50 protein-coding genes and 1 riboswitch (2 of these 51 cut by a window edge) are annotated in these 57,671 nt (G+C 49.3%); of the genes, 41 read left to right on the forward strand and 9 right to left on the reverse strand.

The window, feature by feature from the left end; translation table 11 throughout:
• Both IJ22_RS07485 and IJ22_RS07490 read left to right on the forward strand, forming a co-directional pair.
• Positions 1-253, forward strand: the end of a protein-coding gene (locus IJ22_RS07485) for a metal ABC transporter permease (RefSeq protein WP_062408288.1). It extends 677 nt beyond the left edge of the window; 253 of the gene's 930 nt are visible here — the last part of the coding sequence; its start codon lies off the left edge, out of view; its stop codon occupies positions 251-253.
• Positions 250-1,140 carry a metal ABC transporter permease gene (locus IJ22_RS07490; protein WP_062408289.1) on the forward strand — a complete coding sequence of 297 codons (891 nt, stop codon included), beginning with the start codon at positions 250-252 and terminating at the stop codon, positions 1,138-1,140. The genes IJ22_RS07485 and IJ22_RS07490 overlap by 4 nt, the downstream gene beginning before the upstream one ends.
• Before the next feature lie 61 nt (positions 1,141-1,201).
• Here the strand turns inward: IJ22_RS07490 and IJ22_RS07495 are convergent, their stop codons facing one another.
• The gene (locus IJ22_RS07495; RefSeq protein WP_054817263.1) at positions 1,202-1,549 is read right to left on the reverse strand and encodes a hypothetical protein; all 348 of its coding nucleotides are present in this window, start codon (positions 1,547-1,549) and stop codon (positions 1,202-1,204) included.
• Between the two features lie 213 nt (positions 1,550-1,762).
• On the opposite strand from IJ22_RS07495, the gene IJ22_RS07500 reads away from it, so the two are divergent.
• From IJ22_RS07500 to IJ22_RS07510, 3 genes are read left to right on the forward strand one after another with little or no spacing between them, the layout of a single operon-like run.
• Positions 1,763-2,305 (forward strand): GrpB family protein, encoded by a 543-nt coding sequence (locus IJ22_RS07500; RefSeq protein ID WP_054817264.1) that lies wholly within the window; start codon positions 1,763-1,765, stop codon positions 2,303-2,305.
• Complete coding sequence (locus IJ22_RS07505; protein WP_062408290.1) at positions 2,302-4,020, forward strand: stalk domain-containing protein; 1,719 nt, start codon at positions 2,302-2,304, stop codon at positions 4,018-4,020. Before IJ22_RS07500 ends, IJ22_RS07505 begins: the two co-directional genes overlap by 4 nt.
• Before the next feature lie 24 nt (positions 4,021-4,044).
• On the forward strand, positions 4,045-5,805 hold the full coding sequence (locus IJ22_RS07510; protein ID WP_062408291.1) for a stalk domain-containing protein: 1,761 nt from the start codon (positions 4,045-4,047) through the stop codon (positions 5,803-5,805).
• Positions 5,806-5,936: 131 nt separating this feature from the next.
• On the opposite strand, the gene IJ22_RS07515 is transcribed toward IJ22_RS07510, so the two are convergent.
• Together IJ22_RS07515 and IJ22_RS07520 are read right to left on the reverse strand one after the other, a co-directional pair.
• Positions 5,937-7,091, reverse strand: coding sequence for a glycosyltransferase family 4 protein (locus IJ22_RS07515; protein WP_306274219.1), 1,155 nt, complete (start codon positions 7,089-7,091; stop codon positions 5,937-5,939).
• A 120-nt stretch (positions 7,092-7,211) separates the two neighbouring features.
• Positions 7,212-7,970, reverse strand: a complete 759-nt coding sequence (locus tag IJ22_RS07520; RefSeq protein WP_082660732.1) for a cysteine hydrolase family protein — start codon at positions 7,968-7,970, stop codon at positions 7,212-7,214.
• A gap of 313 nt (positions 7,971-8,283) precedes the next feature.
• Positions 8,284-8,451: riboswitch (cyclic di-AMP (ydaO/yuaA leader) on the forward strand.
• A gap of 207 nt (positions 8,452-8,658) precedes the next feature.
• Here IJ22_RS07520 and IJ22_RS07525 point away from each other — a divergent pair.
• From IJ22_RS07525 to IJ22_RS07535, 3 genes are all read left to right on the forward strand, one after another.
• Positions 8,659-10,476 (forward strand): APC family permease, encoded by a 1,818-nt coding sequence (locus tag IJ22_RS07525; RefSeq protein WP_062408293.1) that lies wholly within the window; start codon positions 8,659-8,661, stop codon positions 10,474-10,476.
• A gap of 17 nt (positions 10,477-10,493) precedes the next feature.
• Positions 10,494-11,732, forward strand: a complete 1,239-nt coding sequence (locus tag IJ22_RS07530) for a DUF445 domain-containing protein (RefSeq protein WP_062408294.1) — start codon at positions 10,494-10,496, stop codon at positions 11,730-11,732.
• A 189-nt stretch (positions 11,733-11,921) separates the two neighbouring features.
• Positions 11,922-13,016: an ABC transporter substrate-binding protein gene (locus IJ22_RS07535; RefSeq protein WP_235594284.1), complete on the forward strand. Its 1,095-nt coding sequence runs from the start codon at positions 11,922-11,924 to the stop codon at positions 13,014-13,016.
• 85 nt (positions 13,017-13,101) lie between these two features.
• Here the strand turns inward: IJ22_RS07535 and IJ22_RS07540 are convergent, their stop codons facing one another.
• Positions 13,102-14,001 carry a LysR family transcriptional regulator gene (locus IJ22_RS07540; protein ID WP_062408295.1) on the reverse strand — a complete coding sequence of 300 codons (900 nt, stop codon included), beginning with the start codon at positions 13,999-14,001 and terminating at the stop codon, positions 13,102-13,104.
• A 239-nt stretch (positions 14,002-14,240) separates the two neighbouring features.
• Here IJ22_RS07540 and IJ22_RS07545 point away from each other — a divergent pair, with 239 nt between their 5' ends.
• From IJ22_RS07545 to IJ22_RS07655, 24 genes are all read left to right on the forward strand, one after another.
• Positions 14,241-15,548: an FAD-dependent oxidoreductase gene (locus IJ22_RS07545; protein ID WP_201023600.1), complete on the forward strand. Its 1,308-nt coding sequence runs from the start codon at positions 14,241-14,243 to the stop codon at positions 15,546-15,548.
• A gap of 68 nt (positions 15,549-15,616) precedes the next feature.
• Entirely contained in the window at positions 15,617-17,323 is a 1,707-nt protein-coding gene (gene ilvD, locus IJ22_RS07550) for a dihydroxy-acid dehydratase (RefSeq protein ID WP_062408297.1), read from the forward strand.
• A complete protein-coding gene (locus IJ22_RS07555; protein WP_062408298.1) occupies positions 17,320-18,603 on the forward strand; it encodes an aconitase X in 1,284 nt (427 codons plus the stop codon). The genes ilvD and IJ22_RS07555 overlap by 4 nt, the downstream gene beginning before the upstream one ends.
• Entirely contained in the window at positions 18,600-19,025 is a 426-nt protein-coding gene (locus IJ22_RS07560) for an aconitase X swivel domain-containing protein (protein WP_062408299.1), read from the forward strand. Before IJ22_RS07555 ends, IJ22_RS07560 begins: the two co-directional genes overlap by 4 nt.
• A 28-nt stretch (positions 19,026-19,053) precedes the next feature.
• Positions 19,054-20,160 carry an ABC transporter substrate-binding protein gene (locus IJ22_RS07565; RefSeq protein ID WP_062408300.1) on the forward strand — a complete coding sequence of 369 codons (1,107 nt, stop codon included), beginning with the start codon at positions 19,054-19,056 and terminating at the stop codon, positions 20,158-20,160.
• A 3-nt stretch (positions 20,161-20,163) separates the two neighbouring features.
• The gene (locus IJ22_RS07570) at positions 20,164-20,943 is read left to right on the forward strand and encodes an ABC transporter ATP-binding protein (RefSeq protein WP_062408301.1); all 780 of its coding nucleotides are present in this window, start codon (positions 20,164-20,166) and stop codon (positions 20,941-20,943) included.
• A gap of 1 nt (position 20,944) precedes the next feature.
• A complete protein-coding gene (locus IJ22_RS07575) occupies positions 20,945-21,778 on the forward strand; it encodes an ABC transporter permease (RefSeq protein ID WP_054817274.1) in 834 nt (277 codons plus the stop codon).
• A 534-nt stretch (positions 21,779-22,312) separates the two neighbouring features.
• Positions 22,313-22,981 carry a GntR family transcriptional regulator gene (locus IJ22_RS07580; RefSeq protein WP_054817275.1) on the forward strand — a complete coding sequence of 223 codons (669 nt, stop codon included), beginning with the start codon at positions 22,313-22,315 and terminating at the stop codon, positions 22,979-22,981.
• 6 nt (positions 22,982-22,987) lie between these two features.
• Positions 22,988-23,485, forward strand: coding sequence for an enolase C-terminal domain-like protein (locus tag IJ22_RS07585; protein WP_235594285.1), 498 nt, complete (start codon positions 22,988-22,990; stop codon positions 23,483-23,485).
• Between the two features lie 350 nt (positions 23,486-23,835).
• The gene (locus tag IJ22_RS07590; RefSeq protein ID WP_062408303.1) at positions 23,836-24,579 is read left to right on the forward strand and encodes a cysteine hydrolase family protein; all 744 of its coding nucleotides are present in this window, start codon (positions 23,836-23,838) and stop codon (positions 24,577-24,579) included.
• 308 nt (positions 24,580-24,887) lie between these two features.
• Positions 24,888-25,580, forward strand: coding sequence for a gluconate 2-dehydrogenase subunit 3 family protein (locus IJ22_RS07595; RefSeq protein ID WP_062408304.1), 693 nt, complete (start codon positions 24,888-24,890; stop codon positions 25,578-25,580).
• 202 nt (positions 25,581-25,782) lie between these two features.
• Positions 25,783-27,447 (forward strand): GMC family oxidoreductase, encoded by a 1,665-nt coding sequence (locus IJ22_RS07600; RefSeq protein ID WP_062408305.1) that lies wholly within the window; start codon positions 25,783-25,785, stop codon positions 27,445-27,447.
• A 344-nt stretch (positions 27,448-27,791) separates the two neighbouring features.
• On the forward strand, positions 27,792-28,544 hold the full coding sequence (locus tag IJ22_RS07605; protein ID WP_054820191.1) for an N-acyl homoserine lactonase family protein: 753 nt from the start codon (positions 27,792-27,794) through the stop codon (positions 28,542-28,544).
• A gap of 79 nt (positions 28,545-28,623) precedes the next feature.
• Positions 28,624-29,061, forward strand: a complete 438-nt coding sequence (locus IJ22_RS07610; protein ID WP_062408306.1) for a GlcG/HbpS family heme-binding protein — start codon at positions 28,624-28,626, stop codon at positions 29,059-29,061.
• A 220-nt stretch (positions 29,062-29,281) separates the two neighbouring features.
• Positions 29,282-30,745, forward strand: coding sequence for a sugar ABC transporter ATP-binding protein (locus tag IJ22_RS07615; RefSeq protein ID WP_201023602.1), 1,464 nt, complete (start codon positions 29,282-29,284; stop codon positions 30,743-30,745).
• Entirely contained in the window at positions 30,742-31,737 is a 996-nt protein-coding gene (locus IJ22_RS07620; protein WP_062408308.1) for an ABC transporter permease, read from the forward strand. Before IJ22_RS07615 ends, IJ22_RS07620 begins: the two co-directional genes overlap by 4 nt.
• Positions 31,738-31,787: 50 nt before the next feature.
• Positions 31,788-32,795, forward strand: coding sequence for an ABC transporter permease (locus IJ22_RS07625; RefSeq protein WP_062408309.1), 1,008 nt, complete (start codon positions 31,788-31,790; stop codon positions 32,793-32,795).
• 110 nt (positions 32,796-32,905) lie between these two features.
• Complete coding sequence (locus tag IJ22_RS07630) at positions 32,906-34,018, forward strand: sugar ABC transporter substrate-binding protein (protein WP_062408310.1); 1,113 nt, start codon at positions 32,906-32,908, stop codon at positions 34,016-34,018.
• 320 nt (positions 34,019-34,338) lie between these two features.
• Positions 34,339-34,530 (forward strand): FCD domain-containing protein, encoded by a 192-nt coding sequence (locus IJ22_RS25995; RefSeq protein WP_335338490.1) that lies wholly within the window; start codon positions 34,339-34,341, stop codon positions 34,528-34,530.
• Positions 34,531-34,557: 27 nt separating this feature from the next.
• On the forward strand, positions 34,558-35,733 hold the full coding sequence (locus tag IJ22_RS07635; protein WP_062408311.1) for a mandelate racemase/muconate lactonizing enzyme family protein: 1,176 nt from the start codon (positions 34,558-34,560) through the stop codon (positions 35,731-35,733).
• A gap of 110 nt (positions 35,734-35,843) precedes the next feature.
• Positions 35,844-36,587 (forward strand): cysteine hydrolase family protein, encoded by a 744-nt coding sequence (locus tag IJ22_RS07640; protein ID WP_062408303.1) that lies wholly within the window; start codon positions 35,844-35,846, stop codon positions 36,585-36,587.
• Positions 36,588-36,674: 87 nt separating this feature from the next.
• Positions 36,675-37,217, forward strand: a complete 543-nt coding sequence (locus tag IJ22_RS07645; RefSeq protein ID WP_054818554.1) for a type 1 glutamine amidotransferase domain-containing protein — start codon at positions 36,675-36,677, stop codon at positions 37,215-37,217.
• Positions 37,218-37,408: 191 nt separating this feature from the next.
• A complete protein-coding gene (locus IJ22_RS07650; protein ID WP_062408312.1) occupies positions 37,409-39,079 on the forward strand; it encodes a GMC family oxidoreductase in 1,671 nt (556 codons plus the stop codon).
• A gap of 19 nt (positions 39,080-39,098) precedes the next feature.
• Positions 39,099-39,839, forward strand: a complete 741-nt coding sequence (locus IJ22_RS07655; RefSeq protein ID WP_062408313.1) for a gluconate 2-dehydrogenase subunit 3 family protein — start codon at positions 39,099-39,101, stop codon at positions 39,837-39,839.
• Positions 39,840-39,949: 110 nt separating this feature from the next.
• Here the strand turns inward: IJ22_RS07655 and IJ22_RS07660 are convergent, their stop codons facing one another.
• From IJ22_RS07660 to IJ22_RS07680, 5 genes are all read right to left on the reverse strand, one after another.
• A complete protein-coding gene (locus IJ22_RS07660) occupies positions 39,950-40,588 on the reverse strand; it encodes an ABC transporter ATP-binding protein (protein WP_062408314.1) in 639 nt (212 codons plus the stop codon).
• Positions 40,589-40,605: 17 nt separating this feature from the next.
• The gene (locus IJ22_RS07665) at positions 40,606-42,090 is read right to left on the reverse strand and encodes a hypothetical protein (protein ID WP_145862506.1); all 1,485 of its coding nucleotides are present in this window, start codon (positions 42,088-42,090) and stop codon (positions 40,606-40,608) included.
• The gene (locus IJ22_RS07670) at positions 42,087-42,869 is read right to left on the reverse strand and encodes a hypothetical protein (RefSeq protein ID WP_062408316.1); all 783 of its coding nucleotides are present in this window, start codon (positions 42,867-42,869) and stop codon (positions 42,087-42,089) included. The genes IJ22_RS07665 and IJ22_RS07670 overlap by 4 nt, the downstream gene beginning before the upstream one ends.
• Before the next feature lie 36 nt (positions 42,870-42,905).
• Positions 42,906-43,829: an anti sigma factor C-terminal domain-containing protein gene (locus IJ22_RS07675; protein ID WP_160327353.1), complete on the reverse strand. Its 924-nt coding sequence runs from the start codon at positions 43,827-43,829 to the stop codon at positions 42,906-42,908.
• A 67-nt stretch (positions 43,830-43,896) separates the two neighbouring features.
• A complete protein-coding gene (locus IJ22_RS07680; protein WP_062408318.1) occupies positions 43,897-44,397 on the reverse strand; it encodes an RNA polymerase sigma factor in 501 nt (166 codons plus the stop codon).
• A 406-nt stretch (positions 44,398-44,803) separates the two neighbouring features.
• Here IJ22_RS07680 and IJ22_RS07685 point away from each other — a divergent pair, with 406 nt between their 5' ends.
• From IJ22_RS07685 to IJ22_RS07725, 9 genes are all read left to right on the forward strand, one after another.
• Complete coding sequence (locus tag IJ22_RS07685; protein ID WP_062408319.1) at positions 44,804-46,231, forward strand: hypothetical protein; 1,428 nt, start codon at positions 44,804-44,806, stop codon at positions 46,229-46,231.
• The gene (locus IJ22_RS07690; protein ID WP_054818564.1) at positions 46,228-46,584 is read left to right on the forward strand and encodes an acetone carboxylase subunit gamma; all 357 of its coding nucleotides are present in this window, start codon (positions 46,228-46,230) and stop codon (positions 46,582-46,584) included. The genes IJ22_RS07685 and IJ22_RS07690 overlap by 4 nt, the downstream gene beginning before the upstream one ends.
• Positions 46,581-48,707, forward strand: coding sequence for a hydantoinase/oxoprolinase family protein (locus IJ22_RS07695; RefSeq protein WP_062408320.1), 2,127 nt, complete (start codon positions 46,581-46,583; stop codon positions 48,705-48,707). Before IJ22_RS07690 ends, IJ22_RS07695 begins: the two co-directional genes overlap by 4 nt.
• A gap of 33 nt (positions 48,708-48,740) precedes the next feature.
• Positions 48,741-50,801 (forward strand): hydantoinase B/oxoprolinase family protein, encoded by a 2,061-nt coding sequence (locus tag IJ22_RS07700; RefSeq protein ID WP_062408321.1) that lies wholly within the window; start codon positions 48,741-48,743, stop codon positions 50,799-50,801.
• A gap of 26 nt (positions 50,802-50,827) precedes the next feature.
• Positions 50,828-52,555, forward strand: coding sequence for a PucR family transcriptional regulator (locus tag IJ22_RS07705; protein ID WP_062408322.1), 1,728 nt, complete (start codon positions 50,828-50,830; stop codon positions 52,553-52,555).
• 233 nt (positions 52,556-52,788) lie between these two features.
• Positions 52,789-54,753, forward strand: coding sequence for a hydantoinase/oxoprolinase family protein (locus IJ22_RS07710; RefSeq protein ID WP_062408323.1), 1,965 nt, complete (start codon positions 52,789-52,791; stop codon positions 54,751-54,753).
• A gap of 3 nt (positions 54,754-54,756) precedes the next feature.
• Positions 54,757-55,128: an acetone carboxylase subunit gamma gene (locus IJ22_RS07715; RefSeq protein WP_054818571.1), complete on the forward strand. Its 372-nt coding sequence runs from the start codon at positions 54,757-54,759 to the stop codon at positions 55,126-55,128.
• Positions 55,125-57,314, forward strand: a complete 2,190-nt coding sequence (locus tag IJ22_RS07720; RefSeq protein WP_062408324.1) for a hydantoinase/oxoprolinase family protein — start codon at positions 55,125-55,127, stop codon at positions 57,312-57,314. Before IJ22_RS07715 ends, IJ22_RS07720 begins: the two co-directional genes overlap by 4 nt.
• Before the next feature lie 14 nt (positions 57,315-57,328).
• Positions 57,329-57,671, forward strand: the 5' portion of a protein-coding gene (locus IJ22_RS07725; RefSeq protein WP_062408325.1) for a hydantoinase B/oxoprolinase family protein. 1,715 nt of this gene lie beyond the right edge of the window; only the first 343 of its 2,058 coding nucleotides appear in the window; the start codon lies at positions 57,329-57,331; its stop codon lies off the right edge, out of view.

The raw sequence follows: 57,671 nt of genomic DNA on the forward strand, positions 1-57,671 counted from the left end.
GCTCGGCGTAATGATGTGCTTGGCCGGCGTGTTCGGAGCGGTTTCCGGTTTGGTCGGCACATGGATCAGCACGGCAGGCGCCAATTTGCCGACGGGACCGCTCAGCGTCCTTTGCGCGACCGGATTGTTTATCGTATCGGTTGTTTTTGCTCCCCGAAGAGGGATGCTTTCGAAACTGCTGACCCGTCTTGCGGTGAAACGGAGAATGATGATCGAAAGTCCGATCACAGTCCGGGAGGGGGAATCGGCGTGAATACGTTGTATGTCATTCTGACCGGCGCATTGGTGGCGAGCGCTTGCGGTGTCGTCGGCTGCTTTCTTGTGCTGCGCAAAATGGCGATGATCGGCGATGCCATCAGCCATTCGGTTTTGCCCGGCATCGTCATCGCTTTTCTCATCAGCGGAAGCCGGGATTCCGTGGCGATGATGCTCGGAGCTGCCGCACTCGGGCTGCTGACCGTATTCCTGATCCAGATGTTCCAACAGAGCGGCGTGCAATCGGACGCCTCCATCGGAGTGGTATTTACGGCATTATTTGCGGTAGGTATCATGTTGGTGAGCTTGTACACACGCAATATCGATCTGGATCTCGACTGTGTTCTCTACGGAGAAATCGCCTATGTCCCCTGGAATACGATCGAGCTGTTGGGCGTCGACATCGGACCCAAAGCCGTCTGGCTGGTCGGTTTGGCTCTGGTTCTCAATGTGGCTGTCATCGGATTGTTTTACAAGCAGTTCAAGGTGTGCTCGTTCGATCCGGGACTCGCTGCGGCAGTCGGCATTCCGGTAGCGTTGTTCCATTACTTGCTGATGGGGCTCGTCTCGGTGACGACGGTCGCCTCCTTCGAGAGCGTCGGGGCCATCCTTGTGGTCGGCATGCTCGTCGTACCGCCATTGGCCGCTTATTTGATAACGGAAGTGCTGAGCCGGATGATCGTATACAGCGTTCTGATTGGCTCGGCCAGTGCGGTTGCGGGGTACTACTTGGCCAAATGGCTGGACGCTTCCATCGCGGCCAGCATGATTACGGTAGCGGGCGCGTTCCTGCTGCTTGCGATCCTGTTTTCGCCTACCCACGGGGTGGTGCCAAGAATCCTTCGCCAAAAACACCGGCTGCAGCAAGCAAACTCTGAGATATAACACGAACCCCCGTATCGAAAGATGCGGGGGTTCGTGTTTTGCGGCGGCCATTGCATTGCTTTTATTTGATTTTGGCAATAGCAAAACCGGCAAGGACAAGAGAAAGGCCTATCCATGTTTTCCAAGTCGGTATTTCTTTCAATAAGATAAACCCGATCAATAGGGAGATGAGGATTTCGAGGCCTTTGGATGCGACAAGCACGTAAGAAAGGTTTCCTATGGCCTTGTAGCCAAATTTAATGCCATACCCGATACACAGATTAATGAACAGGAACAGAGGGAGCACAAGCAATTGATACTTTAAAGTAGCCCAAAAATGCGGATCGATATGTTTGCTTTGATAACCATAGATAAAATTGACGCTGAATAATCCAGTTAAGAGTAAAAGCCCGCTGTATAAATAATACATTTTGAACCTCCTTGATTGGGATGAAGAAGAAGCCCGGCCTCATCTTTACTGTACCCAACAAAATTGCATTTATACAAAAAACACATGTTATGTAAAATAATGCCACAATTTCTTGCCCCTTGTTAAAAAAATGTAACGACTGCCGCCGCAATAAACCAAATTCATGGTACAATCTAGTGGGACTAATACAGAGAACATGGGATGGAGGCGTATATGCGGAAAACAGATATCGTTGCGTGGACTGAACGTTGGAACGAAATGTACCGTTCGGAATCGGAAAAAATCAAACGCATATTCATAGACGAAATGATAGACATCTATCATATCGGGAGTACATCCGTTCCGCAAATAGGATATGCTAAACCGATTATTGATATATTGGTAATCGTCAGAGATATTCATAAGGTCGACTTGTACAATCATGAAATGGCTGCGATCGGATACGCCTGCAGGGGCGAGCAAGGAATTGCCGGAAGACGCTATTTTACAAAGGGAGGGGATGCCAGAACCCATCATGTACATATATACGGGAATGGAAATATACATATTGATAGACATCTGAATTTTAAAGAATACTTACTTGCACACCCGGAAGTCGCGAAAAAATACGGTGAGCTAAAAAGAACATTGGCTGAAGCGTTTCCGGATAATGTACATAAATATCAAGAAGGCAAGGAATCATGGGTTGCGCAAATCGTGGAGCAATCCATGAAATGGGTTTTGAAGCAAAACACGAAAGGAGAAATAGGTTCTTGAACAAGAAACACCTGCTATCATTGACTCTGATCTTAGCGCTTTTGGCGGCCCGGGAGCATCCGGCGTCAGCTCAAGTATCCGGCACCAAGCTGCATTTGCAGCTGCAGGATGAGCAATTATCCGCGGCGGTCAACGGTTCGGCCGTATCTTTAGAGACGGCGGCTCGGATCGTGGACGGAAGCTTCTACATCCCGGTTCGTTGGGCTGCGCAGCAGCTTGGACTGGAGTTGAAGTGGAACGAGGAGCGCAGGACGGCGGGACTTACCACGCCAAGCGCCTATTTGGAGTGGGACTTGGCGCGCCAGACGGTCCGTGTCAACGGAGCTTCGATGCCTTTGAAGGAGACAGCCTTTATAAGTGATGGAGCACTGCTGGTCAAGCTGAGCTGGATCGCGCCCTACTTGCAAGTGCAATATGCATTTCAACCGGATCCCGGCCGTGTGGACATCGTCTACGTGCAGCCGACGGATACCGCCTATCGGGAATCGGGCTACTCCGAGGACACCTTGCCGAATTCACGTCCCATCGCTGTATTTACTACCGATAAGCCGTCTTATCGGCTCGGCGAGCCGGTTTCTTATATTGATTTGAGCTATGACCCCGACGCCGAAGGGCTTCCGGAATATCGATGGACCGGCAACCAGCCGGCCTTCTTTGAACCGGGGATCTACTCCGTTACCTTGCAGGTGCGCGACGGGAACGGGAATTGGAGCGAGCCTGCAGTCCAGAGCGTGAAGGTGATCGATGAGCCCTATTTAAGCGCATCGGAATTTCCCTGGTATACCCGGCCGGCAGGCAGCGTCATCAAGGATGAAGCCGAACAATGGAATCGTGCGCTATCCGGTGCCCCTCAGCTACCGGCTATGGTGACGAAGTCCACGGAGAGAAAGCGAATTATCAGCGGGGAAAGTCAAATCATTCGAAATCCGGGACTCATTGGGAAGCAATCCGTAAACGGTAAAGCCCGCCTATTTATGCACCACAGCAACGGAATGGAGGAAAAGGTGCAGTTCGCAGCGGTCATACATAATCCGGACCCAAGCCAGACTCGAACGGTACATATCACGCGTGAAGGACTGCTTCAGCCGACCCTCTTGCATCGGGCTAATACCAAAGAAGCGGCGGTCAATTATATGACCCAGCCGGCCTTGAAGGAAAGCATCGAGGTGAAACCGGGGGAAACGGCGGTATTAAAACAGGTCGCTCTTGAGCCGGGGCAGGGCTTTGCTGCGATTCAGGACATCGAGGCGGACGGTCTGGCGGAAATCAGCTTTGTCGTCATGAAGGCGGACAAAACCGAAACCATGCAGCCTTATGACTCCTATTTCGGAGCAGGTGCCGTCGGGACCGTTAATGATGCAGCTGATATACGTCTTGACGCGGATATCGACGGGAAGAGCTTACCGGTGTTGTCCAAATGGACGCCGGACACCCCTCAGACCTCCGACAGAGGTACGGTGTATTCCTTGTACTTGTACCAACCGCATCAAGCCGTCATTGCCTTTCGGGCGAAGGATGGCTATGTCGACGGCATCTTAAAAGTAAATGGCCGGGTGCTAGCTTTGCCTCAAGGCGGCCTCACGGATCAGGACGGCATTTTTGTGGTTTACCGGCCGGAGGGCAGGGAGTCCGAAGTACATATCGAATGGTTGGCCGCTCCCGGCAGCACGTCTCCGGTCGAATGGATTTTTTATCCTTTGAAAGATAATAAGTAAACATAGAAAGGAATTCATGCGCTGATGCAACCATTACGTCAACTGTGGCTGACATTTGCTGCCGCTATCGCGATAGGGGTCGTGAGCGGACAAGCCTCGGCTGCCCCGGAGGACAGTCACTTGATCCTTTATCCCGGCAGTACGGCAGTTTATATCAACGGATCGAAAACGCAGGCTCAAGCGGCAACGCTTGAACTCGACGGAAGGATTTACTTGCCTGCCGCAGAGCTGAACAACTGGTTTGGCATTCCGGTGAAGTGGGACGGAGACAGGCAGGCGGTGCAAATCACGACGCCGAAGGCTTATCTGGAGTACTCGCTTGCCGACCGGACGGTTCTTGAGAACGGTACAGGCCGCAAGTGGGGCACCGATGCCGAGCTTCAGGGAAATCGGCTGTACATTGAAATGGCCGCGCTGCAGCAATATATTGCTTTTCATGGCAAGGTCGATCATGAGCTGAAACGGGTCGAGCTGCGCTATGTCAAGCCGGAGGCGAACCGGACGCGGTTTACCAACGATGCGGCGCCGAATGTCAAGCCTGTTGCCAAATTCACCGTGGACAAGGAAGCGTACCGGATCGGCGAACCGATTCATTACAGCAATCTCAGCTATGATCCGAAGGGAACGGAACTAAGAGACATTCAATGGATCGGTAATGCGCAGGCGATTTTCACTCCGGGACTGTACAAGGTTTCTCTCACGGTAAAAGACAGCCTTGGCAATGTCAGCGATACGTATTCCCGCAATATACTCGTCAAGAACGAGCCTTACTTGGATGCGTTTGAGCACAAGGTATATTACGCGCCTGTTGGGACCTACGTCCGGGAGGAAGAAGCGGTGCTTCGCAAATATTTGCGCGGCATCCCGCAGATTCCCAAGCAGGAGCAGAAGCCTGCGGACCGTCCTCTGATTGTGAGCGACAGTCCGGAGACGTTTACGGAGAAAGGCTTTTTGTACCAGGAGAAAGTCAACGGGAAAGCCCGGTTGTATGCAACCCATGTCAACGGTACGGATCGAAAAATGAAATTTGCCATCATTGTACGAAATAGCGATCCTGTCCGCAGTGTTACGATCAAGACGACCAATCAAGGGGAGGTGTACCCTTCGATCTACGCTAACCTGATGGGCAATGAACCGACGATTGAGTTTCTGCAAGGGAAAAGGGCTGTGGAAACGATGGTGCTCAGGCCGTACGAAACGGCTTATTATAAAGTCATGCCTGATTTCTACCCTGGACAAGGGATGAATGTGCTCTATGATGTAGAGACGGACGGTGAGGTGTATTTTTCATTCGCAGCGATGGAGCAGGAGGATGGGCTCGATACGATCGGCGTATTCCCGAGATTGGCTTATAAAGGGAATGTCCGAGGGACGTTCAGCGGTTCGGAAGTGCAATGGAACATCGATGCTTCCTCGATCCGGAGGCCTTCGAGCTTCGCGATCGGCGACGGCACGTCGGATCAATTTGTGACCGGTACGGACTTCTTCAGCCAGAAGCCTGCGCTCAATCTGGGCAACTACGGGGTGGTTTACAAAATCCATATCGATGCTCCGCCGAAAATGTCCGTGCTGATTCTTCCGCGCGGCGGCGTGTTTAGAGGTCCGTTCCTGGTGAATGGCAAAATCGTTCAAGCCCCGCCGTCGGGCGTCATGATGGATTATCAGGGATATACGATCATTGCCAGGACGAATGGGACCGAACCGTCGCTGGATCTGGAATTTTCTCCGGCCTCGGGATCGGCGTTCCCGATCGACGTCATTTTTTATCCGCTTAATCGTAAATAAAACAAGGGTACCGCCTCTAAACGGTGATAAAGGAGTGCCGACCTCGGGTCAGCGCTCCTTTTTTAGTCGAATATACAGACCGCGGGAGGTCCGTGAGGTTTCCGCATATCGTTTTCTTACCTCCCCTATAATCAAGCGGAAAAGGTTTTTCGTTTTGTGGGGTCAGCGTTCAGGATTTCAATGTATCGGAGGAGGAGATCGTCAAAAATAGCTTCCCACGATTGGGAAAGGGCGTAAAGCCTGCTTTCCTGGCCAAAATCCCATAACCGGTCCGGATGTTCCAGCATAGATGTAATCGCATTTGCGAAAGCATCGGAATTACGGGGAGGACATAACAGGCCGGTTTTGCCGTGTTGAATGATTTCCTGTACCCCGCCAGCTTTGGCTCCGATGACGGGAGTGCCTGATGCCATAGATTCCAGTACCACATTGCCAAAGGTTTCGGTGCCGGAAGGGAATACGAACAAGTCGGCCGACGCATACAGTTCGGCTAGATTCTCTCCTTTCATATAACCGGTAAAAGTAACATTCGATGGGGCTTCCGCTTTCAAATCTTTCAACAGCGGGCCGTCGCCGACCAACAGCCAGCGGACATTGCCGCTAACATAATCGGGTAATTTCTTCATCGTTTCAAGCAAAATGTCCAAATCCTTCTCAGGTGCCAAACGGCCAACATATAGGAAAATATAACGTTCGTCGATCTTATATTTTTCGCGGATCAATCCGGTTTTTTTATCGGGGTTGAAAAGACGGCAGTCCACTCCGCGCTTCCATAAGGCCACGTCTCGAATTCCATGTTCTTCCAATTTTTCGGCCGTTTCAACGGACGGAACAAAGGTGGCCAGACACGATTGGTGGAACCAGCGGATATAGCGCCATAACAGGGAAGAGGCGAATTGCAGGTGATAATAATTCAGATAGCGGTCAAAGTGCGTATGGTAAGAGGCAACGTGAGGAATAGCATATTTTCTCCCATAATAAAGTCCGCAAAGCCCTATATTAAAGGGCGTGGCGATATGGATCAGGTCGGGTTGAAATTGCTGGAGCTGGCTGTGGATCGTGAAATAATTGGGAAGCGCAATCCGGCATTCCGGATAGAGGATGAAGGGGAGGCTGCTAAAAGACAGGATATTGCTTGTGAAAAAATCCTCCTCCGTGCATTTGGGCACAAAAATCCGGAGTGAAATATTTCGTTTTTCCAGATGTTCGACCAGTCTTTTTAACGTCAATGCAACCCCGTTCATTTGGGGCCAAAAGGTGTCGGAGAATAAAGCAATTCGCATCATACCCCTCCTCAACAATTGGATATAGGTTTAAAATACCTCATATTTATCAATCCATTGTCAGAGGAATATTAATTCGGAGTTAAATTAGCTGCGGGATATGGCAGCCTCCAAACTGGAGGCTTATCTTTGAATGGATTTCATTTTCTCTATAGTCTCCCTGGTTGACCATGAAGCGTTGGCAATCATGCGAAAATTGGTTTTTGCAGCCTTATCCCCATCCAAGCCGTTTATTTTTGCGGAAGCTGTGGCATCGTGAACCACGGCCACTTCAAATCCTTGTTCAATGAGTTCGCGCATATGAGATTCAATGCACAGATTTCCGGACATACCTGCAAGAATGACGCGGGTTATTCCCTGTTTTCGCAGCTGCAAAACCAAGTCGTTGGCTTCGGGTCCGAAAATTTTATGCGGACTGGTGATAATGGTTTGTCCATCTTCTAGATAAGGCTTATATTTATCCAGAAAGTCGGCACCCGAACCTTGAAAGCCTTCAAGCGATAATGGACCTTTTCGCTGATACATTTTGATATCGTGCATCACATGTTCCATAGCACCCCCAAATAACCATTTTTGGTCATAGGGATAATAGTAATGAGGGGACACAAATACTTTAAACTTATTCTTTTTTGCTGTTTTTAATAATAATTCAATGTTCTCAATCGTGTGATTTTCAGCAACGCTGTCTTTCACTAAATTCCATGCTGCACCTTTCGGGCTTAAAAAGTCATTTTGCGGATCTGTGATCACCAAAGCGGTATGGCTTTGATCCACCTGCATTCCCGGCGATGAAAATGGTGCGGTTTGTGCTGCTGCAACACCATAAAGATCAACAAAGACAAGAAACGAAAACACAAAGGAACACTGCAGTATTTTTCTCATGAGGATTCCCCTTTCATGGGTATACTTGGTATACGCACCCTATTATGTGCTTTATTCCATGGCTTATTCAAATTCAGCTGGGAACAAAAAGGAATGGGAAAACAACTCCAATCCATTGGTTTTCAAGCATCCGCAACAGCCCGCAAACGCAAAAATCCTGAAATATAAAGAAAATCCATGAAATTTGAAGTAAAACAAAGAAAGCGATCTATAAAAGCGTCTCATTTACAAAGCAATTCATATCTAGCAAAGGTTTTATCCGATTTCTTGCTTTGCAATGTTGTCCTGTAAGGTGTAAGATTCAACCATTGAACATATCACCTTGCTGAATTTCCAAACAGGAAAACGGGGGAACCAATAAGGACATATATTTGGATGTCCATGGGGTGAATCGTGCAGGAACATGTTTATTCCGCACGTAGGGCTGCTCTCATAGCCCGAATCCGACAGCTAACCTCGTAAGCGTTGTATGAGAGAGGAGTTGAACGTGCTGTCTGCTGATAGGCAAACACAGAGCTCAAGCCTCTGTGTTTTTTTGTTGTCTAAAAACGGGATAGGTTGGAGGATGATTGATTAACAACACATTTGGAAACCATAAGTAAAGTTTCTTCCTGGAGATTTAAGGGTTTTTTTGTTGTGATGATCTTGTTTACAAAACTCCTTAATAAATAATGAGGGCGGGAACAGTATGCTAAATAAAATAAAACGATTATTAATCGGCCGGCCTATGAAGTCAACCGAGATTGAAGAAGAAAAACTAAGCAAGTTTAAGGCGCTTGCGGTACTTTCTTCAGACGCATTATCTTCTGTTGCTTACGGTACCGAACAAATTTTGATCATATTGATGGCTGCAGGCTTTGCCGCAATATGGTATTCGATCCCCATTTCCATAGCCGTTCTCGGATTGCTGACGGTTCTCATTTTTTCTTACCGGCAGACGATTTTTGCTTACCCCAAAGGGGGAGGAGCTTATGTCGTAGCCAAAGACAATTTGGGCGTCTCCATCGGTTTGATGGCCGGAGGCTCGCTGTTGGTGGATTATATCCTGACTGTTGCTGTCAGTTCCTCGGCCGGGACGGATGCCATTACCTCGGCATTTCCATCCTTGCATGAACACCGGGTCCTTATTGCGTTGACGATGATCCTGTTTCTTACCATCATGAACTTGCGAGGAATTACGGAGTCTGCATCCGTTTTAGCACTGCCCGTTTATTTGTTTGTCTTCGCCATTTTTGTTCTTATCATTTCGGGAGTCATCAAATATATATCGGGCGGGGGACACGCCGAAGTGCCTGAACTGGGCACAGCCGTTTCGAACATCAGTTGGTTCCTCCTATTGAAGGCTTTCAGTTCAGGGTGTTCCGCGCTAACCGGAGTAGAAGCCGTATCCAATGCCATTCCAAACTTTAAACAACCGGCTGAGCGCAATGCAGCCGCTACGCTAATGATGATGGGCACGATTCTAGGTGCCATGTTTATCGGTATCAGTTTACTTGCCTATTGGTATGGAATCACGCCGGCTCCAAAAGAAACGGTCGTATCCCAAATTGCGGCAAACACATTCGGCCGGGGCATCCTTTACTATTTCATCCAAGGCACCACCGCTTTGATTCTGTTTTTGGCGGCAAATACAGCGTATTCCGCATTCCCGCTGCTTGCCTTTATGCTGGCCAAAGACAAATACATGCCGCATATGTTTATGGTGCGCGGCGACCGGCTCGGTTTTTCTAACGGCATTATCTTCTTAGGTGTATTGTCGGCATTGCTTGTTATTCTTTTCCAAGGACATACGGAGAACCTGATTCCGCTTTATGCCGTAGGGGTGTTTATTCCTTTCACCTTATCCCAACTGGGGATGATGGTCCGTTGGGTAAAGCTGAGGCCGGCGGGCTGGCTGATCCGCTTCATTGTCAACACGATCGGGATGTTCACGACGCTGGCGATTACGCTGATCTTCATTTTGACCAAGTTCAATCAAGTATGGATGATCTTTATCTTTTTGCCGATTGTCATTTTCCTCTTCTTCCAAATTCACCGGCACTACCTGAACATAGCGGACGAACTGCGAATCGACATGGATGAGGAAAAACCAGTGATAAAAGGCAGCACGATCGTCGTTCCCGTAGCCGGCATTACCCGGGTGGTTATGAATTCGCTCAGCTATGCCAAGTCTCTAACCAATCATGTTGTCGCCGTATATGTCGGATTTGACGATGAGGATATCGCACGGATGGAGAAGAAATGGGAAGAATGGAACCCGGGCGTCCGGCTGATTACGCTCCGTTCAAGCTACCGAAGCATCATCAGGCCGTTAATGAGATTCATTGAAACGGTGGAGTGGAAAACGTCGGAAACGGATCATATTACCATATTAATTCCGCAATTCATTACCAGGCATTGGTGGCATTATTTCCTCCATAATCAGACCGGGTTACTGTTAAGGGCTTACTTATTCAATCATAAAGACGTCGTGATCGCTACAGTGCCTTACCATCTCCATAAATAACCGGAAGGAGGCCGCAGATGAACTCAAGATATTTGGCCGGACTGTCATTGGCCTTTATGACCGGCGGCTTTTTAATCACTTTATTTCTTCAGGAGACTCCTTTGGTTGCTCTGTTGAAAGGCGGCTTTGAAGCCGGTTTGGTCGGCGGCATTGCGGATTGGTTTGCCGTGACCGCTCTTTTCCGTCATCCTTTCGGCATACCGGTGCCGCATACATCCTTACTCCTTAAGAATAGGGACAAAATTATCCAATCCTTGATTTTGGCGTTGGAAAATGAGCTGCTCAACAAACAAAGCATCGAAAACAAACTCCGGCAGCTCCAGCTTTTGCAGCTCGCTTCATCCTCTCTGGCTAAGCTGCTTGGCAAACGGAAGGTACGGGTAGGCCTATTGGATCTGTTGATCCGATGGGTTTACCGGTTGCCGCTCGAGAAAGCGATTCCTTATCTTCAGTCGGAAATAGCCGCTGCGATCCGAAGAGCGGATGTGGGATCTGCAGCCGATGCCATCCTGACGAAGGTGATCGAGAACAGATTCGACGAAAAGGCGTTGAATTACGTCCTGCATAAAGCATCCGACTGGGCGAAACGTCCGGATACCGGGATGATGTTGGGAAAGTTCGCAAGCGAAAAGCTCTCCGAAGTAAAAGCGGGGGGCTTAACGGGGTTTGCTTTACAGGCATTTGTCGGCTTCATGGATGAAGAAAAGCTTGGCAGCTTCCTCCAAAACTTGATGCTTTCAGGAATTCGGGGTCTCCAACATACAGATAATGCTTTCCGGAAGACCCTTGTTCAGGAAATCCGCATCCAACTGTCTCAACTAGCGGATAACGAGTTGCTTGTAGCGAATATGAAGGAATGGATCGTAAACCAATTGGAAGGAGCTCGCGGCGCTGTCTTCCTGCATGAGCGTTTGAGTGAAATCCGCAATCAATGGCTGGACAAGCTGGAGGAAGACCGTTTGAAGGGCGGCAGGGCGGTAATTACTGCTTACCGCTGGATCGTGCGCAATTTCAATCCCGAACAGGATTCGATGGCCGTTTGGGAAAATCGCTTGTTAGCTTACTTGATTGAATGGGTGGAAGCGAATCATTATCGCATCGGTCAACTCGTGAAAGAAAATTTGGATCAAATGGATGATGTAGCCTTGGTACGCATGCTGGAACACAAAGTCGGAAAGGACCTGCAGTGGATTCGGGTGAACGGAGCGCTGTGCGGTTTTGCGGTTGGCATCGTACTTTCGCTGATCCAGTTATAGAATATCTTCGGCGGCAGGCGTATTGAACGAGTCAGACTCCTGATGCGCAACTATGGTCCGATACGCCGCGCTTTTTTTGTCACCTTTTATCGATGTTAGCAATAACCGCTATCGTTAATTACGATTGAATGGATCCCAAGCATAAGCTACAGTAAATTTATTAAAGCGCTTTCATTAGGGGGTGGTGGTATGGGTAAGGTTTATCATGTGAAAAAAGGGGCCATATCGGCAGTTGCTGTTCTCTTGCTCCTAGTGACAATGCTTTTCGGTTGCGGGAACAGGGAGGAAGTCCAGGGAACCTCGACAGAACCGGCCAAACCAGAGCCGGCTAAAGCCGAACCGGTTTCTTTGAACATGGGCATGCTTAAGTTTACAAGCAATTCGCCTCTGTTTATCGCTTTGGAAAAAGGGTTCTTTAAAGAAGAGAACCTGGAAGTTCATGTGAAATGGTTCGAATCCTCCAATGCCGTCAATGTGGCTGTAGTATCGGGCGATTTGGACGTAGGCGGGGTCGGTTTTACCGCAGATTTGTACAACATGATGGCGGCCGGACAAAAAGTGACTATTGTATCCGACAAAGGAAGGGAACAGAAGGGCTACCCTTTCTCCGCAGTCATCGTGCATAAAGATTCTCCTTACCGGTCGGTGGAGGAATTGAAGGGAAAAAAAGCCGCTGTCACTACGATAGGCAGTACCAACCATTACATGCTGGGGCGTGTATTGGAGAAGTATGGATTGACCACAAAGGACGTTCAGTGGGTGCCGATGAACACCACTAGCGGTGTCATGGAAACCTTAAGGGGCAAGAACGCCGATGCCATCATCCTTAGTGAGCCCTATGCTTCGATAGCGATCAATCAGGGCTACGGCAGGGTGCTTGCGTGGGTGGCGGATGAAATCGACTATCAATCGTCGGGAATATTCTTTTCGCCGAAATTCATGACGAACAAGGATGCGGGCATCCGTTTTTTAAAGGCATATATCAAAGGAGCGCGTTACTATTACGATGCAGTGCTGACTCAAAAAGACGGCAAAAGGGTAAAAGGAGGGAATTATGAGGAAGTGATCAAGATCGTGGCTAAATATACGGGGCAGAAGGAAGATCTTATTATGGGCTCATTGTCGTTCATTGACCCTGACGGCAGGATGAACGTGGACGATATCAAGACGCAGATCGACTGGTATGCCAAGGAAAAGCTGATCACCAAAGCCGTGGATACGAAGGAAATCATTAACACTGAAATGCTGGATGAAGCATTGAAGCTGGTGGGAAATAAACCATGAGAATCGACGTCTACTCTATTGAACATTGCCGGGGACTGTTGTCCCCCGGCAATGGTGAAACTTATTTCGACGGGCCGCAGCACGCTCACCACGAATTTAAAGTCCGGCTCATTTCCTTTAGGGTAAAGTCCCGGAAGAGACTGGCAGCCAAAGGCGGCCGTGTGGATTTTGGAATGGCCAGACCGCTTTGTCGTTCAAACATTTGTCTAATAGGCACAATAGAATTGTTAGGGTTGGACATGCAGCGGGCAACGCGGTATCCCATGAGCGCCACCCCAACGCCATCTTCCGCAAAACTTCGTATGATCTCGACATCGTTGGTATCAAAAATAACATTAGGCTCGAACCCTGCATCGTTACATGCATGAATCAAGGTATTACGAAACCAGGCATTCGTTTTTATCATCAAAAACTTTTCTCGTGATAAATCGCTCAGATCGACAAACGATTCATTGGCAAGCGGATGTTGGGAGGAAATAAGCATTACAATATGATCATTCATCAAGGGAAAGAAATCGATTTCAAAATGATTGGGAAAAGGCGAGTTAATAAAAGCAACATTGACCTTTTTTTCGCGTAACCCCTTCAGTAAATCATCCGTATTGGCCGTATGTATTTCAAAATCAATACCCGGATAAGTTCTAAAAAAGCTGGTAATAATTTTGTTCAAACCCAAACACGCCATATTAGGAAACACACCAATTTTGATGCTCCCCTTATCAAAACTTATATACTTCTGAATCGTTTCCCTGGATTGTTGAATCTCCGATACGATTCGCTGCGCATGAACAAGGAAATCCTCGCCGGCAGGGGTTAGTCGCACCGAACGGGAATAGCGTATGAATAATTTGACTCCCAATTCATCCTCAAGTTTCTTGATCTGCTGCGACAAAGTTGACTGGGATACGCATATTTCCAGTGAGGCGGTAGAAAAATTGCGGTATTTTTCAACGGCCAGAAAATATTCCAACTGATGAATTTCCATTTCGGTCACCCCTTATCGCAATTTGGGATATACGATTACGAGCACAATGCGCGGCCTATCTGATAAGGCCTCCCTGGGCCGGCTCTTTTCACAATGATAAATACCATTTATGGTAGCTTATACTATGTATACTAATTGAACCTATCTGTTTTGACAATATTTTGTATAAGAAAAACAGATTGATACAAAGGGATGGTTTTTGATAAATTCTCACTATCCCTTAGGAACAGAAAGGAGTGATGATGGTGAATCATTCGGAATTTAGAACGGATACACGCGTGATTCGAAAAGGTACCGGAAGTTCTTTGCGGGAATTGAAAGCGGATACCTGTATCGTGGGAGCAGGTATCGCCGGCGTTTCAGCTGCTCTGGAGGCAGCACGTCTGGGACACCACGTTGCCTTGGTTGACAGCTTGCCTGCTCTGGGGGGCCAAGCGGTAAACTCGATCATCGGTGCCTTTTGCGGTCTGTTTGCCAACGGCCGCGACGGCTACCAATTGACCCATGGCATCGCCGACGACATTCTCCGTGATCTGGGCACCGCGGGGGCGCTGCATTATCGCAAAAACGGATTTTGGACAACAGTTGTGTATGATGAGGTAGCCTTGTCCCGTTGGATTGAAAATGCAGTATATTCTGCGGGAATCACATTGATTCTTGGCGCCGTCTTACGGGGAGTGAGCAATGAAGACAGACGCATACGTTATATTGATCTTGCCACGCGTTATGGTGACGTACGCCTGACTGCAAACGCTTTCGTTGATGCGACGGGGGATGCGGCTCTGGCTTGGCATGCGGGACTTCCATGCCGTGAGCCGGAGAAGGGTACGGTTTACGGTTCCCATATGGTGGTCGTTGAAGGAATCAACGAAGAAAAGTATCCGGAAAGAGAAGAAATTTCAAGACGGCTTAAGGAACGGGCCGGGGATTACGGGCTAATACGCAGGGATGGTTTCGCCTTTGCCTTCCCGGGACGCGGTACGGCGCTTGTGAACATGACACATGTGGAGACACCGTTGGAACCTGTGGCGGCAGCTGCGAAAGCTATCGAAGGAAAGGCTCAGGCTGATAAAACCGTGCAATTTTTAAAGCTTGAATTTCCTGAAGCTTTCGGCAATGCCCGCGTGCGCAGTTACGGGCTTCCCGGGATTCGCCAAACGCGCTGGATCGTCGGGAGGCAGCAGCTCACGATCGACGATGTGCGCACAGGCAGGCGTTTCCCGGATGCCATTGCACGAACGGGATGGGCTCTTGAGCTTCATGACCGGCTGGAAGGCTACGCTTGGGAGGCATTTTCTGAGGACCATGTTCATTACGTGCCAATGGGGAGTCTGACACCACCCGACGTTGACAATCTGGTCGCGGTTGGCCGCTGCATCGACGGGGATCTTGCCGCTTTATCCAGCGTTCGGGTAATGGGACCTTGTATTGCAATGGGTGCTGCAGCGGCACACGCGCTAGACCTTGCGGGCACAGGCAGCGTGCATCAAATCGACAACGCTGCTTTGCAAGAGCGGGTAAAGGATAACGTGATACGAACCGATTGAATAAGCGCAGCAGAACCAATGGCGCTGAGCCATTTTCTTAATATAGTAAGCAAAGGGGAAGCTATCCTATGAAAAAGAAGCTGAGGAGTACTTTTGAGCCTGGAAGTGCAAGATGGGCATTAAGGCGGGCAGAATGGGGAGTGCTCGGTGTCACAGAGGAGGACATGGAAAAGCCGAAGATTGCAATTGTGAACTCCTCTTCCGATCTGGCGGCCTGCTTTGCCCATCTTGACGGTATTGCTGCGAAGATGAAAGAAGCCATCCGCTCCGCTGGCGGAGTCCCGTTTGAGGTACGCACGGCGGCGCCCGTCGATTTCGTCACTAGCGCGGGCCACAGAGGCGGTTATATTCTTTCTGCCCGGGATTTAATCGTAAACGACATAGAGGTCGCAGTGGAAGGGGCGATGTTGGACGGCATGGTTTGCCTGGTGTCATGCGACAAAACGGTGCCGGGGCAGTTGATGGCGGCAGGACGGCTTAACATTCCAACCATCGTAGTCGCTTGCGGTTATCAGCCGAGCGGACGATATCGGGGCGAACATATGGATATTGAGGATCTTTGGATAAATGCCGTACATCGGGAAACCGGACGAAATCAGATAACGGTATCGGAGCTGAACGAGATGAGTGAGAACGCCATTCTTGGACCTGGAGTATGTGCAGGAATGGGAACTGCAAATACCATGCATATCGTTTGCGAGGCTCTAGGGATGGCTCTCCCCGGAAGCACACCTGTATTAGCCAATAGTCCGAAGATGTGGAACACGGTGCGGCAAGCTGGCGAAAGAATTGTGCAAATGGTATGGGACGACGACTTGAAGCCCCGCGATATCCTCACACCGGAAGCCTTTGCAAATGCTGTGATGGTGGTGCTGTCGGTGAGCGGTTCGATCAATTCGGTAAAGCATCTTCAGGCATTGGCCAAAGAAGCTCAGTGCGAAGTGGATGTTTACCGTTTGTTCGAACAGTATGCCGATAACATTCCGCTTCTGAGCGCCATCCGCCCCAACGGTGAGCATACGATCGAGGAGTTTGAGGCTTCCGGCGGCGCAAGAGCGGTAATGAAGCAGCTTGAACGGTTTCTTTGCAAAAACGCAATGACGGTAACGGGCCAAACCGTGGAAGAAAACCTCCGTAATGCAGTGGTGGCCAACGAGGAAATTATCCGTCCGGTGGATAGAGCGCTCGCCGAAAGGCCCTCTATTGTACTTGTACGGGGATCTCTCTCGCCGGACACCGGAATCGTCAAGCTCGCGGTTGCCGATGATCGAAAACTTCAGTTTACCGGTCCGGCGATCGTGTTCAATTCAACTCAGGAAGCTGTCGACGCCGTGAACAAAGACGAGGTCAAACCGGGTCAAGTGGTCGTACTCAGAGGGCTCGGCCCCAAAGGTACTCCTGGGATGGGAGTGGTCACCGCCCTGGTCTTCGCTCTTGATGGAAAGGGGTTAGGAGAACAGGTGGCGCTAGTGCATGACGGACAGCAATCGGGATTGTCCAACAAGGGAATCGTGGTTGCCGAAGTTTCCCCTGAGGCGGCCGATGGCGGGCCAATGTCGCTTGTGGAAAATGGGGATATGATCTCGATCGATGTGGAAAAGCGATTCGTCAATCTCGATGTGCCGGAAAGTGAGCTTGCGGTGAGGCGTTCGCGCCTGGAGAACAAACCCGTGACGGACGAACGCGGATGGCTTGCAATCTATCGGCGCTTGGTCCAGCCATTGCCCCAGAGTGGCGGCATTCTCGCAGATCATAGAATGGAGGCCATAAAATGAAACTGACCGATGACGAAAAAGCAATGCTTGATGGCAAGGAAGGCTCGGCCAAACAGAAGGCGATGGACTTACTCGTCCGTTACGGGAACGCTTTGGGAGCGGAGAGGCTGGTCGACACCAACAACGTGTGCGGTACGGTAGTGGCGACAAATCCCTTTATGCGGGAATTTGCGGCCAAAGCAGGAGGCTTTGATGCGGTATTCTCCGAGTTCAACCTGGATAGTTCAGAGGTCGTCGAAATTCCTATGGTCAAGGCCCACACCTGCCAGCTTATTCAGTCTTTTGATCAGGATCTCTGGGAAATCCAGGGGATTTCCCAAGATCGTTACGAGTTAAGTCAAAAAAATGAGGCCTTTAGCGCCGGGATCGGCGTACAACTGATGAGTACCTGTACGCCATATCAGGTTGGGAATGTGCCGGTTAAGGGCGAGCATTGTGCATGGATGGAATCCTCCGCGGTTGTGTACATTAACTCGGTGCTGGGGGCTCGCTCCAATGTGGAAGGACGAGAAAGCACCGGAGCCGCCATGCTAACCGGAAAGATCCCGTATTGGGGCTATCATCTTGACGAAAATCGCCTGGGTACGGATTTGGTGGAAGTCGAATGGGATGTCCAAAGCATGATGGATTGGGGACTCCTGGGTTACTACATTGGCGAGGTGGTGGGGGAACGGATTCCGGTCTTAAGCGGTGTCCGGCATGTACCGAATCTTTACCGGATCAAGCATTTCGGGGCGTCGGCCGCATCATCGGGCGGAGTCGAGCTGTTCCACATCCCCGGAATAACGGCAGAAGCCAATTCGCTGGAGGAGGCTTTCGGAAAAAAGAAGCCAAAGTTCAGCTTCAAGTTTGGGAAGGCGGAAAGGCAAAAAGCATACGAACATTTAAATCACTCGGCAAAGGATAAAGAAGTAGATTTTATTATGCTTGGCTGTCCACACGCGTCGATTGAACAAATTTGGGAAATCTGCAAGCTGTTGAATGGCAAACGCGTAAACCGCGATACGATGCTATGGATTTTCACGCCGAGATCCATTAAGCAGTTGGCCGACCGAAACGGGTATACCAAAATCATAAGCGATGCCGGAGGGGTCTTGATGAGCGATTCTTGTCCGGCTGTAGGGCAGCTGCTGCCCAAGGGAACAAAGGTAGTTGCCACGGATTCAGCCAAGCAGGCACACTATTTGCCGGCGATCATGGGGGTTCAAACCTGGTTCGGGTTACTGGAAGACTGCATCAATGCTGCAATAACGGGAAAATGGAGCGGTGAATTAAGATGAAAAAAATTATTTTGCGTGGAAGAAAAGTTGTAGGCGGGTGCGCGGAAGGTGAAGCCCTTGTCACCAAAGATACGATATCCGGCTGGGGTGGACTCAATCCGCTGACGGGTACGATTACCGAATTGCGGCATGAACTGTACGGCCAAAGCTTTAAAGATAAAGTGCTTGTATTTCCCGGAGCCAAAGGGTCGTCGGGCTGGTCCGTCAGTTTTCATACCGCCCGGCTCGCGGGTGCGGCACCCAAGGCCATGATTTTCAACGTCGTAACGACAAAGGTAGCCTTGGGAGCGGTGGTAACCCGGGCGCCAGCGGTTACCGATCTCGATCAAGATCCGCTCACGATTATCGAAACCGGTGATTGGATCAAGGTGGATGCCGATAACGGCATTGTAGAAATAACAAAATTGGCTAATCCTTCATAACCATTATCCTGAGCTGGAGGTTTGAACCATGAAAAAGGTGTCCGTATCGCTGCTGTTTGTCTTAGTTCTTCTATCGACTGTACTGTTGGGTTGCGCGAAAAACGGGGCCGTGAAAGGGAACGCCTCAGAATCCGGGACGGCTAAATCACAAACCGGCAAAGCTGAATCGGCCAATACGGCGCCTCCTAAATCGGAAACGCTTTCTTTAAGCGTGGGTATGCTGAAATATACGACGAATGCGCCGCTGTATATTGCAATGGAAAAAGGTTTTTTTAAAGACGAAAACATCAATGCAGAATTTAAATTTTTTGATGCGTCCAAGGATGTCAACGTGGGTGTGGCGTCAGGCAGTGTGGACGTAGGGGCGAGCGGTCTTTCCGCGGATTTGTACAATATGATCGCTTCGGGTCAAAGGATTGTTATCGTGGCTAATAAAGGCAGCGAACAGAAAGGATATTCTTATGGCGGAGTAGTGGTGCATAAAGATTCTACGATCCGTACGGTGGAGGATTTGAAGGGGAAGAAGATCGGCGTCACGTCGATTGGCAGCACCAATCATTACAATATGGGACGTATTCTGGAGAAGCACGGTCTGAACACCAAGGATGTTCAGTGGGTATCCATGAACTCCGTGAGCAGTCTCATGGAAACATTGAGAAGCAAGAATATGGACGTCGTTGTACTGAGCGAACCGACCGCTTCGATTACGGTGAACGAAGGCTTCGGAAAAGTGTTGACATGGGTTTCGGATGAGATAAACCCTGAATCGGCCGCGATTTTTTATTCGCCGAAATTTGCGGTTAACAAAGAGGCAGGCGTACGCTTTCTCAAAGCCTATATCAAAGGAGCGCGTTACTATTACGATGCTGTACTTACGCAAAAGGACGGCAAGCTGGTGAAGGGGGAGAATTTTGACGAAGTAACGAAGATCGTCGCCAAGTATACGGATCAACAGGAGGACGTGATTAAGGGAACCTTCTCATTTATCGCTCCTGACGGTAAGCTGAACGTTGACGATATTAAGGCGCAAATCGATTGGTATGTTAAAGAGAAATTCGTGACGAAGGTCATCGATGTGAACGATTTCGTTAACACCGGAATGTTGGATGAAGCGTTGAAGTTGGTGGGGGAATAAACTATGAGAATCGTTGTCGAAAATGTGGAGAAACGCTTTGGCGATCCGCGCAAGCGGGAGTTGACCGCCCTGAAAAACATCAACTTTACCATAGCGGAACAGGAGTTTGTGGTGCTTGTGGGCCCGAGCGGATGCGGGAAATCTACTCTATTGAATATTGTGGGGGGACTGTTGTCCCCCAGCGATGGTGAAGTATATTTCGACGGGCTGCAGGGGGATAAGGTTCCGAGAATCGGGATTGTGTTTCAGGAAATCGCTTTATTCCCCTGGAGAAGCGTATACGAAAATGTGGTGTTCGGCCTCCAGGAGCTGGGTGCAAGCAAAGAGGAGCTGCAGGAGAAAGGCAGGCATTATATTGAGATGGTAGGCCTGACCGGGTTTGAGTCTGCTTATCCGAAGCAGCTGTCCGGAGGCATGAGACAGCGTGCCGGGATTGCCAGGGCGTTGTCCGTTGAGCCGGATCTTCTGCTGATGGATGAACCTTTCTCGGCACTTGACGCGCAGACGCGGACGATTATGCAAGAAGAGCTGCTGGCCATTTGGAACCGTACCAAACTCAGCACGCTTTATGTCACCCACAACATCCCGGAGGCTGTTTATTTAGCGGATAGGGTCATTGTCATGTCAAGACATCCTGGGCAAATCAAGAGCATTATCCGCATCGATCTGCCAAAAGCCGGACGCAATCAGGAGGAATACCGCATGGAATTTGACCGTTATGTGGATCAAATCTGGCAGCTCATCCGTCATGATGCGCAAGAAGCGCTGAAGGATGGTGAATAATATGGAGCAAGCACAAGCGCAAACAAAAGCAAGCAAACCAGCAGTTCCGGCTCGACGGCAAATGATTCGCAACCGGGTAGCCTTTCTGGAGAACCGGACCCCGGCTTATGCTTCGGCGCTCGGGATCGTCGGCATTGTGCTCATGTGGGAGGCGCTTTGCCGTACGGGCGTGGTGCCGGCGTTGTTTTTGCCCTCGCCTTCGGCAATTGTTACAGTTGGATGGGGAATGCTGATGACGGGGGAAATCCTTGAAAATGTGTTGGCAAGCTTATTCCGGATTGCAGCGGGTTATGCCCTAGGGTCATTTGCCGGTATTGTCATCGGGCTATTGCTCGGTTTCTTCCGTTGGGTAGATTCGGTGTTAACGCCGGTCGTTTATTCGATATACCCGATTCCGAAGATCGCCCTGCTGCCCTTGTTTATTCTGTGGCTGGGCATCGGCGAAATGCCCAAGCTGACGATTATCGCGCTGGGCGTCTTCTTTCCCGTAGTGATTAACACGTATGCCGGCGTGAAAAACGTTGACCCGATACTAATCAAAGCGGCGGTAACGTTCGGTTCAAATCATTTAAGTGTCATCCGCAAGGTCACTCTGCCTGCGTCATTGCCCACCATTTTTGCAGGGTTAAAGCTGGCTGCGGGAAATTCCCTCCTGTTGCTCGTTGCAGCGGAAATGATCGCGGCGGATAAAGGGATAGGTTCGATGATTCTGCATTATGGCAATCTGATGATGACGACGAATTTGATGGTTGGAGTCTTGCTTCTTTCCCTGCTTGGCCTGGTGTTTAACCGATCGTTGGAACGGTTGGAGCGCAAACTGCTGCCTTGGAAATAACCTCCTGTAAAGGATAACATGTCATTGGGGAAGGTTTTCGATGAAAACTGATCGTCTGGACTAGTATTTGAAAAGGAAAAAAACGGGAGACAGGGAAAACCGGTCTCCCATTTTTGTTCAATGACCTTTGCGGGAATTTTTGTGGCAAGAACATCAAAGGGGGGGATTGTTGAGGCATCATTGTTTGTGTCATTGGACTTGTATGATGTCGGGGACAAACAACATATATGCATTAAGATCCGCGCGCTGCGCGGCTTTTTCAGATTAAGGATATCTTTTTGTCCTTAGTGTCTGCATAATCCGCTTTTAGAAAAAGTTGTTGATTATTTTGGAAAGGTGTGTTAAATTGAAATCGTCAAGCGATATTGTATACAATTATATATAATTAATGTCATTAAAACAGATATAACAGTATACAATTCGAAAATGGATCGAATGATATTTCGTCAACATTGGTTGAAATGAAGAATTTAGAACATAATTGTATACATGAGTTGAAATTCAAATGGAGTGTGTAAAGTGAAGAGAGAAGCAATGGCTAACAAAGATCAGGGCAATTCGAGGTTTAGTGTGGTCTATGAAACATTAAAGAAAAAGATTGTGGAAGGCGATTTGCCTTCGAATACACCCTTGGTCGAGGAAAAACTGGCCAAGGAATATCAGGTGAGCAGAACGCCCATCAGGGAAGCGATCAGGCATCTGGTCCAGGATGGTTTGGTCGAGTTTTTTCCAAGAAGAGGGGCCTTGGTTAAAGAAATAACGGTAAAAGATCTTGAGGAAATTTTTACTGTAAGAGAAGCGCTTGAAGGGATTAGCGCCAGAATTGCGGCAAGTGTGATCAATGAACAAAAGATAGCCTTGTTGCAAGAGACGCTGGAAAAGGCCGATCAAGAACTTGAAAGCGGAAACAAGGAGCAGTCATTTGAGTTGGGAAACCAGTTGCATGAGATTGTCCTTGACGTGGCGGGCAACCAGAAGGTTTTGACGATCGTTTCCGATTTTAAAAACCAAATTCAGAGATTTCATTATTTTTCCAACCATATTCCCGGAAGATTGGAATTATCCAATAAGGAACATTGGGAAATATTTGAGGCTATTCAAGCCAGAGATGGTGAGCTTGCGGAGCGCAGAATGAGAAAACATGTGAGAGGAACCAAAGAATCCATCCTATTTGCAGTGAAAAATAATATTAAAACCATATGAAATGGAATGCCCCCCCAACTCTGTATCGTAAAAGTGGAAACGGACGATGGGCTTGTGAGGTGGGGGGAGGGATATGGTCCTCCCGAACCCGTGGTGTCGGAGGACCGAGCGGGTTACCGCGAGGTCAGATCTTCAACAAGCATTGCCATTGCGGGAGGTGAGTGCGAGTTTACCGGTGTAGATATAGCCCAACCGGATATTTGCGTTTCCGGAGGTTTTTCCGAATGGATGAAAATACAGGCACTGGCCCCCAGCTTCGGCGTAACGGTTATCCCCCATGTATGGGGGTCGGGAATCGCCCTGGCAGCGGCGCTTCATGTATTGGCATCGATCCCGCCAAGTCCGCATACGGCACATCCCGTTCCGCTGCAAAATGAACCGATCGTCGAGTACGATCGAAACCCTAATCCTCTCCGAGATGAACTTTTAACAACACCGATCACTTGCAAAAAGGAAAACTGCCGGTTCCCCATAATCCCGGACTGGGAATTGAAGTCAATTTAAATGTGGTATCAAATCGTTGTCACCCTGAAATGAAAGGGCTTACAATCCAAACTATTTTTTGAAAGCGGATTCTTGGGGTGTATAAAGCGCTTTCTTTGTTCATGTGAACCATGTCTGACGGTGAGAACAAGCAAACGGCGATGAAGCCCTGATCAAGGCATCCTGGCTCGCCGTCCGTCGGCGGTCCGCAAAGCGGCTGTAGAGCATCGTCCCGATGCGGAAGAATGTGAAACCGTAGAGCATTTTAAGGAGGTGGAAGTCATGTAACCGCAAGGAATGACCACGTCCATAACGGGAAGTAAGGCTCGAACTCAACTCTAAATTTCTAAAATTCAGGAGGAGGAATTCGCATGTCGTCTTTGAAATTCACGCTGGAAAATATTGATAAGGTCATTGACAGAAGTGTTATGGTTGCGCCGGAGATCGATCCGAAGCGCGCGACGTTGCTCGTAATGGATATGCAGCCCGTATGCACCGATCCCGATGGTGCGCTGGCCATTCCCAGCGTGGGGGGCGCCCCGAGCGGAAAGGACACGGTCGAACCGGTCGAGCGGGTCGTCAAGCGGTTCCGTGAAGAAGGCAGTCCGGTCATCTGGTCTCAGTGGGGCCTGAGTCCTGAGGGTCTGGATAAGGGTATCTGCGCTTTGAAATGGCCGGCCTTGAATCCGGGCACGCCGGAGTCGGCCGCAAGCTGGGGGAACCCTCAGACAGACCATTTTGCAGGCGAGCTGGAACCCCGGGAAGGCGAACCGGTCTTGCGGAGAAGCCGCTTCAGCGTCTTCGTGGGCACGCAGCTTGAAGAATACCTGCGGGAGCTGGGAACGGAGTTTCTGGTGATCGCCGGGATCACCTCGGCGAACTGCGTCCACGCCACTACGATCGACGCATGGAACAGAACTTACAAGGTTATCGTGCTGGCAGACTGCACGACCGCGGTCCCTAGTCCCCATACGCACGATGTGCCTCTGGGGTACGGGCAGCACTGGGAAGCGCTGCGGAATATCCAAATGAACTACGGCGACGTGATCACAAGCGGGGAGCTCTTCGAAAGGCTGGAAGCTGCCAAGAAGCCCGGCAAATACCAGAGAGCGTAATGCTCACCCGGACGGGGAACGGCAACGGTCTTATGGTTTGATAATGAAAGTTGATAAAATCGTCAAGTACCTGGAACGGGCGTCGGTGAGCAGCAGCGTCTAAGCTGGTACGCAGGACGGCGCACGTGGCTGCGATGAACCGAGACGAGGACTGGTACCAAGCAGTGGGCGCAGCTGTGAATTAACAGTTGAAGATTGACCGAAGATGATCACCATCACCGGCGAAATCGATGGGGGCGCAGCGAGAACCATCCCTTTCGCGGGGATGGTGACACAAGTAACTCTAGCATTTGGAGGGAGGAGTTAGCGTGTCGTCTTTGTCTTTTCCCGAGGAGGAACTAGGAAATACAAATGTTGGACCAACGAAGGAGCCACAGGAACAATTCGCCCCGCTCAAGCCGCGTCTAGGCGGTTTTGTGAAGCTGATCGAGTTCACGGAGGTACAAGTGGCGGTCCTGAATGCGGCGGCTGATCGAATCATTCCCGGCGGCGAGGGGTTTCCTTGGCCCAGCGAAGTCGGGATAGTGCGCTTTATCGCGCGCTACATCACGCCGAGCGGCGAGGAGCCTAAATGGTTTCCTTTCGCCGGGGAGGATAACTTCAAGGCAGAATTGGATAAGCTCGGCGGAGACTTTCTCCAGGCAGACGCGGCCATGCAGGTCGAAATTCTCAAACGTATCGAGCAGGAGTCGCCAACCTTCTTCTCGCAGTTCAGAGATCTGGTTTACTATGGGTACTACTCGCGGCCCGAGGTCACGAAGGCAATAAACGAGAATCTCGAGGCAGGCCGTGATTACCGGAGCTCTCCGCAGCCCTACGGCTATTTGGACGTGATCGAACCGTGGGATGAATCGTTGTTCTCGCAAGTAAAAGGCTCGTATATCCGGACAGAAGATGTCAAGTGTGTGAACGTCCGGACTCCGGATCAGCCGGGAGCTGCAGGGGGCAAGCCACCATCAAGTGAGGAGCATTCCAAGCCTTCCTGTAATGAAGAAAAATAGATACCGGGTTGCATTGGCCCCTAATGAAAACAAGCATGAGACGCATGTCATCCTTGGCCGTGAGCGGATAGAACCCTTCTGGCTCCAGCCTGCCGATTTTGCCAAGGTAAAGGCCATCCCGTTTGTTGAGGTTAATCCGTCGTTATGAAATGGTGAGTAGAACGAGCATGTCGGAATAAATGACTCTGGAGGAGGGATCAAAATGGCGAAACATGTAGAAACGAACGTGCTGGTAATCGGCGCGGGCGCGGCCGGTGGCGCAGTCAGCAAACGGCTGAGCGACGCAGGGATCAAAGTCACGTGCCTGGAGCAGGGCGATTGGGTACACCCGCTCGACCACCCGCATTTCCACCACGAATGGGAGATCGAGAGGAAACGAGGTTGGGATTTCGACCCGAACAAGCGCAGGCTTCCGGAGGACTATCCGACCACGGGCAACGCAACTCCGTATGTATTTAACGCTGTTGGCGGCTCAACCAGACACTTCGCGGGCGCTTGGCCGCGTTTCAAACCGGTTGACTTTCGTAAGGGGACGGAGCACGGGCTGGAAGGAACGATCGACTGGCCAATCAGCTACGAGGAACTGGAGCCGTTCTACAATATCAATGACGCGGAGCTCGGGGTGGCGCGTGTAGTCGGCGACCTGGGGAATCCCAAAAAGCTGAAGGGATATGGTCCTCCTATCCCCCCGGGAAAGCTCGGCTTGAAGATGGCAAAGGCGTTTGGGAAACTCGGGTGGCACTGGTGGCCGGCAGACTACGCTATCCTGACCCGGCATAAAGACGGCCGTCTCCCCTGCAATGCGTGCGGACCCTGCTTAAGCGGGTGCCCGCGCGGCTCGATCGGCTCTACTGATGTCACTTACTGGCCCAAGGCCATCCGAAACGGTGTCGATCTGCGCACCAACGCGCGGGTTGAGCGGATTAACGTTGGCAAAGACGGGCGTGCTACTGGCGCGACTTACATCAACCGGATCACCGGCGAGCGGCACGAGGTTCGTGCCGACATCGTCGTGATGTGTGCGAATGCCGTCGGTACCCCCCGCTTGCTCCTGATGTCCGCCCAGAACGGACACCCGGACGGTTTGGCGAACAGCAACGGACTTGTAGGCACGCACCTCATGTTCCACAGCTGGGCTTTCGAAGATTTTTGGTTCGACGAGCCCATAGAAGATTTCAAGGGCCCCGAACCAGCGTCCCTGTACAGTCAGGAGTTCTACGACACGAATCCAAATCATAACTTTGTCAACGGATTCTCATTGCAAGTCGGGCGGGCAAACGGTTCAGCCTATACGGCGATGGGAACGACGAGTGGTTATCTTGCGCCGTGGGGGGCGGATCACCGGAAATTTTTCAACGAACACTTTGGTCGGCATGTGCTTGTCTATGTGCAGGGAGAGGATCTCCCGGTAAAAACAAACAGGGTCACGCTGGACCCCAAAGTCACCGATTCAAGCGGGCTTCCCGCGCCGCACTTGCACTACAAGCTGCCCGAAAACGACGCTCGACTCATCGCGTTCGGCAGGCAAAGGGCGCGCGAGGCTGCCGAGGCCGCCGGCGGCCTAACCGATTCAAGCAGTACGGGGGTTACAGGCGTTACGAAACCACCGCCAGGATGGCACATTATGGGCACCTGCCGGATGGGAAATACGCCGGAAGATTCGGTAACCAACAAATACAATCAGACCTGGGACGTACCTAACCTGTTCATCGTCGACGCCAGTTCGCTGCCGACCAGCGCCGCCGTCAATCCGACCAGTACCTTGCAGGCGCTTGCCGTCCGCTGCGCCGAGTACATCAAGAGGCGTCATTCCCACATCCTGTCGCAGAAGGTCACACCCGGCAATGCGGATGCACCGGGTTTTTGAACTAGCGCGAGTCAGTACCGTGTTCGAAAAGGTTCGATCAAAGCTTAACGTCATTGGCAACGGTGAGAGTTTAGCGGGTATAGGGAAAGCGAGGTTCTCGGCAGAGTACTTCTCGACAGTCGGTCCATGCTCACTGAATAACTCGCCCTCGCCCTCCTGCTGATCGGGTTAACACGTACGGTGACCGGGCGGGAAGAGCCGATGAAAGACCCGTGAGCACGCCTTCTGAGCGTCCGGGTTTGGTAGAGCCGGCATCCGACGCGGAAGAGAATTTTACCGACTCGTTAGCCGAGGCCGATACTCGTAAAAGGGTCGCAAAAAAGCAGAAAGGGTGAACAGAGCTCATGTACACCGTGACCATCTTGAACAACGGGGAGTGGGTCGCGCCGGGAACCGTGATCTACCTGCACGCCTTCGGTCGACACGATCCGGTCAAGATCGTGCAAAATTTCTTTCTTGTCCAAGGCAGAGGACACACGATTCTCATCGATACCGGCATAGACAATTTAGAAGGCTACCTGACCGAAGAGCAAATAAGGCGCTGCGTTTCCGCTCCAAGCCGTACGACGGAAGCGCTGCTGCGACAAGCCGGCGTGGCGCCAGAGGACGTGGATACGCTGATCCTGACGCATCTGCATTTTGACCATTACATCAATGCCCGCCTTTTCCCGAATGCTCGCATCATCCTCAACCGTCGCGAGTGGCTCTATGTTCTTATGCCCGAAAACAAGCGTTACGCTCCCCGGGTTGGTTTCCCGCGCGAGGCGTTCGGCTGGCTGGCGAACGAGGCGTGGGAGCGCCTTGAGCTAGTCGACGGCGAAGTGGAGGTACTGCCGGGCATCCGGGTGATCTGGACCGGCGGCCACAGCCCCGGCCACCAGATGGTGACCGTCGAGACCGCTCAGGGAATCGTCATCATCCCCGGCGACGAAATCTATATGTACGAGAACCTCGAAGCCGACATTCCCATCGGTTACTACTATAACTTCGAAAATGTGGTTGCCGCTATGGATCTGATACGCGGGATGGACGCGATCGTACTGCCGGCCCACGACCCTAAGGTACACGAGCTTTATCCGTCCTCGAAGATCGGGTAAACTAATGCAATCTCATCTACTACCTATCAAATGGCTTTGATCTTTTTAATCTATAACCATAACGAAAGGATTGAAATCGATGTCCATACCGAAAAAAACGATTTTGCCGCAAGAAGTAGTGAGTAAAATGTTAAATTATGCCATGGACAAAGCGAAAGAGCTGGATATACAAATATGCGTTGCTATTCTGGATGACGGCGGGAATTTAGCAGGATACATAAAAATGGATGGAGCCCAGCTTATTCCCAGTCAACTTGCCCAAAACAAAGCTTATACAGCCGTTGGCTTTGGCATCCCTACAGCGGATTGGTACCCGATCATTAAAGACACCCCTTCATTATTGCATGGACTTGTACACGCCGACAGAATGACGATTTTTGGAGGGGGCTGCCCCATATATATCGAGGAGCAATTGGTAGGGGGGATTGGAGTTTCGGGCGGTACGGCAGATCAAGACGCCGAATGTGCGCAAGCGGCGCTCCTGGCCATCGAAGAGCTTGAAATGAGTACCCCTTAAATTTTATTTCAATATTGTTTTTGGTGCAGCAAAAAAAGAGTCTTGGCCTTATTCTTGTCCCAATAAGACCGGGACTCTTTTAGATGAAAGAAGATGAACTTTTGTTATGCTTAACAGCTTCAACTGCCCGGGAATTTATAGGAACGGAGGATCGCAAATGGGAGTAGAAGATGATGACGTGCTTATTTCGATGACCGGAATTACCAAGGAATTTCCCGGTGTGAAGGCGCTTGAAAACGTTTCGCTCGAAGTGCGAAAGGGCGAAGTGCTGGCGCTGGTAGGAGAAAATGGTGCCGGCAAGTCTACTTTGATAAAGATTTTATCGGGTTTATATCGCAAGGATAGCGGGGAAATCCGGGTTCGGGGGAAATCTGTAGAAATACAAGATGCCAGACATGCTCAAGAACTTGGGATTAGTACCATATTTCAAGAGCCGACGCTAGCCCCTCATTTAACTGCAGTGGAGAATGTATATCTCGGACGGGAAATTTATAACTCGTATCTCGGCGGTGCAGTGGAAATTCTAAATGAAAAAGAAATGTACCGGGAAACGGAGAAGCTTTACCGGAATTTCTTTTCTACCGTAGAGGATTTGAAACGGCCGGTAGCCGAGCTTGGCGCTCTGAAAAATCGCGTTATCGAGATTACGAAAGCACTTTCTGTCAAGGCCTCTGTCGTCATTATGGATGAACCAACGGCTGCTCTTGCCGAACACGAACGCGAAGTTTTATTCGACTTTATTCGTGCCCTAAAGGAACAAGGCGTATCGATCATTTATGTATCCCATCATCTCAAAGAGCTGTTCTTGCTGGCCGACCGCTTTCATGTCATGCGTGACGGAAGGCACATAGCAACAGTGAATGCCGAAGAGACCGATGTTGACCGGCTCGTTTCCATGATGGTAGGGCGTGAGATATCGAATTTCATTGCAAAAGAAACCGTTCCAATCGGCAAAGAAGTTTTGCGAGTGACAGATGTAAACCAGCCAGGGGTTTTAAAAAATATCCGTTTCCATGTGAAAGAAGGAGAAATTGTAGGGATAGCCGGGCTTGCCGGTTCAGGACGAACGGAAACCGTACGGGCAGTTGCAGGTGCTGATCCAATCCGTTCAGGAACCATAGAAGTCAATGGGAAACCCATTCGAATTCAGTCTCCGCGTGATGCCATTCGTGCCGGTATCGGCTTGCTCCCGGAAAACCGGAAATTGCATGGGGCGTTAATCGAAATGTCAGTCAGCAAAAATATAACCCTCGCTTCGATGAAACAAATTCTTTCTAAAAAGTTTATTTTAAAGAAAAAAGCAGAATTAGATATCGCATCGGATTATGTAAAACGTTTAGGCATTAAGACCCCTTCTGTGCATCAAAACGTAAGGTTCTTAAGTGGCGGCAACCAGCAAAAAGTCATTCTGGCTAAATGGCTCTTCACCAAGCCCAAAGTGTTGATTTTTGACGAACCGACGGTAGGAATTGATGTAGGCGCAAAGGTCGAGGTTTATCATTTAATGGCAGAGTTTGTACGTAATGGGGGAGGAATACTTATGGTTTCCTCCGACCTGCCTGAGCTTATGGGACTCTCCGACCGGATCTATGTAATGCATAAAGGAGAATTTGTACATGAATTTTCACGTGAGGAAGCTACAGAGGAGAACATTATGTACTACGCTTCAGGAGGACATAAATGATGATGAATCCTAAAATTTTAACCCATTCCTATAAAGCAGCTCATTCTAAAAATCGTTTTTTTATCCTTATGACACGCGACGGGGTTGGCGTATCCGTTATCCTCATCCTGTTATTTCTGTTTTTGGCCGTGACGGCGCCAAACTTCCTGACGGTCGGAAATTTATTAAACGTATTGGTGCAATCGTTATTCGTTATGCTGGTTGCTTTTGGAACCGTATTTGTGCTTTCAACGGGCGGCATTGATTTATCTGTCGGGTCGGTGCTTGGACTCGCTGGCGGAGTTACCGGTTGGTTAATGATGAGTGGCTCAACCATGTGGATCGCCATCCCGGCAGGATTATTTGTAGGTTTACTCATTGGGACCATCAATGGGCTCATCATCACTAAATTGGGGGTTTCGGCCTTTTTGGTGACCTTTGCCATGCTATATATCGCACGGGGACTGTTATTCCTGCTCACGAAAGATGAACCCATTCGTAATTTTGTCACTCCGGAGTTTGCCTTTCTTGCTCAAGGAAAAGTGCTGGGAATTCCGATGCCGGTCTTAATCACATTGGTCATTTTTCTGGTATTGTATTTTATCTTCAAATCTACCAGTTACGGACGCCTTGTTATAGCCACAGGCTCCAATACAGAAGCAGCACGCTTATCCGGTGTGTCCACGGATAGAATCAAAATCAGTGTGTATGCCATTTCGGGATTGCTCGCAGCAGCAGCCGGTATCCTTCTGACTTCACGTCTAACGTCTGTGCAGCCATTAATGGGCTCAGAATATGAGCTGAATGCGATTGCTGCAGCCGTCATTGGCGGCACAAGTTTGTTTGGCGGCAAGGCAAGTGTGGTTGGGGTGGCGATTGGCGCTTTAATCCTTGGACTTGTATCCAACGGTTTGGATCTTCTTTCCGTGAACCAGTTTTATCGTTTAATCATTACCGGGCTGATCATTATTATTGCAGTAGCGATTGAACGTTATTTAGCCGCCAAAAACTGATATGAGCCATACCGTCGAAAATAAAGATACGTCAAGAGGAGGGTGTGACATTGGAAAATAAGGGTTTGGAAATGATGGGCAGGCAACACGCCTTCGGGTTTTCCCTAAAAATCGACCGGCATCTCCTGGGCCTCTTCATAGTCCTGGGAGTAATCATAATAGCGATGTCGTTTTTCTCGGAAAAATTTTTAACTCATACAAATCTTTTCAACGTGCTGCAGCAGGCTTCATTCGTCATGATATTGGCTTTTGGCATGACCTTTGTCCTTTCAACGGGCGGTATTGATTTATCGGTTGGATCTATATGCGGTATATGCGGTGGAATGGCTGCATGGTTGCTTAAACAGGATGTTCATGTTGTCATAGCGGTTGCAACGGCCTTAATCCTTGGGGTATTCATAGGTGCCGTAAACGGGCTTACCATTACTAAATTAAATATATCTCCTTTTATGGCTACGTTAGCCATGATGATTATTCTGCGAGGTATCTTATACGTTTGGACTGGAGCCATTCCTTTCCGTTCATATATGACCAACGGTTTTCAATTTCTTGGCTCGGGACGCATTTTTGGCGTGCAGTTTCCTGTGATTATAGCGATTGTTCTGCTTATCGCGCTCCTAATCGTATATCGGAAAATGAAATTTGGCCGCCATATTCTGGCTCTGGGAAGCAGTGAAGAGGCGGTTCGTATATCGGGTATCAAGGTCGATAGGCTGCGCATTAAGGTCTATGCACTATCCGGGCTTACCGCCTCAATAGCAGGTGTTCTTCTGGCTTCGCGTCTTACCACGGTAAATCCTGAAATGGGCAAGGGCTACGAGTTGGAGGCTATTGCTGCTGCGATCATCGGAGGAACGGCATTAGCCGGCGGGAAAGGAACCTTAATCGGAACTGCGCTCGGGGCCATTATTTTATTTATGATCAAAAATGCCATGAATCTTAACAATGTGAATCCGTATTGGGAGACCATAGTTATAGGCTTCATTATTCTTCTTGCCGTATCCGTACCGATTTTGGCCGGTTACTTCAAAGACAAAGTGAAAGCTGAAAGGGGGTGAGACAAAGAGACAAAAAACGTTTAATCCTTGATATTTCTTAGAAGGTGAGCGGGGACGTGTGAAGCTGTACAGAAAAAATTCCATTAAAATGAAGGAGGCAGGTCTATCTTATGTCGTTCAAAAAATTGAGATGGAGTATTTTATTTTTATCTTTATTTGCCATTTTGACAGTGTCAGGTTGCGACAATTCTTCTGCGCCTCAAGAGAATTACAGTCTGCCATCTGGCAGCGTTTATCAGTGGGGAGACAGCCATTTTGAACAATTTGTGAGAGAAGCAGCAAACGGGACTACACTTAAAATCGGATTTTCACCGCCGGCCGCTTCCGAGCATTATGACATTTTTGAACATGCCGCCAATACGATGATGAATGAATTAAGTGACCGATTTGGTGTGAAATTCGAGTTTCAGATGGCAGCACCGGGTAATTTTCAGTCGGTAGAGTCGCAAGTGGCAACCATCGAAAACTGGACGTCACTAGGATTTGATGCCATATTTGTTTGTACTACCGGTGATTTTGATTCTATGAACGCCGTCTATGAGAAGGCGATGAAACAGGGAACCATGATTTATTTGTTTAATATGCCGGCTGAAATGTGGGATGAAAACGATTTGAAGGCGGTCTCGGTAATCAGTTACAACAATCATTACCAGGCAGGGTATCTTGTAGGTCAATATGCAGCTGAAAAGTTAGGCGGAAAAGGCGATATTTTGTTGGTATGGGGTTTACCCGGTTACTTTGCTACTTCACGTAAAAATGGTTTCTTGGAGGCGATTTCAAAGTATCCCGATATGAAAATCGTAGGAGAACAACGCGGTGATTACGTTCGGGACAAAGGGATGCAGGCTGCCGAGAACCTGCTGCAAGCACATTCGAATGTCGATTTAATCTATGGAGAGAATGAGGAAATGGCTCTGGGCGCCGTGCAGGCCGTCGAAGGACGCGGTCTAAAGCTGTGGGATGGCAAGGAAGGCATTATGGTTATCGGTGCGGACGGCCTGAAGTCCGGTTTTGAGTCGATCCGTCAAGGGAAGCTGACAGCTACTGTTGATGTCGGTACGGTTGATATGGGGCGTGAATTAATTAAATCTGTTTTTATGCACCAAGTTCTGGGCTTCTCTATTGATAAGATTCAGAATGTTCCGACGGTTATTGTTGATAAAGATAATGTGGATATGAGAGAAGCTTATGTTGACTGGGCGCTTGGCACAAAACGTAAATAAACGGATTGGTGGGCAGCGACTAAAATGACGTCCCAAGTGAAGAATGATTCACTTGGGATCGTTCCGCCACCAAACAAACGGCTTTTACTTCATGCCTGTCCGTAATCGGAACCCTATTGCTAAATTTTGAAAAAGATGTTGATTAATTTTAAAAGCTGTGTTAAATTGGAAGCGTTGACATGATTGTATACAATGAAATCCAATTTGAGTCATGAAAACGAATATTGCAGTATACACTTTGAATATGAACCATACGATATTCAGTAAATGTCGAATTATATAACGAATTTCAACATCATTGTATACATAATATTATGATTATGTTAAGCGCCGGAATTGCGGCAAGTGTAATGAATGATCAAACGATAGACTTGCTGCAGGAGGCACTGGAGAAGGCCGCTCAAGAACCTGAAAGCGGAAACAAGGAGCAGTCCTTTGAGTTGGGAAACCAATTGCATGAGCTAGTCCTTGACGTGGCGGGCAACCAGAAGGTTTTGGGAAATATGGAATGAACCCCCAACTTTGTGAGGAGGAACGATATGAAAATAAAAAGTATCCAAACGTATATATTGCGAACGCCGTTGGGTAATGAACGTTTTTACTCTTCCCAGTGCTCTTTTCCGGAGAGAAACAGTTTCATCGTAAAAGTAGAGACGGACGATGGGCTCGTGGGGTGGGGGGAGGGAGGGCAATACGGTCCTCCCGAACCCGTCGCAGCTGTTGTTAAACACGTCTTGGCACCCAAATTAATCAATCAAGAGCTGCAAAATCCGATGAAAATTTGGGAACAGCATTATGCAGATACGCGGGATTTCGGACAAAAAGGAACGTATATTGAAGCGTTAAGCGCAATAGATATCGCTTTATGGGATATCTATGGCCAGATGCTGCATCAACCGGTACATAACTTGATTGGAGGCCCGTTTCGGAAAAGCATAACGGCCTATGCCACAGGCTGCTACTACAGAGGCGAGGATGTTCTCAATTACAAGGCATCACTGCCCAAGTTGGCTGAAGAAGCTCGTTCTTACGTGGACGCGGGATTTCAGATTTTAAAAATGAAAGTAGGCTTGTTGTCCATAGAAGAGGATATAGAGCGGGTGAGAACCATTAGAGAGGCCATCGGACCCGACACTTGCCTATTGGTGGATTGCAACCATGCCTATAATGTTTTTACGGCAGTGAAAATGGCGAAGGAACTTGAAAAATTTAATGTCAGGTGGTTGGAAGAACCCGTGGTGCCGGAGGACCGGGCGGGTTACCGCGAGGTCAGATCTTCAACAAGCATTGCCATTGCAGGAGGTGAGTGCGAGTTTACCCGATTTGGTTTCCGGGATTTATTTGTAGGGGGCTGTGTAGATATAGCCCAACCGGATATTTGCGTTTCCGGAGGTTTTTCCGAATGGATGAAAATACAGGCACTGGCCTCCAGCTTTGGCGTAACGGTCATCCCCCATGTATGGGGGTCGGGAATCGCCCTGGCAGCGGCGCTTCATGTATTGGCATCGATCCCGCCAAGTCCGCATACGGCACATCCCGTTCCGCTGCAAAATGAACCGATCGTCGAGTACGATCGAAACCCTAATCCTCTCCGAGATGAACTTTTAACAACACCGATCACCTTGCAAAAAGGAAAACTGCCGGTTCCCCATAATCCCGGACTGGGAATTGAAGTCAATTTAGATGCGGTATCAAAATATGGCAGCGAATTTTAAAAAAGTAGAGCATTTTAAGGGGGTGGAAGTCATGTAAACCGCAAGGAATGACCATCCATAACGGGAAGTAAGGCTCGAACCAACTCTAAAATTCAGAAGGAGGAATTCGCATGTCGTCTTTGAAATTCACGCTGGAAAATATTGATAAGGTCATTGACAGGAGTGTTATGGTTGCGCCGGAGATCGATCCGAAGCGCGCGACGTTGCTCGTAATGGATATGCAGCCCGTATGCACCGATCCCGATGGTGCGCTGGCCATTCCCAGCGTGGGGGGCGCCCCGAGCGGAAAGGACACGGTCGAACCGGTCGAGCGGGTCGTCAAGCGGTTCCGTGAAGAAGGCAGTCCGGTCATCTGGTCTCAGTGGGGCCTGAGTCCTGAGGGTCTGGATAAGGGTATCTGCGCTTTGAAATGGCCGGCCTTGAATCCGGGCACGCCGGAGTCGGCCGCAAGCTGGGGGAACCCTCAGACAGACCATTTTGCAGGCGAGCTGGAACCCCGGGAAGGCGAACCGGTCTTGCGGAGAAGCCGCTTCAGCGTCTTCGTGGGCACGCAGCTTGAAGAATACCTGCGGGAGCTGGGAACGGAGTTTCTGGTGATCGCCGGGATCACCTCGGCGAACTGCGTCCACGCCACCACGATCGACGCATGGAACAGAACTTACAAGGTTATCGTGCTGGCAGACTGCACGACCGCGGTCCCTAGTCCCCATACGCACGATGTGCCTCTGGGGTACGGGCAGCACTGGGAAGCGCTGCGGAATATCCAAATGAACTACGGCGACGTGATCACAAGCGGGGAGCTCTTCGAAAGGCTGGAAGCTGCCAAGAAGCCCGGCAAATACCAGAGAGCGTAATGCTCACCCGGACGGGGAACGGCAACGGCCTGCTTGGGGGCGTGCTAGATGAATTGATAATGAAAGTGAATGGAAGGAGCGAAAGCTATGAGGTTAAACGGCAGGCGCGTTGCGCTGCTGATCGAGGATGATTACCAGGAGCTGGAGGCTTGGTATCCGGTACTCCGGCTGCAAGAGGAGGGTGCGACGGTCGTCATCGTCGGATCGGGCAGGAAATCTACTTATCACAGCAAGCTCGGCTATCCAATCACAGCGGACCGGTCCGCGGATGAGGTCAAGGCGGATGAGTTCGATGCGGTGGTGATTCCCGGCGGGTTCGCCCCGGATCACATGCGGCTCTCCCGGCCGATGGTGAATCTCGTCCGCAAGGCGTACGAGTCCGGGAAGCTGACGGCGGCGATCTGCCATGGCGGATGGATGCTCGCGTCGGCGGGTGCGGTGCGCGGGCGGCGGGTGACGGGCTATCTGCCGATTCGCGACGACGTGGTCAACGCCGGGGGCGAGTGGGTAGATGCAGAGGTCGTATGCGACGGGAACGTGATTACGTCCCGAACGCCTGAGGACCTGCCGGCCTTCGCCCGGGAAATCGTCAAGTACCTGGAACGGGCGTCGGTGAGCAGCAGCTTCTAAGCTGGCACGCAGGACGGCGCACGTGGCTGCGATGAACCGATGGACGAGGACTGGTACCGCCATCCGTCCGAGGCAGTGGGCGCAGCTGTGAAACAGTTGAATGATCACCATCACCCGCGAAATCGATGGGGGCGCAGCGAGAACCATCCCTTTCGCGGGAACGAATTCGTCTGCAAAGGGGAAGATAGGATATGACGTATGTAAAGAAGCCCGAACCGGTCGACGTGTGTATCGTGGGGGCAGGTGCAACCGGCGCCACGACCGCTAAGGTTCTGGCAGAAGCAGGATTGAAAGTCGTGGTGTTGGAGAAAGGTCCCCGGATGAAGCCGGAGAACTTCTCGGGTGACGAACTTAAGTATGTTAACCGGAACTACCTTTGGCCGGATCCGAAGATCAGCCCGAGGACCGTGCGGCCGGATGAACACACGAAAGCGAAACGGTTCCAGTTTTCCCCTACGCCGCAGATGGTCGGCGGTGGTACGGTGCATTGGGCCGGATGGGTCCCGCGTCCGTTGGAATGCGACTTTAAAATGCACACTTTGCATGGCGATATTGAAGGCGCCAGCCTTGCGGATTGGCCGATCACCTATGATGATCTCGAGCCCTACCTCACCAAGGTCGAGTGGGAGTTCGGTATCTCCGGCCTTGCTGAAGCAAACAAGTATGAACCGCGCCGAAGCAAAGGATATCCTACCCCGCCGCTGCCACCGACGAGGTTTGGGAAGAAATTTTACGAGGGGAGCAAGAAGCTCGGGATCAATGCGTTCCCGATTCCACATGCCATCATCACGAAACCCCATAAGGGGAGGACTCCGACGAACTGGACGGGATTCTGGAATCAGTACGGCGACCCGGGAACCACTCGGTCGAGCACATTGACTACCTTTATCCCCGAAGCCCTGGCGACGGGACGGTGCGATCTGCGAACCGGATGCTACATCCGTGAAATCACCCTGCATAAAGACGGTCGTGCCAAAGGGGTAATCTACTTCGATTCGGAAGGGCGCGAGGTCGAACAGGAGGCCAGCATCGTGATTTTGTGCCCTGGTGCCATAGAATCGGCACGGCTGCTGCTGCTGTCCAAGTCCAACCTGTTTCCGGACGGCTTGGCGAACAGCAGCGGACTGGTCGGAAAGAACGCCACCTTCCACGAATACGCGTTCGCGACCGGCCTCTTCGACAAAGAAGTGCACGATCCTCTTTACGGGTTTGCCGGTCACTACATCAGCGGAGGCTCGATGCAGTTCTACGAGACCGATGAGAAGAGAGGGCACATCGGCGGTTGTATCCTCGCTGCGTCGCAAGTAGGACACCCGATCAACTGGGTTTTCCCGGGCAGGCCGGAGTGGGGGATGGCCATGAAGGATGCGGACCGCGACTTCTACAACTACTCCATGAAGATCGGGATTATCCTTCAGGATCTGCCTCAAGAGTCCAACCGAGTGGACCTGGACCCCGAGGTTAAGGATGCTTGGGGCATGCCGGTTGCGCGGATTACGTACAAACCGCACTCGAACGATATTCGTATGGCAAAATGGATGATCAACAAAAACGCGGAGATTCTTGAAGCTGCAGGGGCGTCGAAAACCATCAAAGTCATTCCCGAAAACTCGTTGACCGGCAACACTTGCCACCAGCATGGTACCGCGCGGATGGGCAATGATCCCTCCAAGAGCGTGCTCAACAAGTGGTGCCAAGCCCACGATGTCGAGAACCTCTACATCCTGGACGGGAGCAGCTTCCCAACGTCCCTGGGGGTTAACCCGACGCTCACGATGATGGCTAACGCCTGGCGGTGCTCCGAGTATATCGCCGAAATCCATGCCAAAGGCCGCCAGAAACGGCAAGCCGCCGGGTTATAACATAGAGGAGGTAGGTTTCATGACAAGCAAAGCAGATTGGCCCGTCATGGGGTCTCCAGTGGATCACGAATCCAACAAGCCCTTGTTCTTCGAGCAGCATGAGTGGGAGACGATCGAAGCCGCGACTGCCCGGATCATCCCAACTGACCACGACCCCGGCGCTCGGGAGGCTGGCGTGGTCCGCTTCATCGACCATTACCTTTCGGGCATTGACTACATCTATGCAGCTGCCGACGGAAGCGGATTTCTGATGCTGGAGGGCAAAGAGGCCGATGCCTGGCGGGAGCGTATCGCCGAAATGCAGGAGAACTACCGTCAGGGGATCCGGAAACTGGACGAAATCTCCCGCGAGAAGTTCGGCGCCGCTTTCAAGGACTTGAGCGACGACCGGCAGGATGAGGTTCTGGTGGCCCTTTCAGGGAGGCCGAAGCCGCAGCCCATTTCCCTCACTACGGAAGGGGACCACAGTACCTTTCTTCAGGGCTCGTTCGACGAGGGCATGGACTTCTTCAGTGCTTTGGTGCTCCACACCCGGCAGGGATTTTATTGCGACCCGGTCTACGGGGGCAACAAGGATCATGTCAACTGGAAGGTCATCGGGTTCCCAGGCCCTAAATCCTTGGCCGACACCAACACCTGCAAGTACAGCGTCCAGGAGTACTACGTCGAAGATTACGACTGGGCCGATCTGATCCCTTACCTGAAAGAGAGGGAGAATTCAGCAAAAGGCGAAGAAGAAAAGCAAGGAGAGCAACAATGAAGCTCCCTGTTGAAACAGCCTTTCAGATGGGGTGGCACTAGAGTGGCCGTTGCGCGGGTATGGCAGCGAACCGGGAAATGAGAAGCCACTCGGGAGAAGAGTGGCTTTCTCTATTTCAGTTGTTCTAAAGTACAATTTCTCACTCTAAACACATGCTCACAAAGAAGCTCTATATCTTCGTTATGATGGCTGGTTAAGATAATGGTTTTCCCTTCTTGATTTAAACTTTTTAGCAGATTCCTAATATTTTCTACACTATCCACGTCTAACCCGTTAAATGGTTCATCCAGAAGCAAGACATCCTGGTCTTCCATGATCGCCTGTGCAATAGCTAATTTTTGCTTCATTCCAAGGGAATAATGTTTAACCTTTTGTTTTAGAGTGTATTGAAGTCCTACCATTTCCAACGTTTCTTTGATCTTCTCATCAGATATTTTATTTTGTATAGCAGCCAGATACTTCAGGTTTTCAAACCCGGTTTTATCACCTAAGTATCCAGGCTTATCAATGATGATTCCAAAGTTCTCAGGAAACCTTTTATTTTTCCCAAGCTCTATTCCATTGACCAAAACACTTCCCTGGTCGGGGAAAACAAAACCGCACATCATTTTAAAAAGCACAGATTTCCCGGAACCATTGTGGCCCACAATTCCATATATTTTTCCTTTTTCAAAAGACACGGATACATTCTCAAATAAAGATAATCCTTTGAATGATTTGCTTACATTTCTTAATTCTATTCCATTCATCACTTTCACCTTTCTTTTTATAGGGTATAGTCTTTCTTGTTTAACAGAAATAATAAAATGAAGATTTCAGCCGCAACAAAAGCTGCTAACTGAGCTGACGTTAAATAGATTGAAGAGCTTTCAAGGAGATAACCCATGCTATTTAACCCCATCGGAATGATATTGTGGATTCGAAAGCCCGGCAGCATAAAAATCGTCAGCACTAATATAGTAATAAAGCTTTTTAAGACATCTTTTGTAACAAAAGAGATGAGGATGACTAAAAGCACATAAAAAAGCAGCTGCAAAAACCCGTTAACCATAAAATGATACAGAATTTGGTATACATTCTCCGGAACGGTAAGAGAATATCCTTTTAGCATCCCTATGAACATGGTTACAGCAAGCAGTGCCAGCAATAATAGGATGATTGATTTTAATATTTTGGGGAACCAACTTAAAAACCACTTGTTCATAAAGTGATATCTTATCATGGTATAAAAACTCATTTCCGATAGATGCTGCTGCAATAACAATTGAACAAGATAAACCGCCCCTAAGAAAACGACTACGTAATAAGTAAAGGAGAGAAGGCTAAACCTTTCATTGGTCGTTCCCATAAATGTGCCTATAAAAATGTCCCAAATGGACAAACCCTCATTTGCGTATTTGCCTGTATTCAACCATATCCCCATTAAGCAGAGTAATCCATAAATGAATAATGGCGATTTTTTTATTGCATATTGTTTTATGCTGCTGTGATTTAAATCGATCTTGTTGGCAATAAAGACTAACATCAGCAGAGTTAAGGCCATGATCCCAAAAGGCGCGATTATACTATGAAAAGAAAGTACCCCGTGAAATAAACTCAAATAGTTTACAACGGAAAACCATTTCATGGAGGATGGCAAAACTTTAAAGCCAATAGTACCCCATAGGAACAGCAGTACATTCAAAATATGCAGGATGGACTGCTTCCTATATATTGTAAAAAGGATGCACAGCATAAGCTGAATCGTGATGAGTGTAAACATAAACAAAACAATTTGTAACAATGCTGCGATAAATGGTGTTGCAAAATGTAATTGCAAATGATAAAGAATGTCATTACCAGCTACATTCATTGTGCCAACATCGCTCCAATTCATTGAAAACGGCGTATTTATTGAAGTGATGAGCAAAGATCCAATGAGTATAGCCATAAAGAAAATATTAATAAAGAGCAGTTCCCATAACTTTTTAGAAATCCACTTCCTATATGAGCCCAACCGTATAAGCATCGTGTATTCAAATGTATTATTGATAAAAAGCGTAGATACGAACACAATGAGTGGGAAAAAATAATACAGGATAAAGTATGGATGACTTGCCGGTATCAATACATAATCCCAAAAGTTAGCGGAAACGTTGTATTCCTGCTCGAAAAGCGGCATCGACAGTCTGTCACTTAAGGAATATAGGATAATCGGGATAGCAGCAAACAACCATTTCCATGAAATTAGTTTCACTTGAACTTTCATCATTCATCAGCCCAAACGATCTGCTTCGTTTTTATCAGAGTTAGCAAAATAACGATGACTAGAATCAAAGCTGTAAAAGGAACAAATACTGTCCAGATCGGCTGAGGAGTTATTCCAAATGGAAAAACGGTATAAATCGGTGAAAATTTTTCTAATCCGGATATCCCGGTAACATAGTGCCCAACAAACCACCATAAAAATGGAATGGATAAAGCAACGAACTTGTTATTAATGTATATTGAAAGCAAATAACCCATCGTTACATAAAGTGCCCCATGGATGGCTACCCATAGTGAATACACTGCGCCATAAAGAAAAAAGGATTTTTCAGCTAAAAATTCAAACGTTCCGACCCGAACACGTTCGAAATATTCTGTTGTATACTGGATCATATTAAAAAGCGGGTCTACATATTGAATGAATAAAAAGGGAATAAATATCATCAGGAAAGCGACAACAAAAGCCACAATAGCACTTGCAAGTCCCTTTGCAACAACATAATCGGATAAATCAGTCCTTGGCTGTACATAGGAAAGGAAATGATCTTTCTTTTCCTTGGCATAGGAGCTCGCAAGCAGTGGAACTAACAATGCCGGAAATAATAACGAGATGGCCGAGGTCTCAAATAACCGGGAATGTACCTCTATAGGTCTAAAAAAGACGTATGCACCGTTGATTAAAGGTAAACCGACGAGAAGCGGCAAAAATATAAAAGCCAGGCTAATCATTACAACCTTAATCGATAACCTTTTTTTAAGTTCGATGGCTAATAAATGTTTCAACGTATTCACTTTCCTTTCTGCAGCCATTTTTGCTTTTCAAAATTGATCTACTGTAGCGCCCAATACGGCTGCTCTGATAAATGGTTGATCTTTAAGCGTAAGAAGGCTTTCTCTAGTCCCTGTCACTACGGCTCCAATAATTAAACCGTCTTTTTGGTTTTTTTCTATGGCGTTATAGATCCTTTGATATTCAGAAATATAATAATCCTTTTGTTCTATAGCCGTTTTGACGAATCGGATAAAATCCTCTTCGGTTTGTTTTTGTGCCGGATCATTGGCGGTTAAACCATCTCTATAACGATCAAACCCGTAACTGGTTTCCGCTCTTAACGGTTGTTGATCGTCATGAAATCCTGCCAATTCTTCTGCATCTATCGTATTAACCCAATACCAGGTCACATGAACTTCATCCGGCAATAAGCGCTCCACATCCTCCAAGGCATACGATTTATCGAAAGATAATCCGATTTCAATGTATTTGTCATTTGGAATAGCCGGAAGTACCGTCAAATCGTTAATTATCGATGTATACGGAAGAGAGGGATGATAAAACAGCAGTTCCCGTTCTCCGGTTTGTTTGTTGAAAACCCTGCTTGTACCATTGGATTCATAGATTTGTACATCTTCATGGCTGCCGAACCTTTTCGACATCGTTCCAAAAATGGAGTATTCCATATTCACGGTACCCCAGGGGATGATCCGGTCTTCCATTTTTTTAACTAACATGTATTCCATCTCACCTTTAAACAAACGTGGCTGAAATTGCGCACTTATAATATAGGTGTTCGGTCCTGAAATTTTTTTCAAATGTTCTCTGCTTGCCAGTGCATGATAGCCTTGTTCATTTAAAGTATTTCGAATGATAATGTACCCAATGAACAGGAGAATGGCCGCTGCAAAAAAAACTACCGTTGAAGTTATAGCCGTTCGAAGCAGGCTTTTTCGCTGCGCTTTCTTCACGATCGTTTGCAGTTTCTGTGTATCGAACGGTTCGTCCGCTGCGTCAGTGTGATCGTTGTAATGTTCGTTACTCATGGTAGTACCTCCCAAATCTTTTTTTAAAGTGCTGTCTGGCTCTTGCCAAATACGTCTTCACCTTTTCTTCTTTCATATCCAATAAACTTGCGATTTCCTTGTACGATAAATCCAAATCATATTTGAGCAGCAGAAGGTGCTTGTATATATCGCTCATTTGCTGCAGTACTTCATAAATCTTTTTCTTTTCTTCTTGAGCAAGCAGCATGTCCTCAATCAGTTTTTGGTTGGCCGTTAAATTTTCTTCCAATTCGATATGGCTTATTTTTTTCGTTTTCCTTCTCAGATCGTAAAATTGATTCGTCGCGACTTTAAACATCCATGAAGAAAATTTATCCGGTGGAATGGTTTCGATATAAAGGATTGCTTTGTAAAAAGAATCTTGAACGATGTCTTTTGCATCCTCCGGGTTCGCTCCGATTTTCACAAGATAATGATATATCTTGTTCATGACCATTTTGATGACTTCTTCATTGAATCCTTGAACCACCATCCTCATCCTTTCGTTATTACAACGAATCAAAGCTTAAAATGTAAACAAGGGGAGCAAAAAAATAAATTTCATGTCCTATCCAGTATTTCCAACGGGCATTTTCTTTACAACTATAAATCTATAAGAGGGAAGGATGGAGGTTAAATAAATGGGGAAGGTCTGTGGAATGTGGGAAGCGAAGACGTGACTGTCCTAAAGGTACAAATGAGTTGTCATTACGGATTGACGTATTGTTGAGTAAGATGGTATATTAATGGAAATTAGACGAAAAATAAATTAACGTAATGAACAATATACTACTCACATCCGGGCGGGCACAATCTATATGATGGAAACCGATCGAAATGAAGGAATAATCAATGATTAATTCATTGTTAACTCGCGATTTCGGAATGAAGGAGGACGTATGAATTCTGCCCGTTCATCCTATCTAATTGAGATTTTGGATCGTGCTGTTGCGTTGATTGATGATCGTGGGTGTACGCTTTCCGTATCGGATATCGGTCGTATGGGTGCGGCGCATGGTATTCGAAGCGTACTAAATCAAGCTGCAGAGATAGACTTGATCGATACCTCTCATTTCTTACGCGGTTGTCCTGAAATTCGTCTTCAAACCAATTGTGTTAGTAAATCTGTTTATTCCCTCACAGGCCAGCCTGTCGGTCTGATCACCTCAAATTATTATAAGGAACAGGCTTTAAAACTATTTTCTTTACTTCAAATTCCTCAAGAGTTCCTTTATGTAATGCCGACGGAGGGTGTCGTTGACCAAACGGCTTCACTTCGGGACGCTGTGAACCGTTTTCTCTATCACGGCGCGGAAACGGTTGCCATTTGTATAACACCATTACTAGATCAGCAGTTTCAAGAAGAAGAATTAAAGAAAAAGTTCACCACCCTGTATCCTCCGCATATGTTAGGTTCCATTCCTATAATAATTCCTTTACATCGTGCACAGCAGCTAAGCGAATGGGATCGGCTTGAGTCTGTTGTCGTGAGCGGGTATGTTCGTGGTAACCTTTTGCAACAAGTGAAAGAAGTTAGGCAACTGCTGCGAGAGCACGGATTTACAGGTCGATTATTAACTTTTACGGGCGATCATCGTCTGGTTCCAAGCCACCAATGTTATCCTTGGGACATGCTGGCTCATGAGAGACATTGTTTTTTCACCAATATCCGTCAATGGTTGAAAGAGGAGGACGTAAGCGAGGGAATAGCTATCCATATCGATTTATACAAAATTGTAACCGCTATCATTGGCAGAGGGGGGACTTACAAGTCAAGTTCAATTACAGACTGCACGCCACTTCGCGCCTTGTTTCCTCATAACCAAAAGAAGGAGCCGGTACACGACCTTTTGGCTTCCGCCGGATTGTTGCCTGGTCAAGAGGAACAAGTTTATAGCGAAGGAAACGGACCTATTCGCTACTTATCCCAATGGATTCAAGAGCTTGCGAGCTTCGTAAAGAGAAAGATAATGGCTGAAGGAGGGCAATTATTCTCGGATACACCACTTATGGTTTCCGGCACGATCGGCGGTATGGTTGCTTGTCAACTTGCGGATTTGTTAGGGATAAGGAATCTGTCTCTGGCGCTGGGCAGGCCGTTGGTCCCTAATGCCACAAAGAATTATACTGCAAAAACGATCCGATGGAGTGCGAACAGCGGTTGGCTGTCGTCCCCGAGCATCCAGGGAACTCAGGTCGCCTTGTTAGAAGAAGTGAAAGGTCTTCATTATATAGAGGGGTTCGAGACGGAATGCTTGGTAGCTCCCGGTTGGATCTACAAGCCCGTATCAAGCAGAAGAGCTATGCTCATTCGGAGGTCGCCATGAGAATTCGAATTACGGAAAGCATAGATATTGACTTGAATTCGGAGATGTGGTGCTGTAATCGTTGCGGAATCGAGCTCATAGATGCACGAATGAATTATAAAGAGGGCTGTTTGATCCATGCGAGGGATCCGAAAGAGATTTTCCGCCCTCTTGTCGAAGGCGAAACGTACACCTTTGCCCCCGATTCCGATTGGGCTCGTCTTGTGGAATTTTATTGCCCTGGATGCGGAGTCATGTTTGAGAACGAAATGCTTCCTCCGGGGCATCCAATTACGCACGACATTGAGATCGATTTAGATAAATTAAAGCAAAAACATCAGTCAAATCCTTCCACGAAAGAGGGAGTAGGATGACCTACCGGATCTTTATCGATATCGGCGGCACTTTCGCGGATTGTGTCGTCATTCATCAGCAGGGTATTGTATCCTCTAAACGTCCAAGCGCGCATAATCGAATCGGTGAAGTGCTGGTAAAGGCGCTGCGCGAATGTGCAGACGAGCTGCGCATTGACCTTAGCGAATTATTGTCCAGTACGGAAGAGATCGGATATGCATCAACAGCCGCGTTGAATCAACTTGTAGCACGACAAGGGCCTAAAATTGGACTGTTGACCACAACCGGGGCAGAGGATGCAATCTATATCGGAATGGGAGCGCAATGGATCGATGGGGTACGTGACATCGAACGGGAATCACTGCTGCCGAAGGCGCGGAAACCGTCCCCATTAATTCCGCGTGAGCTTTCGGTCGGCATCCTGGAGAGGATGGACTCACGTGGCAACGTCATTCGGCCGTTAGACGAAGAGATGGTTCGCGAGCAGGTGAGCCGCTTAGTAGAGGAAGGGGTGCAAGGCTTTATCGTCTCTTTCTTATGGTCGTTTTTAAACCCGAGCCATGAACTGAGGGTGCGTGAAATCATTAAGGAGGAGTTCCCGGACCACTTATATGCGCTCCCTGTCGTCCTTTCAAGCGAGTCAGCTTCGGTTCGCGGAGAATACCAAAGAACGATGACCGCAGTAATTAATTTATTTTTGATGGAAAATATGCGCTTCCAAATGTACAGTGTGATCGAAGAGCTGCGTAAGCATGGCTTTCGGGGACAGATTTCCCTTGTTCAAAATAATGCAGGGCTAGCCGATGTATGGTCCACTGCTCCTGTTTCCGTATTCAAAGGCGGACCCGCGGCAGGACTGATCGGGGCAACGAATCTGATGAAAAAATATGGCGAAAACATCATTACGACCGATATGGGAGGAACGACGTTTGACGTCGGCGTCATTAGCGCTGGAGAGCCGATGACGAGCGAATTGCGCCCAGTCATCGATCGATGGCTCATTGGAGCCAATATGCTGGAAGTAACGTCGATCGGAGCAGGCAGCGGCACCATTTTCCAAGTGAACCTAGAACGAAACGGTCAGCTTGAAGCGATGCCGCAAAGCGCCGGGTCGGTGCCGGGACCCGCAGCGTACGATCTCGGAGCTAGTGATCCGACGTTGCTGGATGCGGACCTCATCCTGGGATACCTGGATCCTGATACGTTCGCCGGAGGAAAACGGAAGCTGAACCGGGATCGCGCTTATCGCTGCATTAACGAACGAATCGCTCGTCCTCTAGGCATATCTGTCATAGATGCAGCTGCTAGAATGCGGCGCATGGCGAACGATCTTATGGGACACACATTGTTAAAGGAAACATTGATGCGCGGATTCGACCCCAGAGAATTTACCGTTTTTGCATACGGCGGCGCAGGCCCAACACATTGCTGCGACTATACGAGAGTCTTGGATCCCAAACGAATTGTAACGTTTCCTTTTTCGCCTGTATTTTGTGCAATTGCCAGCTCACTATTGTCGCACAGCCTTACCTTAAGTAAATCGAAACCGTTTCTTCTTATGTATCCCGGACAGCAGTGGCCGGATCATTTTGACGCTTTCAATGTTGCCGTTAAAGAGCTTCAAGCACTGGCATATCAAAATTTGGGCACAAAATCAGTAAACAGAGGTGATTTGGAGTTCACATTAGAGCTCGATATGAAATTCGGGGGACAAGTGCATGTGAAGCGAATCGTATCTCCTCTTCTTCGGATTGAATCCGTGAAGGACGCGGATCTGATTTATGCCACATTCATTGAGTCCTACAAACGAAGATTCAGTCCGTTTTCACTTAATGTCGAAGGAGGGGTCATTATCGAGGCGTTTACCTTACATGCTTCAATTCCGCGAGAAGCAGCGGAGCTGCCAACGTTTCCTCCCGCTTCTTCCGGTCCTTCTCGCGCGTTAAAGGGAAGAAGGGATGTCTTTTGGATTTATGAAAAACAGTGGATGTCGACGCCGATCTATTCCTTTGATTTGCTAAGTGCAGGTAACTTGTTAGAGGGTCCGGCTATTGCTGAAGGTGCGTATACGACCTATGTCATCCCACTGGGATACCGGTTTTCTTTGGACCGCCATAAAGCCGGCATCATTGAAAAGGCATGACATGATTTTTAGCTATACATAGGGGTGAACCGGATGACTATCGTCGATCAAAGAGAGTTATTGGGATGGTTAAAGCCTGAAATTCCGTCGGATTATGAAATCAATTGCTCTGAACGAATTGACGATGTAGATTACGCGGTCTATAAGCAAAAATTGAATCTAATCTTGTCGGAAGCCATGGATATGTTCGTTCGGTGCGGGATCTCCGACTTGGCCATGGCCGGAGACGTCGGTGTTGCATTGTTCACGCCGGAGGGGGATTTGGTCGCATGTAACGTAGGAAGTTATTTGCATGTGGTAAGCTCTGTGTTTCCGATTAAATATATCATGCGAAAATTGCGCCACAGTCAAGGAATGACCGTTCGGGGAGGGGACTTCTATTTCTGCAATGATCCTTTATACGGAGCCGTACACAATGCGGATCAAATCGTTATGATGCATATCTTTCATAATGGTACGTTGGTAGCTTGGACCGGAGCGACCGCGCATACGGGAGAAACAGGGGCGACAGAACCCGGCGGCATGCCCGTTACAGCGCGCAGCCGATTTGACGAAGGGATGAAGATGGCGCCTTTCCGAATCGGGGAGCGTTATCAATTGCGGCCGGATTTGCTTCAGATGATGGAGAATTATGTATCGCGATCCCCTCGTACCTTCATGATCGAGTTAAGGGCACGGGTAAGCGCATGTGACCGAGTGCGAATTCGGATTCAGGAGCTAGTTCAAGCTAAAGGAGCCGTTTTTTTAACCGGATTATTCCGAAAAATTTTGGTTGAAGCGGAGACCAGTGCAAGAGCTCGGATTCGAGGATGGAACGACGGAATTTATCGAGCAGTGACGTTTACCGACAGTATTGGCTTGGAAGAGGGCTTGCAGCGCGTTTCGCTCACGTTGACAAAGTTCGAAGACAGCCTCGTCTTCGACTTCAACGGCACCTCTCCCGAGCATGAAGGCTCGTATCATGCCTTTCCGCATGCTACTGCGGCGCATGCCGCCATTTATTTATTCGGCTGGCCGTTTTACGACCTCCCGAGATCGTCGGGCACGCTGGCCTCCTGCGAATTTAAATTTGCGCCTGGAACAGCGCTTTCTCCGAGTTCCGAGGCAGCTACCTCGAATTCCGTCATGATCGGCAGCGCCGTCATGTCGCTTTTGCCAAACTGTTTTAGCAAAATGATGTTCGATAGTCCCCAACGGGAATTGGTAAGCGCTGCCATGGGAAATACAGGTTCCGGCTATGTCATTTCTGGCTTGAGCCAGTGGAACGTACCTTTCTCCGATATGCTGGCGTATCCGCTCAACACGGAAGGCGGAGGCGGGAAGGCGGATTCCGATGGGGTCGACGCGATGGGTTTTCCTTGGTGCCCCTCGGGCAGAGCATCCAATGTAGAGGATGAGGAGCACGATTATCCCATTATATGCATTACGCAGAAACTGGCGCGCGATAGCTGCGGCTTTGGTCGACACAGGGGCGGATCCGGAACGCAGATGGCGGTTACGCCGCACCATGTAGAGCACTTGGCACAAATGTCCATTTCCAAAAATTCGCGCCTTCACACTACACAAGGATTGTTTGGAGGCTACCCTCCTCGGGTGATTCCGGGAATCGTTATTCGAAATACCGATTTATTCGCTCGATGGCAGAAAGGCGACCAAGAGATTTTACATGACATCCACGATCTGATCATGAACCGAAGCCTTTCAGGCGAATACATGTTTACTACGCATTATCGTCCCGTTCAACTTTTGAAACGGGGAGATATTTTCGTTGAATTTTCCTCCGGGGGACCTGGCTATGGAGATGTTTTAGAGCGAGAGGCTCACAGCGTGCTGGCCGATATCAAACAAGGTATCATTTCCGAATGGGTTGCGGATCAGGTGTATCTGGTATCGTACGACCCGCTTACCTTTGAACTGGATGACGAACGGACGACGGAGCGGCGAAAAGAAGCAAGGGCTTATCGTTGTCAAAAGGGATTGCCTTACCGCAGATTTATGCGTGATTGGGAGAAGCTTCGGCCTTCGGAGGAGTTATTGCGTTACTATGGGAATTGGCCGGATGCTTCACCGAATCGAGACGTTATCCGCATGTGATTAGCCGATGGGGAGGGGAAGAAGCCGTGCTCGCCTATTCATATGATTCGTTGGGAGAACAATGGAGCCGTCAAACGCGGTTATCGGAGTTATTAAAGGATGCTGTGAAGGTCATATCCGGTATCTGCGGCAGCCCCTGCGTTGCGATTGTTTTTCGAGAACCCACGGGTAAAACGATATTTCAATTTGAAGGTCCTCTTTCGGAGCCTACTGTATCGGATCTACGTCGTTGGCTGGAGAGAGGGAGCTGGGAATATGCAGAATATGGAGCGGAAGAGGTAACTAGGGAATTTGCTTCCGGATTTCAGCTTGGCATTCGAGCGTGCGTGACCATCCCCGTCGATCGGCATGGAGATTTGAGCGGAATGATCGGGCTGTTTTATGATGCTAAGCCGCCATTACAACGGAAGATGCTTGAAGACGTATCGGCCCAATTGTACCTGGCGGCCAATCGTTGTTGGCTGTACCAACGCGAAAGGCAGATGGTTAACCTCCTGCAGGAAACCCGTAATGAAGCGGCAGAGCTTAAACGCAAATATGATCGGCTTTTCACGCTTCAAAAACAATTCGCAGATCTCAATGCAGTCGTGGATGGCTTTGATCCCATTGTCGGAAAGCTTGGCGAGCTTTTGAAAGAGCCGATCCTTCTATTGGATAAAGATCTGCGATTATTGGCGTCGTACACGCCACCCGTGCCGTTAGAGACGGCTTGGATCCGGTCTTTGGAGGAGCGTCGATTGGACCCGGCTTTCGCCGATCGTCCCTCTTTTCAGCATGCAATTCGGCGGGTACAGTCGGGAGATATGATCCCCGTTACGTTGGAAAGCTCATCCAACGGCGCGAGGGAGCTTTATTGGTTAGCTGCTTTGCAGAGCGGATCGAGTGTATGGTGTTATCTGTTGTGGAGGGGTGTGCTTCCACCTTTACCTAAAGAGACTGCCCATACGATTCAAATGGCGGGAGTAGCTCTGACACTTTCCTATTTCTACCAATTCGAACAAACGCTGCAGCAACGGCCGTCCTTCCTGGAAGCCTTTCTCGCGGGACAGTACTCCAGTACGGAATCGGCCTTGGAGCAGGCACGGCTGCAGGGCTGCGACATCCAAAAGATGAACAAAATCATCATCATTGAACCGGAGAAGACAGACAGAAGCATGAGTGAACTGAGATCGCTGATCGAGAGTGCTGTAGGCGGAATGAACTGTGCCTTTTATTCGGGAGTATATGCCGAGACGATTGTCATTCTTCTTGATTTCGATGCGGATGAGAAGGCTGTATCCAAGGCGATTTACGATCGTTTGCGGGCCAACGACATTCCGATCTTGCTGGGTGTAAGCCGTTCATTTCGGGATATGGAGGATCTACGAAGCGCTTTCGACGAAGTTCGTCGAAGCTTGGCACTCTCACGGAAGTGGGGAAAGCACAATACGGTCGTTTATTACGAGAGCCTAGGCGTATACCGGTTGCTGTTGAACACGGATCGAGCATCATTAGAGGATACCATTCATAAAGCGATGGGGCCGCTCTTGCGCGTTGAAAAGAAACAATCCGACGAATTGCTGTCCACATTAATGCATTATCTTCGCACCGGCGGAAGCATTCAACAGGCGGCGGAGCTTTGTTTCGTTCATATCAATACAGTGAAATACAGGCTAAAACGAATTTCGCAAATGCTGGATGCTGACTTAAGCCACCCTGACGAACGCTTCAAGCTGGATTTCGCACTGCGTGCGATGGAGATATTGGAATTATAGGCGGAATTTACACGACGAGGCTTATGCTAGTGACTGACGAAGACTGCTTGGTGAAATAAGACTGATGTCTCAAACAACCCTTCCCGGTAAGATGTCGGAAAGGGTTGTTTTTGTTTCAAAGAAGTTTATACCTTGGAGACAGCGGTAATTGTACTTCAAGATATCTATGAAGAAATCGCGCCGAAAGGTAGGATGTAAGCGTATTCAAATACAACGCCTTTGGGAGGTGCAGTATGCGTTATACAGTCGATATCGACATCGGCGGAACGTTGACAGATGGTCTGTTCAGTGACGGCCGGCAGGTTATCGCAACGAAAGTGGATACAACTCCACATGATTTTACCGTTTGTTTTTTTGAATGCATTCGAGAGGGAGCCAATCGTCTTGGTTACGAGAGCCTGACGGATTTTTTTGCCGATGTGAAGGTTATTCGTTGGTCAAGTACGATCGCAACGAATGTACTTGCGGAGGGAAAAGGGCCAAAGCTTGGTCTCCTCATCAGCGAAGGTCATGGAACGGATCTGTACGGTAATGGAGTAAGTCCGGCGATAAATAGAGTACTGTCACCTGAGAACATCACACAGATAAGCGAGCCGATTTCGGAGGAAGAAGTTCTTCGCAAAGTAAGAGCGCTTCTCGAGCAAGGCGTTCGGCGCATTTGCGTCAGCTTGAAGGGCGCCTTCGAAGACCCGTCTATAGAGCAGCGTATTAAGAAGCTCGTGGATGAGCAGTTCCCTGACCACTATTTGGGTGCTGTCCCCGTCTTGTTAGGAAGCGATATTTTGCACCACCCGGACAGCCAGACAAGAACCCATCTGTCTCTCATCAATTCGTATGTGCATACTCCGCTCGCAGTAGCTTTGTTTAAAGCGGAGGACGAACTTCTTCTTCAGCACAAATATCGCAAGCCGGTTTATATCGGTCACGTGAATGGCGGGGTAGCGCGAGTAGCAAAGACGAAGGGAGTGGATACAACCGAATCCGGTCCGGTATTCGGACTTCACGCAGCGTCGTATTTTGCCAAGCGATACGGCTTGGATAAAGTGTTGTCTGTTGATGTAGGCGGTACGACGGCCAAGATCGGACTGATCCTTAACGGGGAAGTCATCACCGTCCCGAATGGTGATTTGTTCGGTATTCCACTGAAAACGCCGTGGATCTTGCTTCGTTCCATCGCGCTTGGCGGAGGTTCCATTGCCCGTGTAAAGAACGGCAGGGTAACTCTCGGTCCAGAGTCAATGGGCGCTTACCCCGGACCTGCGTGCTATAACCTTGGCGGCGAATCCGCAACGCTTACCGATGCGTTTCTTGTCTCCGGTGCGATGAATCCGGACCGTTTCTTAGGCGGACGCCGGCGGCTTCAGATGGAGCAAGCGCGCAGAACGATTCAAGAGCAGGTGGCCGGTCCGCTCAATATCAGTATTGAAGCAGCGGCTCAGGCCATTATCGAGAGAGCGATGGAGATGGTGACCGACTGCTGCAACGAAACGCTCAAGGAATACGGCTATACAACGGAAGGTTTCAGCTTGTTCTCATTCGGCGGTAACGGCTCCAACTTCGCCTCCGGCGTGGCCGACAAGCTGAACCTGAAGAACGCTTACGTATTCGGTCTCGGTCCCGTACTTTCCGCTTTTGGCTCCTCTGTATCCGACATCTGTCACATTCACGAGGAATGGCCGTATCAGCCGCTGAACAAAGCTTCGGTTCAAGAGGTGTATAAGCTCGTTACACTCGGCCAAGAACGCGTGCTCCGCGATTTGGAAGGCGAGGGCTTGTCTGCCGCCGACGTGGAATTGAGCGTAGAATTCATCATTGCAAAGAACAATGACGAATCGGAGGTCATTCAGCTCCCCATCGAGAAAGCGTTAAACGGAGGGTTCCAAGAAATCGCTGAAAGCCGTTCGGGCTCGACGCTCGAACGTGTCTCGGTCAAAGGGTTGTCCCCGGTATCGAAGTTTGAGCTGCCGCACGTGGATATAAGCTCGCAGCGAGCGAAAACGGACCAGCGCCGTACCATGCTGTGGCCGAAGCAGGCCGATCATGCGCCGATTTACGATTGGGAGCAGCTGCAGAGGGGAAGTTCGTTCACAGGTCCGGCTTGTTTAGAGTCCGAAACCGTTTCTTGCATGGTCATCCCGGGCTGGGATGTCCAGATTGACGGATACGGCAACGCCGTGTTCACCAAAGGAGGCGCGTAAGTCATGAAGCGATTGATCATTACCGAATACTTGGATATCGATCTCGAATCAGAGATGTGGCACTGCAATCGATGCGAGCACGCTCTGATCTCTGCCCGCAAAAATTACAAGGAAGGTCTGCTGGTGTATAACCGTGATCCAAGGGAGGTTCACAAGGAGGTTATCGAGGGAGAGTATACGTTCTCTCCGGATCCGAACTGGATGCGCATATTGGAGTTTTATTGTCCGGGCTGCGGTACACAGGTTGAGACGGAATATTTACCTCCGGGGCACCCGATCACCCACGATATCGAGATCGATATCGACAGCTTGAAGCAGCGTCTTCAGAAAGGTGAATTGGAAATCCACGATAAAAGGCTGGTGAGCAGGATATGACGAAACCAAACGCAGCTCGCAATACGATTGACGTAGACGTAGGCGGTACGTTTACCGATATGGTCATGACCTATGACGGTACGCAAATTTTCCGCAAAGTGCCGACGACTCCCTATGATCTATCGGTTTGCTTTATTCAGGCGATTGAAGAAGGGGCGAAGCACTTTGATAAGACAGCAGATCAAATTCTCCCGAATTTCGATATCGTTCGGTATTCGACGACCGTTGCCATGAATCGTCTCATTGAGCGAAAGGGTCCGCGTCTTGGTTTAATTACGACCGAAGGTCATGAGGATGCGGTTCACATCGGACGCGGCGCACAGTGGATCGACGGCACGCGCCTAGCGGAAAGGCGTAACCTGCCGATTCAACAGAAGCCGCAGCCGATCGTCGATCGTGAGATGATCGTCGGGGTGAAGGAGCGGATCGATGCAAAGGGCAAGGTCATCCGACCGCTGGATGAAGACGACGTCCGCCGCAAGGTTCGGACGCTCGTCGATCGGGGGGCCCGTGCCTTCGTCGTATCACTGCTGTGGTCGTTTGTCAACCCGTCGCACGAGAAACGGATCAAGGAAATCATTCGGGAGGAGTACCGAGAGTACCACGTTGGTTACTTACCGGTCATTTTGTCACACGGGGTCGTGAGCCGATTAGGCGAATATGAGCGAACAAATACCGCGATACTCGACGCCTACCTGCAGCGTTCCATGCAGATCGAGCTGTCCGGTACTTGGGATAAATTGCGCGAGAAAGGGTACCGCGGGCCGTTCATGATGGTGCATAATACTGGCGGCTGCGCGGACGTCTTCAAGACGACGGCGAGCAAGACATACAACGGCGGTCCGGTATCCGGCCTTGTTGGGGCGCAGTTCGTTGCGGACAAAATTGGGATCAAAAACGCGGTCACGGCCGATGTTGGCGGCACAAGCTTCGACATCGGACTCGTGATGGAATCCAGCGTTCGAAACTATGAGTTTAATCCGGTCGTCGATCGCTGGATGGTGAGCGCGAACATGCTGCAGTCGATTTCGATCGGCGCAGGCGGCGGTTCGATCGCATGGATCAATCAGCAGCTGGGCAACCGTCTGGAAGTGGGACCGCAGTCTGCAGGTTCATACCCTGGGCCTGTTTGCTATAACCTCGGGGGCACCGAACCAACGGTGACCGATGCGGATCTGGTGCTCGGCTACCTGAATCCGGATTATTATTTCGGCGGCCGAATGAAGCTGAATAAGGCAGCTGCGGAACGTGCGATTCGCAAGAAGATAGCGGAACCGCTAGGTCTTTCCGTCATGGAAGCCGCTTCCTTAATCCGGAGGCTCGTTGACGAGAAGATGGCTTCCGCCATCCGCAAAGAGGTGGTACTGCGGGGCTATCGCCCGGACGACTTCGCGATCTTTGCGATGGGAGGCGGCGGCGCAACGCATGCGGCGGGATATAAGGATGAGATTCCGAAGGTCGTCATTTTCCCATACTCGCCTGTATTCTGCGCATTCGGTTCATCGATCATGGACACGATGCACGTGTATGAGACGTCGAGAAAGATGCCGTTCATCGCTCCGATGACGGAGCAGCCGGCGCTTGACTTTGAAGAATTCAATACGACGGTGAACTCTTTGCTCGAGCAGGCGAAGAAGGAGCTTGACGCGGAAGGGCTCGATACGAACAAGGCTGTCTTCACGCTGGAGCTGGATATGCTCTACGGCGGACAAATCAACTCAAAGCGTACCTCGACGCCAGGTCTCCATATTACGAATGACGAGGATCTCTGGAGGTTTTATAAGCAGTTTGAAAAAGAATTCAGCGAAGCGTTCAGCCCGCATGTCATCAACCTGTCGGGCGGCGTATACATCGAATCGTTCGTATTGAAGGCAGCCGTACCGTCCCAGCCGTTCCATCTTCCGGTACTTCCTCCGGCAACGGTGGGCAAGGAGATCGCGTTGAAAGAGCATCGGTCGATGTACTGGCCGGAGCTGACGGATCATGCGGAATCGCCGGTGTACGATCAGATGAAGCTGCAGCCGGGTCACATCGTGAACGGACCGGCCGTTATTGAGTCCGAATATACGACTGTCGTCGTTCCGCCGGGGCTTAAATACAGCGTTGACCCCTACGGACTTGGCATCATGGAACGGGATGAAGAACGTGTGCCGGCCCTCTCAGGTACGGCAGCGAATCAAGGATAAGGAGGCAAGTCGATATGCCAATGCCTACACCGGAACAGAAACTGACCATGATTAAAATGGAGCCAGCTACGCCCGAAGAAATTGCGGCGATGGAGACACTCTCTCCAGGGGATTACGAAATCGGCTATCAGCGGACGAACGATATCGTAGATGAAGCGTTAGAGGTATTCCAGCGTTCCTCGCGTTCGAACATGGGGGTGTCCGGCGACGTTATGCTAGCGATCTTTACCGCGAACGGAGATTTGGTCAACTCCGCGGCGGGCACTTATCTTCACGCCATCATTCAGCCGATTATTATCAAATACATCATTAAGAATTACAGTAAAAACCCGGGTATCAACGACGGCGACGTCTGGT

It is taken from the genome of Paenibacillus naphthalenovorans (genome assembly GCF_001465255.1).
GTDB classification, from domain to species: Bacteria; Bacillota; Bacilli; order Paenibacillales; family NBRC-103111; genus Paenibacillus_G; species Paenibacillus_G naphthalenovorans.

Coding starts and splice junctions, on each gene's coding strand:
- IJ22_RS07495 (WP_054817263.1), bottom strand. CDS start 1,549: ATGTATTATTTATACAGCGGGCTTTTACTCTTAACTGGATTATTCAGC.
- IJ22_RS07500 (WP_054817264.1), top strand. CDS start 1,763: ATGCGGAAAACAGATATCGTTGCGTGGACTGAACGTTGGAACGAAATG.
- IJ22_RS07510 (WP_062408291.1), top strand. CDS start 4,045: ATGCAACCATTACGTCAACTGTGGCTGACATTTGCTGCCGCTATCGCG.
- IJ22_RS07515 (WP_306274219.1), bottom strand. CDS start 7,091: ATGATGCGAATTGCTTTATTCTCCGACACCTTTTGGCCCCAAATGAAC.
- IJ22_RS07520 (WP_082660732.1), bottom strand. CDS start 7,970: ATGAGAAAAATACTGCAGTGTTCCTTTGTGTTTTCGTTTCTTGTCTTT.
- IJ22_RS07525 (WP_062408293.1), top strand. CDS start 8,659: ATGCTAAATAAAATAAAACGATTATTAATCGGCCGGCCTATGAAGTCA.
- IJ22_RS07530 (WP_062408294.1), top strand. CDS start 10,494: ATGAACTCAAGATATTTGGCCGGACTGTCATTGGCCTTTATGACCGGC.
- IJ22_RS07535 (WP_235594284.1), top strand. CDS start 11,922: ATGGGTAAGGTTTATCATGTGAAAAAAGGGGCCATATCGGCAGTTGCT.
- IJ22_RS07540 (WP_062408295.1), bottom strand. CDS start 14,001: ATGGAAATTCATCAGTTGGAATATTTTCTGGCCGTTGAAAAATACCGC.
- IJ22_RS07545 (WP_201023600.1), top strand. CDS start 14,241: ATGATGGTGAATCATTCGGAATTTAGAACGGATACACGCGTGATTCGA.
- ilvD (WP_062408297.1), top strand. CDS start 15,617: ATGAAAAAGAAGCTGAGGAGTACTTTTGAGCCTGGAAGTGCAAGATGG.
- IJ22_RS07555 (WP_062408298.1), top strand. CDS start 17,320: ATGAAACTGACCGATGACGAAAAAGCAATGCTTGATGGCAAGGAAGGC.
- IJ22_RS07560 (WP_062408299.1), top strand. CDS start 18,600: ATGAAAAAAATTATTTTGCGTGGAAGAAAAGTTGTAGGCGGGTGCGCG.
- IJ22_RS07565 (WP_062408300.1), top strand. CDS start 19,054: ATGAAAAAGGTGTCCGTATCGCTGCTGTTTGTCTTAGTTCTTCTATCG.
- IJ22_RS07570 (WP_062408301.1), top strand. CDS start 20,164: ATGAGAATCGTTGTCGAAAATGTGGAGAAACGCTTTGGCGATCCGCGC.
- IJ22_RS07575 (WP_054817274.1), top strand. CDS start 20,945: ATGGAGCAAGCACAAGCGCAAACAAAAGCAAGCAAACCAGCAGTTCCG.
- IJ22_RS07580 (WP_054817275.1), top strand. CDS start 22,313: ATGGCTAACAAAGATCAGGGCAATTCGAGGTTTAGTGTGGTCTATGAA.
- IJ22_RS07585 (WP_235594285.1), top strand. CDS start 22,988: ATGCCCCCCCAACTCTGTATCGTAAAAGTGGAAACGGACGATGGGCTT.
- IJ22_RS07590 (WP_062408303.1), top strand. CDS start 23,836: ATGTCGTCTTTGAAATTCACGCTGGAAAATATTGATAAGGTCATTGAC.
- IJ22_RS07600 (WP_062408305.1), top strand. CDS start 25,783: ATGGCGAAACATGTAGAAACGAACGTGCTGGTAATCGGCGCGGGCGCG.
- IJ22_RS07605 (WP_054820191.1), top strand. CDS start 27,792: ATGTACACCGTGACCATCTTGAACAACGGGGAGTGGGTCGCGCCGGGA.
- IJ22_RS07610 (WP_062408306.1), top strand. CDS start 28,624: ATGTCCATACCGAAAAAAACGATTTTGCCGCAAGAAGTAGTGAGTAAA.
- IJ22_RS07620 (WP_062408308.1), top strand. CDS start 30,742: ATGATGATGAATCCTAAAATTTTAACCCATTCCTATAAAGCAGCTCAT.
- IJ22_RS07630 (WP_062408310.1), top strand. CDS start 32,906: ATGTCGTTCAAAAAATTGAGATGGAGTATTTTATTTTTATCTTTATTT.
- IJ22_RS25995 (WP_335338490.1), top strand. CDS start 34,339: ATGTTAAGCGCCGGAATTGCGGCAAGTGTAATGAATGATCAAACGATA.
- IJ22_RS07635 (WP_062408311.1), top strand. CDS start 34,558: ATGAAAATAAAAAGTATCCAAACGTATATATTGCGAACGCCGTTGGGT.
- IJ22_RS07640 (WP_062408303.1), top strand. CDS start 35,844: ATGTCGTCTTTGAAATTCACGCTGGAAAATATTGATAAGGTCATTGAC.
- IJ22_RS07645 (WP_054818554.1), top strand. CDS start 36,675: ATGAGGTTAAACGGCAGGCGCGTTGCGCTGCTGATCGAGGATGATTAC.
- IJ22_RS07650 (WP_062408312.1), top strand. CDS start 37,409: ATGACGTATGTAAAGAAGCCCGAACCGGTCGACGTGTGTATCGTGGGG.
- IJ22_RS07655 (WP_062408313.1), top strand. CDS start 39,099: ATGACAAGCAAAGCAGATTGGCCCGTCATGGGGTCTCCAGTGGATCAC.
- IJ22_RS07660 (WP_062408314.1), bottom strand. CDS start 40,588: ATGAATGGAATAGAATTAAGAAATGTAAGCAAATCATTCAAAGGATTA.
- IJ22_RS07665 (WP_145862506.1), bottom strand. CDS start 42,090: ATGATGAAAGTTCAAGTGAAACTAATTTCATGGAAATGGTTGTTTGCT.
- IJ22_RS07680 (WP_062408318.1), bottom strand. CDS start 44,397: ATGGTGGTTCAAGGATTCAATGAAGAAGTCATCAAAATGGTCATGAAC.
- IJ22_RS07685 (WP_062408319.1), top strand. CDS start 44,804: ATGAATTCTGCCCGTTCATCCTATCTAATTGAGATTTTGGATCGTGCT.
- IJ22_RS07690 (WP_054818564.1), top strand. CDS start 46,228: ATGAGAATTCGAATTACGGAAAGCATAGATATTGACTTGAATTCGGAG.
- IJ22_RS07695 (WP_062408320.1), top strand. CDS start 46,581: ATGACCTACCGGATCTTTATCGATATCGGCGGCACTTTCGCGGATTGT.
- IJ22_RS07700 (WP_062408321.1), top strand. CDS start 48,741: ATGACTATCGTCGATCAAAGAGAGTTATTGGGATGGTTAAAGCCTGAA.
- IJ22_RS07710 (WP_062408323.1), top strand. CDS start 52,789: ATGCGTTATACAGTCGATATCGACATCGGCGGAACGTTGACAGATGGT.
- IJ22_RS07715 (WP_054818571.1), top strand. CDS start 54,757: ATGAAGCGATTGATCATTACCGAATACTTGGATATCGATCTCGAATCA.
- IJ22_RS07720 (WP_062408324.1), top strand. CDS start 55,125: ATGACGAAACCAAACGCAGCTCGCAATACGATTGACGTAGACGTAGGC.